Annotated in this window: 53 protein-coding genes and 1 other annotated feature (2 of these 54 running past the window's edge); of the genes, 8 read left to right on the top strand and 45 right to left on the bottom strand. The window is 36.5% G+C overall.

The window, feature by feature from the left end; translation table 11 throughout:
- The 8 genes from MKX96_RS09400 to MKX96_RS09365 form a co-directional block, all read right to left on the bottom strand.
- A protein-coding gene (locus MKX96_RS09400; RefSeq protein WP_340883320.1) for an ABC1 kinase family protein crosses the window boundary here: on the bottom strand, positions 1-1,440 show its 5' portion. 558 nt of this gene lie to the left of the window's left edge; only the first 1,440 of its 1,998 coding nucleotides appear in the window; the start codon lies at positions 1,438-1,440; its stop codon lies beyond the left edge, outside the window.
- A gap of 816 nt (positions 1,441-2,256) precedes the next feature.
- On the bottom strand, positions 2,257-2,844 hold the full coding sequence (locus tag MKX96_RS09395; protein ID WP_340883319.1) for a protein kinase: 588 nt from the start codon (positions 2,842-2,844) through the stop codon (positions 2,257-2,259).
- Complete coding sequence (locus MKX96_RS09390) at positions 2,834-3,637, bottom strand: aminoglycoside adenylyltransferase domain-containing protein (protein ID WP_340883318.1); 804 nt, start codon at positions 3,635-3,637, stop codon at positions 2,834-2,836. Before MKX96_RS09390 ends, MKX96_RS09395 begins: the two co-directional genes overlap by 11 nt.
- Positions 3,634-3,885: a hypothetical protein gene (locus MKX96_RS09385; protein WP_340883317.1), complete on the bottom strand. Its 252-nt coding sequence runs from the start codon at positions 3,883-3,885 to the stop codon at positions 3,634-3,636. The genes MKX96_RS09390 and MKX96_RS09385 overlap by 4 nt, the downstream gene beginning before the upstream one ends.
- A 143-nt stretch (positions 3,886-4,028) precedes the next feature.
- Positions 4,029-4,916, bottom strand: a complete 888-nt coding sequence (locus MKX96_RS09380; RefSeq protein ID WP_340883316.1) for an IS3 family transposase — start codon at positions 4,914-4,916, stop codon at positions 4,029-4,031.
- Positions 4,913-5,200, bottom strand: coding sequence for a transposase (locus MKX96_RS09375; RefSeq protein ID WP_340883315.1), 288 nt, complete (start codon positions 5,198-5,200; stop codon positions 4,913-4,915). Before MKX96_RS09375 ends, MKX96_RS09380 begins: the two co-directional genes overlap by 4 nt.
- Positions 5,201-5,310: 110 nt before the next feature.
- Positions 5,311-6,507, bottom strand: a complete 1,197-nt coding sequence (locus tag MKX96_RS09370; protein WP_340883314.1) for an MFS transporter — start codon at positions 6,505-6,507, stop codon at positions 5,311-5,313.
- Entirely contained in the window at positions 6,507-6,920 is a 414-nt protein-coding gene (locus tag MKX96_RS09365) for a MarR family winged helix-turn-helix transcriptional regulator (RefSeq protein WP_340883313.1), read from the bottom strand. The genes MKX96_RS09370 and MKX96_RS09365 overlap by 1 nt, the downstream gene beginning before the upstream one ends.
- 126 nt (positions 6,921-7,046) lie before the next feature.
- On the opposite strand from MKX96_RS09365, the gene MKX96_RS09360 reads away from it, so the two are divergent.
- Positions 7,047-7,541, top strand: a complete 495-nt coding sequence (locus tag MKX96_RS09360; protein ID WP_340883312.1) for a GNAT family N-acetyltransferase — start codon at positions 7,047-7,049, stop codon at positions 7,539-7,541.
- Here MKX96_RS09360 and MKX96_RS09355 read toward each other — a convergent pair.
- Positions 7,538-8,317, bottom strand: coding sequence for a class I SAM-dependent methyltransferase (locus tag MKX96_RS09355; protein WP_340883311.1), 780 nt, complete (start codon positions 8,315-8,317; stop codon positions 7,538-7,540). The genes MKX96_RS09360 and MKX96_RS09355 overlap by 4 nt on opposite strands.
- Before the next feature lie 135 nt (positions 8,318-8,452).
- Entirely contained in the window at positions 8,453-9,688 is a 1,236-nt protein-coding gene (locus MKX96_RS09350) for a HAMP domain-containing sensor histidine kinase (RefSeq protein WP_340883310.1), read from the bottom strand.
- Between the two features lie 191 nt (positions 9,689-9,879).
- Here MKX96_RS09350 and MKX96_RS09345 point away from each other — a divergent pair, with 191 nt between their 5' ends.
- The gene (locus tag MKX96_RS09345; protein ID WP_340883309.1) at positions 9,880-10,164 is read left to right on the top strand and encodes a hypothetical protein; all 285 of its coding nucleotides are present in this window, start codon (positions 9,880-9,882) and stop codon (positions 10,162-10,164) included.
- Positions 10,165-10,210: 46 nt separating this feature from the next.
- Here MKX96_RS09345 and MKX96_RS09340 read toward each other — a convergent pair whose 3' ends face one another.
- Entirely contained in the window at positions 10,211-10,711 is a 501-nt protein-coding gene (locus MKX96_RS09340) for an NUDIX domain-containing protein (protein ID WP_340883308.1), read from the bottom strand.
- A gap of 33 nt (positions 10,712-10,744) precedes the next feature.
- Entirely contained in the window at positions 10,745-11,575 is an 831-nt protein-coding gene (locus MKX96_RS09335) for a DUF2785 domain-containing protein (RefSeq protein WP_340883307.1), read from the bottom strand.
- 362 nt (positions 11,576-11,937) lie between these two features.
- Between MKX96_RS09335 and MKX96_RS09330 the strand changes: the two genes are divergently transcribed.
- Both MKX96_RS09330 and MKX96_RS09325 read left to right on the top strand, forming a co-directional pair.
- Positions 11,938-12,654, top strand: coding sequence for a hypothetical protein (locus MKX96_RS09330; protein WP_340883306.1), 717 nt, complete (start codon positions 11,938-11,940; stop codon positions 12,652-12,654).
- Positions 12,655-12,722: 68 nt separating this feature from the next.
- Entirely contained in the window at positions 12,723-13,931 is a 1,209-nt protein-coding gene (locus tag MKX96_RS09325) for a hypothetical protein (RefSeq protein ID WP_340883305.1), read from the top strand.
- A gap of 249 nt (positions 13,932-14,180) precedes the next feature.
- Here the strand turns inward: MKX96_RS09325 and MKX96_RS09320 are convergent, their stop codons facing one another.
- The 10 genes from MKX96_RS09320 to MKX96_RS09275 all read right to left on the bottom strand — a co-directional run bounded on the left by MKX96_RS09320 (position 14,181) and on the right by MKX96_RS09275 (position 28,377).
- A complete protein-coding gene (locus MKX96_RS09320) occupies positions 14,181-15,647 on the bottom strand; it encodes an amidase family protein (protein WP_340883304.1) in 1,467 nt (488 codons plus the stop codon).
- 266 nt (positions 15,648-15,913) lie between these two features.
- Positions 15,914-16,387, bottom strand: a complete 474-nt coding sequence (locus tag MKX96_RS09315) for a DinB family protein (RefSeq protein WP_340883303.1) — start codon at positions 16,385-16,387, stop codon at positions 15,914-15,916.
- A 146-nt stretch (positions 16,388-16,533) separates the two neighbouring features.
- Entirely contained in the window at positions 16,534-17,007 is a 474-nt protein-coding gene (locus MKX96_RS09310; RefSeq protein WP_340883302.1) for a hypothetical protein, read from the bottom strand.
- Between the two features lie 111 nt (positions 17,008-17,118).
- Entirely contained in the window at positions 17,119-18,795 is a 1,677-nt protein-coding gene (metG, locus tag MKX96_RS09305; protein ID WP_340883301.1) for a methionine--tRNA ligase, read from the bottom strand.
- Positions 18,796-18,849: 54 nt separating this feature from the next.
- Positions 18,850-19,106 (bottom strand) — a binding site (T-box leader).
- 237 nt (positions 19,107-19,343) lie between these two features.
- Positions 19,344-21,938 carry a cation-translocating P-type ATPase gene (locus MKX96_RS09300; protein WP_340883300.1) on the bottom strand — a complete coding sequence of 865 codons (2,595 nt, stop codon included), beginning with the start codon at positions 21,936-21,938 and terminating at the stop codon, positions 19,344-19,346.
- A gap of 205 nt (positions 21,939-22,143) precedes the next feature.
- Positions 22,144-23,496, bottom strand: a complete 1,353-nt coding sequence (locus MKX96_RS09295) for an amidohydrolase family protein (RefSeq protein ID WP_340883299.1) — start codon at positions 23,494-23,496, stop codon at positions 22,144-22,146.
- Between the two features lie 431 nt (positions 23,497-23,927).
- The gene (locus tag MKX96_RS09290; RefSeq protein WP_340883298.1) at positions 23,928-24,797 is read right to left on the bottom strand and encodes a serine/threonine protein kinase; all 870 of its coding nucleotides are present in this window, start codon (positions 24,795-24,797) and stop codon (positions 23,928-23,930) included.
- 100 nt (positions 24,798-24,897) lie between these two features.
- Positions 24,898-25,836, bottom strand: a complete 939-nt coding sequence (locus tag MKX96_RS09285) for a DUF2268 domain-containing protein (protein ID WP_340883297.1) — start codon at positions 25,834-25,836, stop codon at positions 24,898-24,900.
- A 97-nt stretch (positions 25,837-25,933) separates the two neighbouring features.
- Entirely contained in the window at positions 25,934-26,680 is a 747-nt protein-coding gene (locus MKX96_RS09280) for an SDR family oxidoreductase (RefSeq protein WP_340883296.1), read from the bottom strand.
- Positions 26,681-27,306: 626 nt separating this feature from the next.
- Positions 27,307-28,377 carry a citrate/2-methylcitrate synthase gene (locus tag MKX96_RS09275; protein ID WP_340883295.1) on the bottom strand — a complete coding sequence of 357 codons (1,071 nt, stop codon included), beginning with the start codon at positions 28,375-28,377 and terminating at the stop codon, positions 27,307-27,309.
- Between the two features lie 103 nt (positions 28,378-28,480).
- Between MKX96_RS09275 and MKX96_RS09270 the strand changes: the two genes are divergently transcribed.
- Positions 28,481-29,362: a LysR family transcriptional regulator gene (locus tag MKX96_RS09270; protein WP_340883294.1), complete on the top strand. Its 882-nt coding sequence runs from the start codon at positions 28,481-28,483 to the stop codon at positions 29,360-29,362.
- A gap of 121 nt (positions 29,363-29,483) precedes the next feature.
- Here MKX96_RS09270 and MKX96_RS09265 read toward each other — a convergent pair whose 3' ends face one another.
- Entirely contained in the window at positions 29,484-29,855 is a 372-nt protein-coding gene (locus MKX96_RS09265) for a YolD-like family protein (RefSeq protein ID WP_340883293.1), read from the bottom strand.
- Positions 29,856-30,083: 228 nt separating this feature from the next.
- On the opposite strand from MKX96_RS09265, the gene MKX96_RS09260 reads away from it, so the two are divergent.
- The gene (locus MKX96_RS09260; protein WP_340883292.1) at positions 30,084-30,716 is read left to right on the top strand and encodes a CPBP family intramembrane glutamic endopeptidase; all 633 of its coding nucleotides are present in this window, start codon (positions 30,084-30,086) and stop codon (positions 30,714-30,716) included.
- Between the two features lie 83 nt (positions 30,717-30,799).
- Here the strand turns inward: MKX96_RS09260 and MKX96_RS09255 are convergent, their stop codons facing one another.
- The 7 genes from MKX96_RS09255 to MKX96_RS09225 all read right to left on the bottom strand — a co-directional run bounded on the left by MKX96_RS09255 (position 30,800) and on the right by MKX96_RS09225 (position 40,205).
- Positions 30,800-31,792, bottom strand: a complete 993-nt coding sequence (locus MKX96_RS09255; protein WP_340883291.1) for an LLM class flavin-dependent oxidoreductase — start codon at positions 31,790-31,792, stop codon at positions 30,800-30,802.
- 320 nt (positions 31,793-32,112) lie between these two features.
- Positions 32,113-33,429 (bottom strand): dihydrolipoamide acetyltransferase family protein, encoded by a 1,317-nt coding sequence (locus MKX96_RS09250; RefSeq protein ID WP_340883290.1) that lies wholly within the window; start codon positions 33,427-33,429, stop codon positions 32,113-32,115.
- 49 nt (positions 33,430-33,478) lie between these two features.
- Positions 33,479-34,462 carry an alpha-ketoacid dehydrogenase subunit beta gene (locus MKX96_RS09245; protein WP_340883289.1) on the bottom strand — a complete coding sequence of 328 codons (984 nt, stop codon included), beginning with the start codon at positions 34,460-34,462 and terminating at the stop codon, positions 33,479-33,481.
- The gene (locus MKX96_RS09240) at positions 34,462-35,472 is read right to left on the bottom strand and encodes a thiamine pyrophosphate-dependent dehydrogenase E1 component subunit alpha (RefSeq protein ID WP_340883288.1); all 1,011 of its coding nucleotides are present in this window, start codon (positions 35,470-35,472) and stop codon (positions 34,462-34,464) included. The genes MKX96_RS09245 and MKX96_RS09240 overlap by 1 nt, the downstream gene beginning before the upstream one ends.
- Before the next feature lie 19 nt (positions 35,473-35,491).
- Positions 35,492-36,922, bottom strand: coding sequence for a dihydrolipoyl dehydrogenase (gene lpdA / locus MKX96_RS09235; RefSeq protein ID WP_340883287.1), 1,431 nt, complete (start codon positions 36,920-36,922; stop codon positions 35,492-35,494).
- An 86-nt stretch (positions 36,923-37,008) separates the two neighbouring features.
- Positions 37,009-38,103: a branched-chain amino acid dehydrogenase gene (bcd, locus tag MKX96_RS09230; RefSeq protein WP_340883286.1), complete on the bottom strand. Its 1,095-nt coding sequence runs from the start codon at positions 38,101-38,103 to the stop codon at positions 37,009-37,011.
- Between the two features lie 83 nt (positions 38,104-38,186).
- Complete coding sequence (locus MKX96_RS09225) at positions 38,187-40,205, bottom strand: sigma 54-interacting transcriptional regulator (RefSeq protein WP_340883285.1); 2,019 nt, start codon at positions 40,203-40,205, stop codon at positions 38,187-38,189.
- A 129-nt stretch (positions 40,206-40,334) separates the two neighbouring features.
- On the opposite strand from MKX96_RS09225, the gene MKX96_RS09220 reads away from it, so the two are divergent.
- Positions 40,335-40,586: a DUF2627 domain-containing protein gene (locus tag MKX96_RS09220; protein WP_340883284.1), complete on the top strand. Its 252-nt coding sequence runs from the start codon at positions 40,335-40,337 to the stop codon at positions 40,584-40,586.
- A 364-nt stretch (positions 40,587-40,950) separates the two neighbouring features.
- Here MKX96_RS09220 and MKX96_RS09215 read toward each other — a convergent pair whose 3' ends face one another.
- On the bottom strand, positions 40,951-41,676 hold the full coding sequence (locus tag MKX96_RS09215) for a glycerophosphodiester phosphodiesterase (protein WP_340883283.1): 726 nt from the start codon (positions 41,674-41,676) through the stop codon (positions 40,951-40,953).
- Positions 41,669-43,156 carry a DUF342 domain-containing protein gene (locus tag MKX96_RS09210; protein WP_340883282.1) on the bottom strand — a complete coding sequence of 496 codons (1,488 nt, stop codon included), beginning with the start codon at positions 43,154-43,156 and terminating at the stop codon, positions 41,669-41,671. Before MKX96_RS09210 ends, MKX96_RS09215 begins: the two co-directional genes overlap by 8 nt.
- A gap of 679 nt (positions 43,157-43,835) precedes the next feature.
- On the opposite strand from MKX96_RS09210, the gene MKX96_RS09205 reads away from it, so the two are divergent.
- Positions 43,836-44,363 (top strand): hypothetical protein, encoded by a 528-nt coding sequence (locus tag MKX96_RS09205; protein WP_340883281.1) that lies wholly within the window; start codon positions 43,836-43,838, stop codon positions 44,361-44,363.
- Positions 44,364-44,722: 359 nt separating this feature from the next.
- Here the strand turns inward: MKX96_RS09205 and spo0A are convergent, their stop codons facing one another.
- The 13 genes from spo0A to accC form a co-directional block, all read right to left on the bottom strand.
- Complete coding sequence (spo0A, locus tag MKX96_RS09200) at positions 44,723-45,514, bottom strand: sporulation transcription factor Spo0A (protein ID WP_340883280.1); 792 nt, start codon at positions 45,512-45,514, stop codon at positions 44,723-44,725.
- Between the two features lie 610 nt (positions 45,515-46,124).
- Entirely contained in the window at positions 46,125-47,081 is a 957-nt protein-coding gene (locus MKX96_RS09195; RefSeq protein WP_340883279.1) for a SpoIVB peptidase S55 domain-containing protein, read from the bottom strand.
- 95 nt (positions 47,082-47,176) lie between these two features.
- Positions 47,177-48,880, bottom strand: coding sequence for a DNA repair protein RecN (gene recN / locus MKX96_RS09190; RefSeq protein ID WP_340883278.1), 1,704 nt, complete (start codon positions 48,878-48,880; stop codon positions 47,177-47,179).
- Between the two features lie 254 nt (positions 48,881-49,134).
- Positions 49,135-49,584 carry a transcriptional regulator AhrC/ArgR gene (gene ahrC / locus MKX96_RS09185; RefSeq protein ID WP_340883277.1) on the bottom strand — a complete coding sequence of 150 codons (450 nt, stop codon included), beginning with the start codon at positions 49,582-49,584 and terminating at the stop codon, positions 49,135-49,137.
- Between the two features lie 98 nt (positions 49,585-49,682).
- Positions 49,683-50,501 (bottom strand): TlyA family RNA methyltransferase, encoded by an 819-nt coding sequence (locus MKX96_RS09180; RefSeq protein ID WP_340883276.1) that lies wholly within the window; start codon positions 50,499-50,501, stop codon positions 49,683-49,685.
- Positions 50,498-52,393 carry a 1-deoxy-D-xylulose-5-phosphate synthase gene (gene dxs / locus MKX96_RS09175; RefSeq protein ID WP_340885955.1) on the bottom strand — a complete coding sequence of 632 codons (1,896 nt, stop codon included), beginning with the start codon at positions 52,391-52,393 and terminating at the stop codon, positions 50,498-50,500. Before dxs ends, MKX96_RS09180 begins: the two co-directional genes overlap by 4 nt.
- 89 nt (positions 52,394-52,482) lie before the next feature.
- Positions 52,483-53,367, bottom strand: coding sequence for a polyprenyl synthetase family protein (locus MKX96_RS09170; protein ID WP_340883275.1), 885 nt, complete (start codon positions 53,365-53,367; stop codon positions 52,483-52,485).
- Positions 53,357-53,578, bottom strand: coding sequence for an exodeoxyribonuclease VII small subunit (xseB, locus tag MKX96_RS09165; protein WP_169358139.1), 222 nt, complete (start codon positions 53,576-53,578; stop codon positions 53,357-53,359). Before xseB ends, MKX96_RS09170 begins: the two co-directional genes overlap by 11 nt.
- 1 nt (position 53,579) lies before the next feature.
- Positions 53,580-54,929 (bottom strand): exodeoxyribonuclease VII large subunit, encoded by a 1,350-nt coding sequence (gene xseA / locus MKX96_RS09160; protein WP_340883274.1) that lies wholly within the window; start codon positions 54,927-54,929, stop codon positions 53,580-53,582.
- A gap of 62 nt (positions 54,930-54,991) precedes the next feature.
- Entirely contained in the window at positions 54,992-55,846 is an 855-nt protein-coding gene (folD, locus tag MKX96_RS09155) for a bifunctional methylenetetrahydrofolate dehydrogenase/methenyltetrahydrofolate cyclohydrolase FolD (protein WP_340883273.1), read from the bottom strand.
- A 25-nt stretch (positions 55,847-55,871) separates the two neighbouring features.
- A complete protein-coding gene (gene nusB, locus MKX96_RS09150) occupies positions 55,872-56,249 on the bottom strand; it encodes a transcription antitermination factor NusB (protein WP_169358136.1) in 378 nt (125 codons plus the stop codon).
- 111 nt (positions 56,250-56,360) lie between these two features.
- On the bottom strand, positions 56,361-56,756 hold the full coding sequence (locus tag MKX96_RS09145) for an Asp23/Gls24 family envelope stress response protein (RefSeq protein ID WP_169358135.1): 396 nt from the start codon (positions 56,754-56,756) through the stop codon (positions 56,361-56,363).
- Positions 56,757-56,770: 14 nt separating this feature from the next.
- Positions 56,771-57,671 carry the 3' portion of an acetyl-CoA carboxylase biotin carboxylase subunit gene (gene accC / locus MKX96_RS09140; protein WP_340885953.1) on the bottom strand. It continues 452 nt past the right edge of the window, so 901 of the gene's 1,353 nt are visible here — the last part of the coding sequence; the start codon falls outside the window, past its right edge; the stop codon is at positions 56,771-56,773.

Genomic DNA, 57,671 nt, shown 5'->3' with positions numbered 1-57,671 from the left:
TAGTTCTTCCGTTGGTATTTGTTCCACATACGATATGCGAAGAAGGATTTGCGAAAGCGCCTGTTCCATTTTTACCCGATCTATATGCTCGTGATCTTCTACAAGTAAAGTAATCGCATCATAAAGCATGTCGGCATCATTATGTTGAATCCCCATTAAAAATATCTTCATACCTTCTTGTTGGGGCTCTGCCAATCTACCAACAGCACCAAAGTCTAGCAATATTGGCGTTCCATCTGCTTTATCGATGAATATGTTCCCAGGGTGAGGGTCGGCATGGAATATCCCTGAATTTAATATTTGATCAAAAAAGGAATATAAAACTGTGCGAGCAAATTGCTCACGATCGATATTCAGTGATTGAAACAAAGAATCCCCGTTCGCGACACTCTGACCGTATGCATGTTCAAAAACGATGATACAGTCATTACTAAGCTCAGCATAAACATGAGGAATCTTAACTTCGTATTTACTCTCCTCTAGCGCTTTTTTTATTTGTAAAACATTTCTTTTTTCGATTTCGAAATTTACTTCTTCCTTCAAATTTTGTGCAAATCCTAAGGCTAGCTCACAAAGGCCGAGTCGTGCAGCCCAAGATGATTTATCTGTTAGCCATCGAACAAACTCTAGCAATATATTTAAATCATCTCTTATCATACTTTTAACATCAGGTCGCAAAAGCTTAACAACAACCTGTTGGTTATTATCCTTTAAGATGGCTTTATGTACTTGACCAATTGATGCAGAAGCTACTGGAATCATGTCAAAATACGAGAACATATCCTCCATTTTATAGGGCAAAGACTTTTCAAGTATAGATTTTACTTCTGATTCCTTCAAAGGTTCTACGTTTTGCTGTAGCTTTTCTAACTCTTTGATAAATACTGGAGAAAATAGATCTCGACGAGTGGAAAGCACCTGACCAAATTTAATAAATATTCCACCAGCCTGCTCCAACGTATTCCGAAAAGCAATAGCCATTTCATGATCATTATTTCTGTACCTTGAGTATTTCATTGCTCTTGAAATACCATTTTTCACAGCAATTTGGATGACTTGTCGCATCCTTTTTTGCCCTCTCCATTGATTTCTTATCCTCAAAAGAAACGGCCTAGGTTTTATTCCACTTTCTTTTCGCTCTCCTGAATCCATTGGACTAAATAGCTCAAAGAACAAATATAACAGCATGGATATTAATAGCATGCTACCAATCCATATAATAGTGCTCACATCCATAAATGAATAAGCAAAGTTCTCCGAAAAAACATCAACGCTCTGTAAATATGAATACCAGTACACAAATAGCGTAAATACTAAGCTTATAAATACAGAAAGCACTCTTTTCATAAAGTTTATTTGAGAACCCATTAATTTGCCACTCACATAATAAATAAATAAAGAAATTAAGATTATTTGTCCAATTAATTTTACATATATCAAAAAAGTCCCCCCTATCTTTTCTTTCTATTTAGTTATACATTCCCCTTTTCTACTTATTATTAATCTTATTATTGATTAAATTTTTAATAGAGAATAATATTACAATTCAATTATTTATATGAATTCAATAAATGAAAGAGAAATCTCTTTTTCATTTTTCGAGTAAACCCTTAATTGTTTTTTAAAGATCTTAGGTGATATGCTATCATATTGCCTTAATTTTCCTCGTATCATGTTGGATATTTCTTTTAAAAGGCTATGTTGAAGGGTAGGATTGATTGATGATGCAAAGAAATCTTAGAACAGAGGGTAAAATTGATTTTTCGCACCAGCCGGCCGCTTTCCTCGGCGTGAGCGATAAGCCATCACCCATCGCTTACGCGCTGGTTGAGATGACTTATCTGTTTCACTCATCCCGTAGGAGTCGCCGTCTGGCGCTTCAATCAATAAATGGGAACAGCTTTAATGCATCGATAAGTGCTTATAAATTTACTCGCATAAACATAGCCGTAAAACTGTACCCAACCCCAATTTCATCATCTATTTATGTTCTTAATAGCCAATTGAAAGTTCCTTTGTTTATGTTTACAGTCACTATAAAAAAGAATGGTTAGTCAAAATCAACCAATAACTTTAACAAAGCTGTAAAAATTACCTCCCAAGCCAGTCTTAAGCCCAGCTCCTCCTTCCTTACACAATACATTACCAGCAGAAGACTTGAAATAATAATAAACGGACAATAAACAAACATGGTACATCCAAGCTTGTTTATTGTCCGTTTTTTTAAAGTTTTTAATAGAAGGTTTATATACTGAATTATTCTTTTCCACATTCAATACAGCGGTGGTCTGAGTCCCCATCGCCATACATTCGTAGCTCCTTTTTCAAGCCACAGATTACACATTGATTATAAAAGATTTGCGGTAATATACCTGATTCTGCTAAGGGCACCCATTCGTTCTCATACAGTTGTTTTGTCATCCCATAATCAATTAATATTAAATTGCCTTTATCATTTAATCCGTAATTTCTGCTATCCAAAAAGTCAAAACCATCTAACTTTGAGTCAATAAGATGAATTGCATGCTTCAGGTCATCTGTTAAACGACTATCATGGATAAGATCTAATTCATACGAACACCCATTTTCCAATGGTAAAGGTTTAAAATAAGGTTGTATTAGTATTTGTTCATCTAAATAAGTTACCTTTGCTACGTGCTCTGCTAAGCTCTCTTTCTCCAAGAAATCATACATATATTGCTCGTTTATCCCTTGTTTATATCCTATTGGATGTAAAAATCTTTTAATCACCATATCATTATATTTATATACTTTGCGAGTAGAACCAATACCGATAAAATTATCCTCTACACATAGCTCTATGTATATATCTTTAATTTTCATCTATTCTACCTGACCTTAAGGTTAGTAAAGCGTTTACTTCTTCTTTTATATACTCTTTAAATGCTACTAAAATTTCCGTCTTAAACTGTAAATCAGACCTCTTCCCTTTATAGATGTCTATGGCAAGATTCACTAGCTGGCTATGCTTTTCAGGTAAATATGTTACTCCCCACTTACCAGCCTCCATTTTCGAGAAAATAGTACCATCATTTAAATAACGGTATACCCTTAGCATATTTAATATGCAATAAACTGGTTTTTTCTCAATGTTACTCAAACAGTCTCTATAGTCTTCCAAAATTGAATCGATATAATCAGTCATAGGAATATTCGGGAATACATGCTCTATTGATTCACCTCTAAGACATATTCCTTTGTAGTTAATGATAGTGATGTGGGCAGCCAAATCAGCATCTCTATACTCATCTATAAGCCATTGCTTTTTGTTTTTTTCGTATCTTTCTCTCCAGTACTCACTATAATGATAATCATAGGCTGGTGGATACTCCCATTTTTCTAGCTGGTTTCTATTCATAAAACTAATTTCTATTGGGAAAGGTTTGTTAGACGACTTTAAAAAAAACTCGGTTAATGTTAATTTTTCGTGTAATGATAAGGCTTTTTCTGTCACTACCATTAAATCTATGTCACTACTTAACGGATTGAACCCTCCTAAGGCTAGAGATCCGTGTAAATAAAAACCGACACTATTTTCTTTTATCACCGTTTGAATTTCGTCTATTACTTGTATGGTAAATTCTTTGACTTGATTTGTAGCGTCATCCCACTTCATCGATTAGATACCTCTTTCAATGGCATAAATTCCTCTGGTTTCAATTCCTTTGCCTCTATCACTATGGCAGTTAATAAAGTATCTGTCATCGTTTCGTGTCCCTCTCCCTTTTCCCAGAAAACTGCATCTCCAGCTCTTACCTGTATCTTCGTTTGTTCATTACCAGTTACCCATCCCTCTCCATTAACAATTAATAATAGCTGGGGCATAACAGCCTTATGAAATCCGATAACACCATTCTCCTCCAAGTGCATACTGGTCTTCTGTAAAGAAAGTAGACAAATTAATTCACAACTTTTTTTCTTCCACTACCGCGCTGTCGCTTGCTGGGATGGTGAAAACAGGATAGGTCACAACCATACCTATCCTATTTCCACCATCTCTGATTTTCTCACCCTGCAGCCAAAAGACAACTTTTATTGAACGCTTGTTCAAAGTCTACAGGACTCACATAACCCAACGTGGAATGCCTTCTTCTCGTATTATAGAATTGGTCAATATAATGCCCAACCGCTTTGATTGCTTGCTCACGCGTCTCCCATTTATGGCGGTAGATCAACTCTTTCTTGATCGTCGCATGGAACGACTCGATACAGGCATTGTCATAAGGATCTCCCTTGCGACTCATGCTGCCCTTCATTTCTCTTTCGGTCAATAACCCGGTATAATCCTGCGAACAATATTGCGATCCACGGTCCGAGTGATGAATTAGTCCTTCCCCTGGGTCCCTTATCATAATTGCCTGTTGGAGGGCTTCGAAGGGTAATTCTTTTTTCATATTGTCTCTAATACTCCAGCCAATAATTTTTCGTGAAAAAAGGTCCATCACGCTCGCCAGATATAACCACCCCTGTATAGTCCAGATATACGTTATATCTGTTACCCATACGGTATTAGGTGCTTCCGCCAAGAATTTGCGTTCAAGCAGATTTGGATAGATAGGATGTTGGTGATTGGAATCCGTCGTCACCACGTAAGGGGTCGCTGATGTCGCACGGAGTCCCATCTCGTTCATTCGTTTCCCTATTGTCCGCTCACACACGTGAACACCTTGCGCCTCCAAATCTTTTGCGATTCGCGGGCTGCCATAAGTTCCATGACTTTCAATGAAGCTGGTTCGGATGAGTTGGTTGATTTCTTCTTTTTCCTCTTGAATTCTGTTCCGTTTCTCTTTTTCTCTCAACCATTTGTAATAACCACTAGTTGAAACCTTTAAAACTTCAGACATCTTCACCACGCGAAACTCATTTTGATGTTCCTCTATGAACGTAAATATCACGTGTGGCCTTTGGCGAAGACATGCATGGCCTTTTTTAAGATTTCATTTTCCTCCTTCAGTTCTTTTTCGTTCTTCTCTAGCTCTGCTATGCGTCTTTTCAGTTCTGTAGAAGAGATGAGATGTTCATTATTTGAAAGCTCCTGCTTCTTGTTGTAGGCCCTTACCCAGGCACGAATTCTTTGCGGCTTGATCCCATGTTCATATCCTAATTCGGTTGCCTTTCTTCCATCTTCGATTACCAATTTCACCAGATAATCACGCATTTCTCTACTTGTCCTTATCATAATAAACACGCTCCCTTTATTTTCTATAAGTATGAAGGTCGTGTTTTAACATGTCTACTTTTTATACTATCTCTAACTGTTTTACAAAAAAGATTATGAAGTTAATTCATTCAGGATATTTTTAAAAGTTCTTTATCTCTTCTACCATGCAGTAAGTAATAAATAGGAATACAAATTAGTATCAAAAAGACCATGGAAAGAAAAATAGGACGATAACCGCTATACGGTACTACGAAGCCTAATAGGAATGGACCTACTCCTAATCCAATATCATATAAAATAAAATAAGTGGATGTTGCAAGACCAAATCGATGTGGTGGAGTTACCTTCACTGCTACACTTTGAGCGATTGAATTAAAGTTACCATAACCGACCCCAATGAGTGCTGCTGCAAGTAAAAGCATCCACCCAGCAGTTGCCTGGCTGAATAAAAACATACCGATAGCAAACAAAACTAAACAAGGATACGTTACAATATTAGCTCCTCTAGTATCCATCAGCTTTCCTGTAAAAGGACGAGAAAAAATAACGACTATAGCATAAATTAAAAAGAAATAACTTGCTGCAGTTACTAGATTTATCTCTTCAGCATAGAAGGATAAAAAGGACATGACACCAGAATAGCTAAATCCGATTAATAATGCCACAAAAGAGATAGGTATAGCTCTAGGCTCTATAAATTTCGATATAAATGAGCTTTTTTCCATATCTTGATTTGGAAATTTAGGTAATGGCACATCTATCTTTACAATCGCGTAGATGATTAAGCACACAACCGAAAGCACTACATTCATAGCAAAAATCCATTGGAATCCACCTTCCATTTTCAATAATAGAATGCCTAGAAATGGACCTATTGCTGTTGCTAATATGGCACTTAAACTGTAGTAGCCTATGCCTTCTCCCTTACGAGTATTCGGTAAGATTTGAGCAACAATCGTGCCGGTAGCTGTTCCTGCAATACCAACAGCAATCCCTTGAAGTAGTCTATTAACAATAAGAAGTCCAATATTAAAAGTCGCAAAATATAAGGCAGATGTAATCGTAAAAAATAATAATCCTATCCACAATGTTTTTTGAGTCCCTATATTCCCTATTGCTCTACCTGCCCCTAATCTGCCTATTAGAGACCCTATTATGAAAATACTTGATACTAGACCTGCTGTGCTAGTAGTTGCTCCATATTCTGACTGAGCATAAGAAGCAATCGTAACGATTAATAAGTAAAACATTAAAGTAATTATAAAATTGATCAAGGAAATGAAAAGAAATTCCTTTGTCCATAATTTTTCTTTTATCACTGCCATCATCTTCCCTTTAAATTAACAAGTAGCTTTTCTAATACTCGTTCTGTAATTTTTCTTTCCTCTTCCGTGATACCTTTTAATAGGTCCATTTGAAAGGCTTCTACTATTAATTTTGCTTCCTTATATTTCAAAACACCTAGACTTGTTAAATGCATCACTTTTTGTCGCTTATCCTGGCCTGTCCCTATGTAGATTAGGTCTTGATCTACTAGCTTTTGAGCAATCGGAGTTACGGACGGCTTTTCTACTCTCCAATAAGCTGCTACATCCGTAAAGGTTGAAGGCCCCTCTTCTTGCAAAATACGTATCAGTCCCCACTGTATTTCTGTTAAGCCTAGTGGCATCAATAAATCATGCATTTTGCCACTATATGGTCGAGAAATCAATTTTAGAGTAGTAAAAAATGGTTGCATTTCAATTCCCCCTAAATTAGTTAGTTAGGCTAACTAATTTTAAACGTTTAAATTATATTTGTAAAGAAAACATTTCTTGCCATTTACAATTCAAATACTTATATTTTTTATAAGGGGGGAGTATCTATGGAAATGAGGCTAGCAAATGAAAAAGATTGGGAGCAAATCAAGTATATTTATGAAGCAGGTATCTCTACTGGTAACGCAACCTTTGAGACGAGTGCCCCATCTTCATATGAACAATGGATTTCAAAAGCGGACAAGATATGTACTTTCGTCATGCTACATAATGAAGCGGTAAAAGGCTGGTGCAGACTTAGCCCTGTCTCATACAGGGCTGTTTACGCAGGAGTTGGGGAAGTAGGTATATACGTTCATCCAAAAGCAATCGGTTTAGGTATTGGAAATAAGTTACTTGGAAAGTTAATCGCTAGTTCAGAAGAACAAGGCTATTGGATGCTACAGGCAAGTATATTTCCAGAAAACAAAGCTAGTATAGAACTTCACAAGAAAAACGGTTTTAGAGTGGTGGGATATCGAGAGCGAATTGGAAAGCATAATGGAGAATGGAGAGATAACTTACTTTTAGAAAGAAGAAGCAAGTTCATTGGTAACGATTAAACTGTTGCCCGAACAATATAGTAAGAGTTCGTTATAGGTAAGCCATTCATCTCATGGAGACCAAAAATCTCCGTTATCTCGTTTAGGTTTTCATTTTTAATTTTCTCTGTCACGAATGGATGCTGTCCAAAACATCTTTTATTTATGATGTCCATAGGGCTGTGTAGTATTTCTATATTGCTCACCGTTTCGATTTCCCATTTATCAAAGTTCGCTGTCTTTAATCTTTTTTGTATAGCCTTTAATGTTGAATCTCTTGGTAACTTGGCTTGAAAGAGATTTGGAAATAAAATAGGAAGTTCCTTGTCCATATCATCACCAGGATGCAATCCGAGTACAGCTCCACCTTTTTTTACAGTTTGCGTCAAAGCAAGATATCCTGATGTGGGCCCTTTCCGAATATATGCACAGTCAAATTCATCTTCTGAAAAGGACAACTCTTCTTTCGTGCTACCTTGCACGAAAGAGACGTTATCAGGCTTCTTTCTTTTTCCCTGTTCAATAAAGAGGTTAGTTACATCAAATCCTACTATTTCTTTTGCAATAGGGCTACATTCGATAGCGAATTCTCCATGACCACATCCAACATCTAATACTTTTTTAGACGCAATCATTTTTTTAACCTCCTCATCGAAAAGAATTTCTCCATTAGGTTTTAAAATAGTAGAATTCCATGAATAAGCATATTCTCCTTGTTGTTTCCCAAGCTGGTTGTACCATTCGAATGAATGAGGTTCGATCCATTCTGCAAACAGAGTTGGATTTAATAATGCCATAAAATACCCTCCCTATATTGTTCATTGTACATATCTAAAACTCCAGGCTGCTTATAGTGATACTAAAAGTTGAGCTTACCTAAATGGAAGTGACTCTATACTAAAAAAAGAAGCACTAATATTTAGCACTTCCTTTTAAACTGGTAAAGTCAGAGTGAATGTCGTTCCTTTACCCTTCTTACTTTTTACTTCTACATTTCCTTTTAGCTTGGAGATTGTCCCATAAACCATCAGCATACCAAGACCAGTTCCTTCTTTTTTATTCGAGTAATAAGGCTTCCCTAACTGACTTATTTCTTCTGAAGACATCCCAATACCTTGATCTTTAATGGTAATAACAAGGTGTTTTCCTAGTTGTACAGCTTGGACAAAAAGAATCCCCCCCTTGCCCTTCATCGCTTCAACACCATTCTTTATTAAGTTAATAATGCATTGTTTCATTTGATTTGAGTCAAATTTAATCTTCGCTGTGTTCTGAAACTCAAGAATGATTTCCACTTCGTTAAATTTAGCAAATGGCATCATAATATTTTTTACATATACGAGCTCCTCTTCCATAGTAGAGTGAACCATATGGACGGATTGTGGCTTAGCAAATGCTAAATAATCATTTAAAATACTTTCTGCTCTATTCAACTCTTTTAGAGAATATTCTATATAAACTTTGTCGTTTGGTGTAATATCCTTTGAAACGCTTAACAATTGTAAAAATCCATTTGTCACTGTAAGCGGATTTCTAATTTCATGAGAGACACATGCTGATAGCTCGCTCATCACATGCAATCGCTCAGAACGAAGAAAGTTATCTCGCTGTTTAATATTGGACAGAATCTTTTCAATCATAATCATATTAAATAGCATAATGACTGCATAAGTAATAATAACGTAACCAACAACGTTCCAATATTCGGATGTCAACGTTTCAAAATAGGTGGATAACGAAATTAAGTAAGTCAACCCGTTAACTAATACTATTATTATGCCTGTAATTATTCTATTTTTAGGGGATAGGCTAATAAATTTTTTATGCACCAGTGGAATAATAATAAAAGTCAATGTTGAAAAAATAAACGACTGAAACATTCCCTCTCCACCAACAAAGAAACGTACAATATTTAACGTAATGTATAAAGGTAATAGTGTCTTGTGGCCGCCATATAAAGCCAAAGTAATAAACGGAATATATCTTAAATCTACTGTAAAACCTAATTCTAATCTTATTGGATAAATCATACACAAAAACATAGAAACAATTGAAGAAAATATATAATAAAATAAATTTTTTTTACCCTTATAGTTATCTATAAAGATAACAAATAGCAGAACAGGTAAAGTTATAAATAATATATTGATCAAAAATGTTTGCAGCAATGATGGTCCTCCTCGGAGCTTCTTCCATATACACAAATATAAATTATAGCATATATATTACCAAGTCTTTCATATTAAAATTTTGCTATTTTCAAATTGATTCAAGAATAAAGTTTAAAGTTAAAAATATGAGGTAGACATAAAGTAGGCCTAGAAAAAACTTTACTAACTATGAATGGAGGAATTTTAAAATGAAGAAAAGAATATTTGCTTTACCAATAGTTTTAAGTTCAGCATTACTATTAGGAGCATGTGGTGATGGAGACGATGATATCAATGATATCGAAGTAGAGGACCCGACTTTTGAAGATGATGGACAAAATGATACAGGAATTGATTCTGAAAATGAAGGCGAAGTAGATACTCAAGATGATCAAGACAGTACTACAGGAACTGATGGTACTGATGACACTACCTCTACCGAAACTGAAGGTACTGAGACAGAAGGTACAGATAGTGGTACAGAAGCTAAATAATAACCAAAAACCTCGAAGCATAAATGCTTTGAGGTTTTTTTTGAACTTAGCTTATATACTTGATCATTTTTGCTTCGTCGATGATAGAAAGGATTATATCATGATCATCAATGATATAAGGAACTTCTTCTGGTTCAACCCAAATACGCGTCGTTGTTTCGTGCTTCCGCTGAAAGGGCTCGCATTCTTCTATATCCAACCGATAAAATAATTGATAACCAATCATAGGATACTTACCATTTGGTTCAAAGTAAGGATTTTCTTCATGATTTACCTCAATAGCCCCAATATAAGTAGCTTTTCCCTTTACATACCCTTCTTCGAAGACCTCTCGGTGTAATGCTTCTTCTGGAGTTTCATTTCCTTCTATATGCCCTCCAGGTAGATTAAATCCCCTCTTTTTCACTTTAACTAATAACATTTTTCCTAGGTGAAAGCAGCATCCGTGTACACTTGTTACTGTGTCTTTGTTTCCTATTAACTTTGAACGCTGCCACTTTAACCTTACTGGATGTTGCCCCCATACCACTGTTATTTGATCAGTCATCTATTTTCTCCTTTTTCCGTACTGAACCTGTGATTACTCTCTCTTGTACATAGCTTCATGTAAATTTTTCAATGTTTTTTTGATTTGATGCTGCGTATGTATATTTTGATCGAGATATGTTAATCGAAAATAAAGAGATTTTAAGAAGTTCATTACATTAGATCGATATTTGTAAAAGACTATGCGATTCTGTTCTTTTAAGCTTGTCCCCAATAAACTCTCAAAGTTATGTACCCATTCTACAAGCATTTCCTCCAGTAAACCTTGTTCTATCAGTGCTTCCACTGCAAAGATTAATCGTTCATCCTCATCATCTTGGAGAACAGTATCCTTCCAAATGCAAGCTTTTATAACGTTTAGGCATTCTTCAGCGTGTAATAGATCGTACGAAGGATGACTAATAATAGATTCAAAGAGATCTGCGCCGTGAGCAATACTATGCGCCCACCCCTTCCCATCTACATAACCTCTCACATCCTTTTCTGTCAGTAAATATGTAATCGTTTTTTTATAGACTTCTTCTAATTGCTGTTTTTCCAAAAACTCTTTTGTTTTATCCTTTTCTACAATCAAAGCAATGACTAAAGATGAGAATGATCTAGTAAACACTGTATCGGTGTCTTGTTCACCTATGCCTTTAAATAAATATTCTTCTGTTAAACAGATGTCTAGTATTTTTAACATGAGATCGTTTGACAATTTATCGTTCTTTATGAGCCCGTAAAAAGTTGAGTAAATTAAACTATCTCTTAGCTCGGCATCCACTGAGCCTATATGAATAAGCATTTCTTTTATGACTTCCTCAAAATTTTCCAGCTCTCCTTTTTCATTTTGCCATTCTCTTAATATTGTTTTTAGTTCCATTTTATTCCTCCTTAATAAACATTCTCTTATTATTTCTAGAGAAAGGAACTCATTTCCTTCTTTACTGCTATTTATTTTCCCAAATTCAATTATTTGTATTAAAAATTTACCAACTAAAATAGTAGATATTTTAATTTATATTCTCAATGACATCAGGCTACAATCGTCACTAATTGCTCCCCATACAGAAACATACTTAATATGAGTCTAAATTTCACGTAGAGAATATTAAGATTTTTTATTTATAAAATTCAATTAATTTAATTACCGCGGTATATTTTGTGATTTTTTTCCCAATTGTAAATTTGTACTAAATGATTAAAATTAAAGATGTAGTAAAAATATGAAAAAGGAGTTGTATTATGAAAAAACCATTCGCTGCTCTATCTGTAACAGCTATGCTACTCTTCTCGACTTCCTTTGCCTCTGCCAACAGCTATTCTTATCTTGATGAAATCTTGTCCCTACAACCAGATGTATCTTCTGAAGAAATGATGTCCAGTGTTCGTGAAATCGCAAAAAACACCGGAGAAACGGAAGAACAGATTTTAGAACAAATCTATAAAGAGTTAAAAAACGATCAAGCTCAAGGATTGGCTGAAGCAAAGTCCAATCAAACTCAAGGCGCAAGTGGTGGAACAGTTAGTGTAGGTAACAGTACTAAAGGTAACTTCTACTACACACCTTCTCAAACAGCCTATCTTGATCATGGTCATGTCGGACTTTATTATACTTCTACTACAATAGTAGAATCCGTTCCTTCTTCTGGTGTTCGCACAATCTCTACAACTGCTAGAAAGGTAGATAGTTCGGGTGCTCTAGTTAAATCAGTTAGCACAACTTCAACAAATAGAAATAATGCTGCTAATTGGGCCTATTCACAAGTAGGTCAGAGTTATTCATATAATTTTGCAACTAACAGATCTACTGGACATAACGGAGCCAAAAACTGTTCGAAGTTAATTTGGTCTGCCTATAAATTAAACGGTAACTTAGATTTAGATGACGATGGTGGACTTGGAGTATATCCTAGAGATGTGCGGGATGCACCAGGTACAACTCTAGTAAGAAACATTTAACATTAGAATGACAATAGGACAGTGGAAATGCTGCCTATTGTCATTTTACCTTTAGGAGGGTTTTTTATATGAAAAAAAATATAGTTTCTGTAATCGGAATCATGGGCCTAGGGGTTATTGTTTACTTCGCCTACACGCTTTTTTTCACACCTACACAAGCAAATAGCAGTTTACTTCTATCTAAAGCGGATATCGAGGAGGAAAATTTTCTACATAACAAAAAGGCTATTCTGTATCTGTCTACTACAGCTGATCAGGACATAGACGGGGAAGGATTTAGTTATGCTGTTTTTATTGAAAAATCAGGTAAAGCCCAAGCATTAAAAATGGAGGGATTGGAGTTAGGAAGCACAGTAGTTTATGAAAATAAAGTTTTTTTAGAGGAAAAAGATATGGTACGCCTAGTGGGTGAGGAATATAAGGAATTTCCAATGAAAACTGACCAGTACACAGGTGAACGTACAGGTTATATTCAAGACGAGGAAATATTCTTCAGCATTTATAACAGTGGATTTGCTCAGGACGGAAACGGATATCGTTCAGATGTTCGGTTTGGAAACGAGAAAAATTTTCAAACAGATAAAATCCCCTTTTATATCGCAGCCTCTGGTGTTGAAAGTGACAAGGTAAATATTCTTACCCAGGATGTAGATAAAAATGAATTCAATTTAAAGGAAGTAACATTTGATACATCCTTAGAGGTTGATCATTTATCGAAAGTAGACACACCAAAAGATGAGTTTTTTAACGCATTAGCCCCTGTATTATCAGATCAATCATATTACTATTTAATCTTGTCATCAGCGATAGATGATTTCAACGAAAAGACCAGTCTTTATCGAATCAATAAGGAAACTCTTCAGCAGGAAACGTATGATTTCATAGAATATAAGGATATGAAGGATCTTGTGGCGACTATTCCATATAATTTTAAGAATTCTGCTTATATATATAATGACATGTTGTACTTTATCAATGGCTTAGGGGAAGTTTACACCTTTGATACAAACACGGAAGAAATCCAGCTAAAATTCTCTTTAGAAGATGCTAGTGAATCTAAAATAAGAAATAATGAAGAAACTTATTTTAAGGATGGTTCCCTTTTTGTCCTAAGATATAGTGAAGATAAGAAAGAAAAATACTATTTAGAGGAATATGATTTAAACAATGGCAATCGAGTAAGTAGCCTTGATATAACTGGCTTATCCGAACTATTATCAAGCGTTCAAAGAAAAAGTATTTACTCTTATGATTTAAAGGTATTCGATTCACAATAAATTATAGAGCTGGGACAAAACGCATCTTAGAAGTTCAAAAGCCCTGAAAATTTTACAAACAGTAAAATTTTCAGGGTTTTTTTGCTACTTCATCATCGTTGTTCTACGCTTCAACGAATGCTTTCCGTGGGGTGATGTTTTATTTGTCTCCACGTTCATACCTACGTCGCCGCCTGCCGCTACAATCCATATAAAGAAATTTTTCGTGTTTGAATGGTAAATTGCTATTTATGAACTTGACTCATCCATTTAAATTTTAGGGCTAATTCTATGTTTAGTAGCTTGCTCGTAAACATAAGCAAGTTTAATTAATATTCCTTCACTAAAAGCTGTTCCTGCAAAGGTAATCCCAAAGGGTTTACCGCTGTTCATATAGCCTGCTGGAACTGCGATGGAAGGATATCCAGCCTTGGCACTAATCGTTGAGCCGATGTAGGAAGGAAAAACAATTGCATCTAGATTATACTTTTGTAAAGTATAATCTATACCCTTCTCTTGGGAAAAGTATAAATCTTCACTTCTTGCTTTTAAATACTCTGGAGCTGTTAATGTATTTGATAGATTTTCTCTCAGTTCCAACATGTTTTGTCCATACTTTAAGTTTTTTTCTTGATTTTTTTTATTGAACTCAATTAATTCAGAAAGTGAATGGACTGGTAAATTAGTTGGTAATTTGGAAAGATAATTATCTACACTATGCTTGAACTCATGTAGTAACACTTCTCTGCTCCATTTTCTATGAAAGGAAGGTATTTCGATATCCTCTATAACCTCTGCCCCTTCCTCTTTTAAATGAAAAACTGCTTGCTTAAATAATTTATCATCATATTCCTCGGAATTGTAGAAACGCTCATCTGCATTATGCAATATACCAATTCTTGCTCCCATTAAACCATTAGAATCCAAGTAAGGAGTATAATCTCTGCAAGAGATTCCTTCACTTTTGAAGGTTGCAACATCATTAAGGTCTACCCCTGTTAAAGCACCTAACAAAATAGCTGCATCTGCAACCGTTCTTGCAATTGGTCCAGGAGTATCTTGAGAATATGTAAACGGAATGATACCTTCTCTACTGATTAATCCAACTGTAGGCTTTATACCAACTACTGAATTTTGTATTGCAGGACTTAGAATAGACGCATCTGTCTCCGTTCCAACTGCTAAGACTGCAAAATTTGCCGCAACAGCAACAGCAGACCCTGAACTAGATCCACCTACGAATAGCTTCTCATCCCCATATGGATTTAATGTTTGCCCGCCACGCGAGCTATATCCTGCCCACATTGTCGATGACATCCCATTCGCCCATTCTGTCATATTTGTTTTACCTAGGATGATTGCGCCTGATTGACGAAGCTTTTCGACTAAGAAAGCATCTTGATTACTAATATAGCTTTCTAGCGCAAGCGACCCAGCGCTTGTATGCATAGAATCATTTGTTTCAATATTATCTTTAAGCAGAACAGGTATCCCATGTAATAACCCTCTCATGCCTTGTTTCTTTCTTTCATAGTCCAAAGCCTCTGCTATAAATAAAGCATGAGGATTTATCTCGATAATTGCATTAAGATTAGGACCATCCTTATCAAACTTTGCAATTCTATTCATGTAAAACATAACTAATTCTTTTGAAGTTATTTCTTCTTTGAGTAAAGCAAAGTGTAGGTCTTTGACTGTTAACTCTTCTTTTAAAAAGGGGTTGAACTTTATATTCAATTTAAAAGCTCCCTTGGAAAGTAATTTTTGTGTAAACACTGTAATTACGACATCATTTAGACTTCATAATTTACTCTAACTTTAACACTTATCTATCAAATTAATAGTATATTAAAAATTTTTGATATATAAAATATATTCCCCAAGAAGATTTTGCAGTTTCCTATAACACATTTTTAAAACCAGCCTTAAGCTGGCTGGTTTCTGTTCTCTCTCTATATATTCTCTCAAAAAACACCTTCATTTATAAAATGAAGGTGGCTTCTTTACATCTGTTGTTCTTTTGTAGGTCCCATAACTCCGGGTACCTCTAATCCTGCTTGGCGAAGTAAAACGGTCATTTGACCTCGATGATGTGTTTGATGGTCTATAATTTTTCGTAATATTAGACCACGTGGAATAGAAGTGCCAAACGCCGGTACTTGCTCTACCAAATCTGCATCCGTTAGAGATGCTGCGGCCTCTCTAAAAGCGCCTGCCATTGTTTCATAAGCAGAGACAATTGTTTCAACTGATCCAGGTACTTCCTTAGGGTTCCCAACAGATGGTAGGTCAATTTTTGCTAGCTTAGCTAGAAAAATGGGTGTTGTCGTTAAATGCCAAGCTAACCATCCTAGTGTATTATGGTTTTCTGCAATTGCTTGGTTCAGCCTATCATCTGTCATTGCTTTAAAAACGTTAACTGTACCATCAGCTGACATCGTCCATTCTTGTAATAAATCTTCTGTTTTACGATACATATGAATACCTCCTAGTTATATCTATTTTCATTTTAATTTAAAAGTCGCCTTATTCAAGTAAAAGGACTTACTAAATATGAATTCAGATCCAGGATAAAAATAAAGTATCATCATTTAACTTAGCTGGAATATATAATTCCAACTGGTTATTTCTCTTCTTCAAAAAACATCTTCCCATCTCGATACTTTGCATATGGGTCATCTTTTTCACCAATCAATAACTTTCCTTTAACAATGTAAGCAACTTCATTCCATTCACTTTTTTCTCCATCCTGCTCTACTTCAAGCTTGATATGGTGCCAGAATGAGTGCCCGTCTTCGTACTCGATCTCTACAATTGCAAAGTCTTTCAGTTTATACTTTTGTTCTTCCAAGAGATTGATTTTTTCTAAATATATAGCTTTTGCTTCCTGTTCGGATAAGCCAGTTTTACCAGCTAACTTACTCTCTTCTGTATCATATAAATGTAATTGTTTAAATGCTTTCTCATAATCCTCATCTATTATTGCTTGATAATAATTTTGAATAATATTTTCAGCTTTCTTTTCTTCTACGTAATTACACCCTGTTAACATCAGTATAAATAATAATAACAACAGAATTGATCCTGGTTTCTTCATATTAACCTCCCAACATTAAGGAAATTGAAACAACTACTACAAATTAATTAATTCATTTTTTAAATTTTAACATAAATATCCATATAAAAAAATGGGTTCTTCTAGTGCAACTCAACTCTTCAACTGTTTTTCCAGATAATCAATTTCCTCTTGAATTGTACTAGGATCTATTCTTGCAAATAGTGGTTGTATATTGCTTATGTTATCTACTTTCACTTTTATTGGATTCCAATAGAATTCTTCTAATTTTAATATGTTTCGTACTTCCTCACTTGAGAAAGGAAGGAACGGTGATAATATTTGAGCAACATTTCCAATGATATATACGCAACTTGCCAGAGTATCCAAACAGCTATCCCTATCTTCCTTTACTTGTATCCACGGTTTCTGAACGTCAAAGAATCTATTCGCTTCACGAATATATGAAAAGATAGAATCTATTGCTAATTTGAACTGACCTGCCTCGACCAATTGCCCAACCGTTGTATATAAGTTTATAGTGGTTTCTTCTATTTTTTTATGAATTGCTCGATCAGGAATTGTTCCTTCAAAGGACTTTTCAATGAATTTTAATGTGCGATTGATAAAGTTTCCATATGCTCCAAGCAGCTCCCCATTATGACTATGAATAAATTCTCTCCACGAAAAATCCGAGTCTCTATTTTCGGGGGCATTGCTTGTTAAAAAGTATCTTAAGGAGTCCGGATGATATTTCTCTACAAAATAAGGAGCCCATACCGCCCAGTTTTGGCTAGTCGAAAATTTTCTCTTTTCCAACGTTAAATACTCGTTGGAAATGATATGAGTTGGAAGTGTTTCTTGACGAATACCTTTAAGTATCGCTGGCCATATAACGGTATGGAAAGGGATATTATCTTTACCATGAACATAATAGGAAATGGTTTGTTCATTCCAAAATTCTTTTTCATCCGTTTGATTAAGAGTGGCCCATTCCTTACTCGCTGAGTAATAACCGGAAACAGCCTCTATCCATACATACACTTTCTTTTCCTCGTATCCTTCTATGGGTATACTTACCCCATTTGGCAGATCCCTTGAAGCCGCTCGATCTCGAAGCCCTTCATTTAAATATCGCTCGGTCAGGTGAACTGCATTTTTTCGCCACGCATGATTTGCTTTTGCTGACGTAAGATAATTCTCTAGCTGCTCCTGAAAGCTGCTTAGTTGAAAATATAAATGCTTTGTAGCTTTAACAGTCGGCTCATTTCCACATAGCTTGCAACTTCTATTTGTTAAGTCCATAGGGTCTATAATCAAAGAGCAGGCATCACACTGGTCCCCTCTTGCGCGGCTTCCGCAATTTGGGCAATTCCCCTCCACATACCTGTCAGGTAAAAATTGATTATCAGTGGCACAATAGATTTGCTCTATTTCATTTTCGTATATATAACCATTCTTCCACAGTTCTAAAAAGATTTGCCTAACCACTTTATGATGATGATCACTATCAGTTCGAGTATACATATCATAAGTAAAGCCCAGACGCTTAAAGGTTTCTTTAAACTCGTTATGGTATCTATCCGCTATTTCTTTAGTTGTGACGCCTTCAGAATTAGCACGTATGGATATGGGAGTACCGTTACAATCGCTCCCAGAGACATACAATACCTCCTCTCCCTTTTGTCTATAATATCTCGCCAAAATGTCGCCTGGTAATAAGGCAGCAATGTGTCCCAAATGTAGGGACCCATTAGCATATGGCCATGCCCCTCCGATAAAAATGTTCATTTTGATTCTCCCCTTTTCTTCATTAAGTTTTTTAGCCAAGTTAGTTTTAAATATCTTCAGCCAAAATAAAAAACCTCAGCCTTATCGAATTTCGATAAGGACGAGGTTTTCTCGTGGTACCACCTTAATACTCAAATGGTTCGCACCATTTGACTCCATAAGTACATAGCAAAAAGCCTTTATACTTTGACATGGGTAACAAGTGCCAACTCTTGTCGTATCCTACTAGTTGTGAAACGTTCAGTACGAAGCTCCGAGATCATGTTCGAATGACTAGCTTGCCTCATTTCCACCATCAGAAGCTCTCTATATAACATCATCACTCTACTTTTCCTCTTCAACGCCTTTTTATATTAGGTTATATTAAAGTTATTGATGATTTTACTAAACATTTCTTTTTTTTACCGAGTGTACAAATTAAATGAAGCGATGGGTGATGGCTTATCGCTCACCCCGCGGAAAGCGTCCGGTTGGTGCGGAAATCAATTCTACTTTCTGATTTAAAGAGTATTATAATTCAACCCTAGCCTATAACATAGCATTATATTATTAGAATTATACAAAATGTTCCACTCATAAATCAATATTTATTTTTTAGCAAGGAAAAATCTATCTATTTGAATAACTATGAATGGTACGAAAGCCAATCCATAAATCATCGCTAGTTGAGAGCGACTTATTGCTGCAACGTCAAATAGCTCGAATATCAAAACTAGGTTCAAAAGAATGACACCAATTAGAAAAGCTATCCAAACAGTTAGATTCGAAAACAATCCAATTTTAAATATGGACTCTTTTGATCGGCAATTAAAGCCATGAAATAATCGCGACAAGCATAAGGTTGCAAACGCCATAGTAGTCGCGACCATTGTATCCCCAGTCGCCAATCCTATTTGAAAGGCGATAATTGTTACTGCTGCGATGAGGAAGCCCTCTAATCCAACCTGTATAGCAAACTTCTTATTTAGAAGCGGTTCCTTAATGTCCCTTGGCTTTTCTTTCATTACTTTTTTATTGTGTGGCTCTAAACCAATTGCAATGGCAGGTAAACTATCCGTCAGCAAGTTTATAAATAATAGATGAACCGGTAAAAAGGGTGCAGGTAAAGCAAGAATGGTTGCATACAGTACAACTAGGATAGCCCCTGTGTTACCGGATAGCAAAAACATAATGGAATTGGTAATGTTAGTGTAAATACTTCGCCCATTGGAAACTGCTTTGACAATGGTTGAAAAATTATCATCAGTCAAGATCATAGCAGAGGCATCCTTTGCAACTTCAGTACCTGTAATGCCCATAGCAACCCCTATGTCCGCTTGCTTCAAGGCTGGTCCATCATTTACACCGTCACCTGTCATCGCTACAACGTGACCTTTTTCTTGCCAAGCTTCTACTATACGGATTTTATGTTCTGGGGATACCCGTGCATATACAGAGACATTCTCGACTACGTCTTGTAATTCTATATCTGATAATTTTTCAATTTCCTTCCCTTCCATTACTTCCTGAGGACCTTCTATTATCCCTATTTCTTTCGCTATAGCTGTAGCGGTAATTTTATGATCTCCAGTAATCATAACAGGCTTAATACCTGCCTCAATACAATCTTCTACCGCTTGTTTAGTTTCTGGTCTTAAGGGATCCATCATAGCGACTAATCCAATGAAAGTGAGATCCTGCTCCATTTCCATGTTTACTATCAGGGAATCTACTTCTTTATAAGCAAACGCAAGGATTCTTAGACCATGGCTTGAAAAATGGTGGTTTGCTTGTTTTATCCTTTCGATTTGCCCTATGTTAATAGGTGAAATGCCTGTAGATGTTTCCATTCTTACTATTCGAGATAATAGCTCATCAACTGCTCCTTTTGTAATCATCATATATCGATTATTTATTCGATGAATCGTACTCATTAGCTTGCGATTAGAATCGAATGGCATTTCTCCTACACGGAAATATTGTTGGCGTACGTTCCCTTCATCAAAATTATATAGTTTACTCCAATTTACAAGCGCAATTTCTGTTGGATCTCCAATTTCTTTTTCTTCTGTACTTATCGAATCATTACAAAGCAACGCCATGCTCATTAAATTTTTATGGAGTGCGTTGTTGATATTAGCTCTATCAGCTTCTATGGTTTGCTCATTTACGTAAATATGCTGGACTGTCATTTTATTTTGTGTAAGCGTTCCAGTTTTGTCTGTACAAATAACAGAGATACTCCCTAAACTTTCAGCTGCTCGTAATTTTCGAATGATTGCATTTTCTTTTGCCATCTTCTGTGTGCCAAATGCAAGTACTATGGTGACGATTGAACTTAATGCTTCCGGAATAGCAGCTACCGCTAAGGATACCGCAAACATGAAAGAATCTACTAGCTCTCGGCCTCTAAGAATGTCTAGTCCAAAAATGATTAGGCATATAATGATAATGCCAATAGCCAATCTCTTTCCAAAGTGATCCAGATTCATTTGTAAGGGGGTTTTCTTTTCTTTTGCATTTTGCAACAGATTAGCAATCTTGCCTATTTCAGTAGACATACCAATGGACGTTACAATAGCACGTCCTCTACCATTAGTAACAAAACTTCCTGAAAAGACCATATTACGCTTATCTCCAATTGCTAGCTCCTCTTTAGCAATTAATGCTTCAATTTTGTCTATTGCTTCGGATTCACCTGTCAATGAACTCTCATTTACTTGTAAGCTATAGCTTTCCATCATTCTTCCATCTGCACAAATATAATCTCCCACTTCTAAATAGAGAACGTCTCCCACCACTACCTCTCGGGATGGAATTTTTATAACTTCTCCATTCCTCAGAACCTTAGCTATAGGAGCGGCCATTTCTTTTAAGCTATCTAATGATTTTTCCGCTTTAATATGTTGTACCGTCCCTAAAACTGCATTTAATACAATTACTATTACAATAACTATTGAACTTTCTAATTCTCCTAAAAAAGCAGAAATTACAGCGGCAACTATTAAAATGATGACTAGAAAATCATTAAACTGCTCTAAAAATACTTGTATGGCATTTTTCCTTTTACCTTCCTTCAATTCATTGAAGCCATTCTCTTTATGTCTTTGTCGTACTTCATAATCTGATAATCCTTGTTGAGTAACATCAAACTCTTTCATCACTTCTTGAACTGATTTTTGGTAGTATGCTGTGATATTCATTAGATTCCTCCAAACTCAATAGTTAAAATAGTTACATACCAATCAATCACTTAGATATGAATATATGTGCGAATTTAAGAGATTAGTACACAAATAATGATAGATTTAAATTATGATGCGATTTTAAGAGATTTTAATGCATATAAAAACAGGAGAGGCTTTAGAAATTGCCGCTCCTGTCAAAGATTCTATCTTATTATTTTAATTAGCTTGATTTATAATTGGTATCTAGAAAACTATTCATAAATTCCTCAATAGATTTTTTAATATTCTCTTCCACAGGAACTTTTTCAAGTAATTCATCTTGCGTGTATAAAGTCCCTCCCTTAATAATACTATGAATTTCTTTTGTGCAACGTATGTCTTTTAAAGGGTTTTTTTCTAGTACTACCATATCCGCAATTGTTCCTTCTTGAATGACTCCTATATCTTGTCTATTAAGGGCATCTGCTGCATTTATTGTTGCTGTCCTTATCGCATCTATTTCCGATAAACCATTTTTTACGAATAGCTCTAGCTCTCTGTGAAGCGCCATACCAGGAAAGGTGAAAATGCCAGCAGGAGTATCAGTACCAGCTACCACCCGGCCCCCTAAGTCAAAATAAGCTTTTGTAATGGCCTTGTTAAAGGTATGTTGCATTCCTAATTTACTCAAAGAACTTGTATTTTCGATAAAGCGTCTCCAATGCTGCATTAACACGGAGTTCTCTTTAATTTTGTCCATTATCTTTTCTTCCGAATACCAGTAATTCCGCATTAAATTGGCTTGGTCATACAAAACCATTGTCGGACAAAGTACAACATTATTTTCCACCAATACTTTACAAACATCTCGGATCTTTTTCTCATCAGGATTTTCCCAATCAATTTCTTTCCAAACACCTTCATTTGCCTGCATGGTCCAATTGGGGAAAATATCTTTTATAATACCCGAAGCATGCTCATTCCATTTAATACCCATTTTAGCAGCGTCAGTTGCAGTTACTTCCAAGGAGTGTATTAAATCACAACTGACTTCTTTCTGCTGAAGTTTTGCCTCATCAACAACTACCTGCATAATCTCCTTGGATAACCAACCATACACCTTAATGAAATCAGCACCCGCTTCAACCTGCCTTCTAACTTCTGCTCTAGCACTCTGTTCATCATTTACATTTATGTTCCATGGACTATTTTCACCCCACAAGCCAGGCGGTCCATCGATAATTCTATCTGATGAAATAACTCTTGGCGTTGGTGCACCTTCATTCGCATGTATTAGTTTTTCTAATTCACCAACATTCCCGCCCGTATTACGAACGGTTGTAACGCCTGCTGCAGTAAAAATAGGAGCATAATCTTTTTTCATATGTACGTGCATATCAATCAAACCTGGTATTACATACTTTCTTTTCAAATCATAAATAACCGCTTTTTTATGAATATTACCAATCTGCTTGTGGGCAGAAAAAATTCTAGTAATATAGCCATTTTGGATAAGAAGATGTGAATAAGTAGTTTTCCCAGTAGTTACATCTATTACATTAACATTTTTTAATAATAATACCGCATTCTCCATGGCGCTCTGTCCTTTTCTCCCAAGGTATAGGTAAGATACAAACTAGTTGTGATAATCATCTCGCATTTTTTATAAGTTTCAAAAGGTCTCATCTTTCTATTTCCCCGATTTCTCCCTTTTTCAAACACGGTGTTGGCTTCAGTTCACAAAGACTATTTTTTGTTTATAAACTCATTAATTTCATTAAATAGTTTGCTAATCAAATATTGTTTTTCGTAAGTTATGGCATTAACTCACCTAGAAAGTTAATTGGATGAGCATAAGCTACTTTTATTATTCTATCCATCTAGTTATTTTTCCTTTTAAATACAAAAATATAATTTTATAGAAGCTGATTCATTTCTATCATACGGAAAAGTGTAAACAAAATGCCTCTTGCATAGTAACTGCAAGAGGCACACTATATACTTTTAAATTAAGGGTTACAGCTATTACACTTTTTCGGGAGTATAAGTACCATATTCCTTTACGTAAAACTTCCATTCGGTATAGAAATCTATAACTGAAGCATAACGATTGTTCCTATTCTTTTCCACTGCTTTCTTAGCTACCTGATATAATTCTCTCCCTGCTTCCCACGTATCAGAGGAACGGTCAAGAGTTCCACCAACTAAAGCGAATGCCATTGCTCCCATATTGAAAACATTGGATCGACCATCAATTTCGGATGCGAGGGTAAACTCTTCTGGTGACATAAACCTGGAAGAGCCCCAAAGCCTTCCTATTTGGTTATAAAACGGTTTTACTTGATACAAATCCACGTCACATATTTTAGTAATATTTTGTTTAAAATCATATAAGATGCTTCCATCGTAAAAGTCTATCGCTACATAATTATTTTTTTCTACATGAACGTGAAATTCAAAAATAGTTGAAAGAGATTGTAAGCGTAATTCAAGTGGAAGCTTCTTAAATCTATGACAAGCAGAGTTTAGTTCAACATTCTTTTGTATGTTTAATCCATCAAACCATTCGAACACTAGTACAAATCCTTCTCGGAGCTCCAAATGATCAATTAGTTTAACTAAGTAAGGATGTTCTAACTCTTTATACACTACCTTTGCATTTTTGAGTTTTTTTATAGCTTCTTTAGGATCTCCTGCATAGTTTATAGTTTGAGCACCAGCATATTTTATAAGACTTTTCACATTCCCCTTCTGTACACCAAATGAGATATTACCTGAATCTTGCTTATCAAAGACACAAAAAACCTCTCCAAAATCGTTCAGCCATTTAAAATCATGACGTTCTTTTAACTGAAAGGACACTCCGTCTAACACTAATGATTGTGCATATCTCACATTCGTTCTCCCTCCATAAGAAATTCAAATTCACGTTTTTAAAAAGTTCTCCGCTTTGTAAGATGAGAAAGTAAATTCATGGTAATATCCTATGCTCTCTTTAGTCCGCATATTGGCTCTTAGCTAGTATGTCTTGCGCTGACATCTTGGTCCATTCCTCTATTGAAACGTCTCGATTTTCTTCTAAAAAGCTTTGCATGATTTCATAACCAATTTTGTAATTAGTCCATTTAGCTATCCCTTTAAAATGATTACCATTGAAAAGGAAATGCCACATTTCTGATTCCTCGGAGTTCAAGTTTTCCATGAAAATTTCCCACCCATGCTCCTTATAATAACCGGAAAGGGGCTGTAGCCATGCTGGTTCCATTTCTGGATATATGGTTTTTGAAAAAGTATCTGCCTTTCCCTCCAACACACTTCGTTCCAGCAAGGTCGTTGAATATCCACTTTCCATCGCGACTGTATGATGATATTCATGTGCCACGGTATATTTTAGAGAGCGCTCTGTAAAAAGAGGATTTATCTCTAAAATGAAACCATCTTTATTTAAGACTAATCCACCTACATATTCTAAGTCTTTTAACGAAGCTTCCTCCTCCATAAAAGAAGGAAATATATAGACTTTCTTGTCTTCTCCTGGTAAATTGTCTACGGAATCCTTAAGAGCTTCCTTGATCCATTTATCTATATTATTTTCTTGCTTTTTCAATCGTGTTAAATATTCTCCTACTTTATCTATATCCTTGGGTGCTGATATTTCTTCATATAGAGAAACTGTATGATTTGTACTTTCTCCGAAGGCTTTCATTACTTCTTGCTGAAATAATACTTTTATATTATCTGGTTCCTTTTCCGCCTTCTCGATAAAGTTCTCGTATTCATCAAAGAACGTGTATATTTCAATCTGCTGACCGTTATGCTCAAAAATCACAGGATTTTCATCCAGCAAAATTTCTGGTTTTTCCACATCTTCGTTACATCCAAACAAAAGAAGAGAGATAACTACAAATATAAACATTCTCCAATAGTTAATCATGAATTTCCCCCTGTAAAGTTGATGAAATGGAATAGATCTTTAACACAATTTTATCGGGCCATCCATTAAATGCTATACATTGGATTCTTCATGACGACTAGCCACGTACAAATCCACCCTCCGAATGTATAACCTGACCAGTAATCCAAGCTGCTTCATCACTTGCCAGGAAGGCTACACTCTCTGCGACATCTTTTGGTTGACCGATTCGCCCCATTGGAAATTTCGGTAATAGATGTTCTCTTATTTCCTCCGTCATCCAGGTAGAATCAGTCGGTCCTGGATTAACAGCATTTACTGTTATTCCTAGTGGTGCAACTTCTGTCGATAATGATTTTGTAAAAGCTGTTATAGCAGCCTTGGTTGCTGCGTAGGCAAGCTCGCCGGGCATCGGGCCCAGCTCTTGACCTGATGTCATATTTATGATTCTTCCGCTTCTTAATTCACTGTTTTTAAAGCGCTTGGCAAATTCTGCACTTAATAGAAATACTGTTCTCATGTTAACTGCATAATGATCATCTATCGTCTTGCTGTCTAAATTCAAGTATCCATCGTTTGTGGAATGAGCCGCATTGTTAACTAGGATAGAAGGCTTTCCTAGTTGCTCCTCTACAGCATTAAGGACAAGTGCGTAAGCCTCGCTGGCAGATAAATCAATGTCCAAACCTACACAACGGACACCTAAGTTGTTTATTTCTTGTTGAAATTGTTGAATCCATTCACTTTCGGCTTTCCAATAGGTAAAGAATATATCTATTCCTTTGGTGGCTAATTTTCGACAGATAGCAGTCCCAATGTCTCTTTGATTACTTGCTCCTGTTACTATAGCTATTTTTTTATTCATCTGTTTTCCCCCTTGTGAATAGATAGAAATAAATAGTTACTTATAAATAAAAGGCTATGTTAAAGCGTAGGGTTGATTTATGATGCAAAGAAATCTTAGATCAGAGAGTAAAATTGATTTTTCGCCCCAGCCGGACGCTTTTTCGCGGGGTGAGCGATAAGCCATCACCCATCGCTATTGCGCGTGGTTGTGATGTCTTATCTGTCTCACTCATCCCGCTGGAGTCGCCGTCTGGCGCTCCAATCAATAAACGAGAACCGCTTTAGCAGCGATAAAGTGCTAATAAATTTACTCGCATAAACTAAGCCGAAAAACTGTCACGAACTCCAATTTCATAATTTATTTTTGATCTTAATAATCATTTGAATGTCACTTTTATAATGTTTACAGTCACTATAAAAAAGAATTGTTAGTCAAAATCAACCAATAACTTTAACAAAGCTAAATATAATAAGAGGTTCAAAAATTTATAACCTCCCTCTTATAAAATGTCTCCTACCATTTTATATCAGAATAACCAAAATTAACATGTATTTTATACACTTTACTGTAAGAACTTATTAATTTATTCTTATACAAAATAAAAAAGGTTCCTGACAGCTGTCAAGAACCTCCACGTTTCTTACTTATTTTAGTTCCCCTACATAAATGGATTGTGGGCGGAAAATAGTATTGTCTCTAATTTGCTCAATTGCGTGTGCTGTCCATCCAACCATTCTTGCTGCACTAAAAGTTGGTGTAAATAGTTCCGCTGGCATGTCAATTGAACGCATGATCGCTGCAGCATAATATTCTACATTTGTGTATAATTTGCGCCCCGGCTTATGTTCTGCCAGTAACTCAATAATCTCCTTTTCCGCTATAGTCGCTATGTCTAGCCAAGGATCTTTCCCTTGCAGATTTAGGCATTTATCTCTCAGTAAAATAGATCGAGGGTCTTCAGTTTTATAGATGCGGTGACCGAAGCCCATAATTTTTTCACCGCTCGTAATCTTGTCTCTTACAATATCTCTAATCATTGTAGGATTTTTAAACTCATTAAGTAGTGAAATTACTCCAGAAGGCGCACCTCCATGCAATGGTCCCTTCATTGTTCCTAATGCTGATGTTACTGCTGCAGTTAAGTCTGACTCGGTTGAAATAGTTACTCGAGCAGCAAATGTAGAAGCATTCAAACCATGCTCCATCGTCAGCTTTAAATAAGTTTCAAGTGCTTCAACTTGTACATCTGTTGGCACTTCCCCATTTAACATCCATAAATAGTTTGCTGTATGGTTAAGCTCCTGTTTAGGTTCAACTATCGGTAATCCTTTTTGATTCCGGTAATGCCTTGCAATAATAACTGGCAATGCAGCCGTTAAAATTACTGCCTGCTCCTCTAGCGTTTTTTCCCTAAATTCTGTATGTGCAAAGGCAGATATTGCTGTTCTCATGGCATCCATTAAAGAAAAATCGCTTGGAAGAGCATCAATAATGGCGATTACATGATTTGGTAACACTCTATATTCTTTTAATGATGCCAAGCTTGTATTTGCTCTTTCCCCTGACCATAAAAAGCTTGCGATATCTTCAAATGTCCCTTCATTTATAAGCTCATCTACCTTCACACCTCGGTATCTAAGCTCACCCTTTTCCCCGTCCACTGATGCAATTTTTGTATGAACGGCAACTACATCCTTTAGTCCCTTTTGAAACATACGAAACGCCTCCTTTTTCTTTATTATATTTCAAAACATTGATAATAAAAATTAAATATATATAATTATATTAATTAAAAAAATTAATTGAGTGGGTGTATATATGGAATACCATTGGTTAAAAACATTTTGTGTAGCAGCAGAAACCTTAAACTTTCGAAAAGCCTCTGAAAAATTAATGGTTTCTCAGCCTAGTGTAACTGTCCATATTAAATTACTTGAAGAATATTTAGGTACCCCTCTTTTCGATCGAGTAAACAATCGTGTTTCTCTTTCAGACGCTGGTAAATTTTTTCTCCCAGAAGCTATGCGGCTTGTCCAACAAACAGATCATAGCGTCAACAATGTACGTGCATTCGCACAAGGGTATCGAAGAAAATGGACTATTGCCATTTCTCCGCTTATGGCAGAGACAATCCTACCTTACTTTTTAAAGACTTTCTTAAAGCGTCATCCAGACTTAGAGATAAATATTCGGGTAGAGGAATCCAATCTAATTGAGGATTTAGTAGATACAGGTGAAGTAAATATAGGAATATCAGCAATTGATTCTCAGAAAAAAAATATAGAATCGATCTCGATATATGAGGATCCTATTCTGTTTTTAATGCCTTACGATGGCTTTGATGAAGAAAATGGACCCCCAATAGATATAAAAGATATTCTTCAAAAAAATTATCTTTTTACCCACCATCATCCTGTGTTTTGGGATGAACTGTTATTAAAGCTGAATAAGCATGTAGTCGGATTAAGAACGATGAAGGTTACGCAGGCACATATTACTAAACGCTTTATCCAAGAAGGACTCGGTATATCCTTTCTTCCTCACTCTATTGTGAGACGAGAATTAATCGAGGGAAAGATGATGCAACCACATTTTGATTTGTTTGAACTGCCTACAGTTTCTACATTTATAATTATTAAAAAGAAGGGCGTGCTCGAAGAAGAGTTTATATCCCAAATTTCCAAATATTATTTTGGGTAGGTTAAGCATAGTGTATCTGCCCTAACTTCCTTAATATGAGATAAAAACGTAAAATTAAATTGCTGATTTCACGTTGTTTAAATTTATTGATTCCCTACATACCAGCAGCTTTTAACTACGATTACTCTAGAATGGTTACATCGACTATTTCATCAATCTTTACTTCATAAAAACGATAGGGATCGTCTAACTCAAGAACACGCCTATTTAAATCAATCCATTGAATGGTCCCACGATGATATAAAAATTCTCCATCCCTCCAACGTTTAATTTCTATATCGACATTTCTTTTCATAGCAATTTCTATTTGTTCTTGAATTGCTTCGTAGTCGAATTCATTTAGATCTGGGCGTGGAACTTTTTTTATCTCCTCATGATAGTCTCTCAACATTGTTACATGCTCAGGCAACATCATAGCCACCCATTTTTTTGAGCCTCTATCACGTATTTTAGATAAATCAAACTCGTTCCATTCTTCCTCGAAATTAGTCATCTCCATCACCTTTCTTTTTTGACTATTATACAGAACACACGTTCCTTATACAACCACCAATTTATCCCTAGGCATGAACAGCCTTTACATAATAGTTATGCTTAAGAAAGTGATTATTTAATAAAAAGTCGCCATTATTACCAGTAAAATTCTAATTAATGTTGTTCTAAAATGGATATTTATGTTAAATTTGTGGTAGGTTCCGATATAACAGTGAGGGAGATCAAGATGCTTGTAGCTAACAGAAAAAATATTACATTAAATAATTTTGTGTATGCTGTTTTACTTATGCTAACAGGCTATGGAGTGAGTTATTTTAATAGCCATTTTTTTAACGGATATGGCACACTTATTTGGTTTACTATTTTCATTTTGTTATCCATAAGCTTTAGTCCAGTAAGAAATTTAATAGTCCCCTTACTAAATTTCAAGCCATTTAAAAGTTCTCGGACATATCTATATATGTTAGTGGGAATTATTATCCCCTACCTAATATTAAAGTTAAGCATTCGTTATGAAATTTTAATGGACCGAAGTCTTATCGTTTATTACAAAAATGGTTTACTTGAGGGTTTCAACCAACTTTCCTTAATAGATGCTGTCATCTTTGCTCCAATTTGGGAGGAGCTTCTTTTTAGAGGGGTACTATTATTTGCTCTATTAAAAGTAGTCAAGCCAGTATGGGCTGTGGTTCTAACTTCAATACTTTTTTCTCTTTTCCACCCGGCGTACCTATTCCTTTCACTTATTGCAGGGGTGGTATTAGCTTGTATTACTATAAAATCGAAATCCGTCATACCTTCCATGGTCACACATGCTATTTGGAATTTGTATATCGGAAAGCTATCTCTATTCTTTTAACCGATTGCAGCCGGCATTTTAACATAGCATCTCAAAAGAAAGTACATTAAAAAGGCCCTGCATATAGCAGAGCCTCGAATACACTACATTAATTCTTTTGCTAGCAATCGGTAAACGTCTAGTCGCTTTTGTTGAGAGTGTGGGATACTACAAATCATCACTTCGTCGAAGCCATAATGTGCCTGTTCCTCTTGAAGAGTATTAGCTACTTCCTTTGCAGATCCTACTAAGTGGATTTTGCGGTTTTCTTGAATCATCATCCGATCCATTTCTGTTAAAGGATAATTTTGTGCCTCTTCCGGTGTCATAAGCTGGCTAATCTGTCCTTTCATAAGTGAAAGTCTAGAAATATCTTGTGGTAGCGCCTCAAATTCCGCCTCTTCCTTAGTTTCTGCAACAGTTACTAAATAGGTTACATTGATTTCTGGCTTTTTCATAAATGCTGAAGGTTTAAAATTCGAACGATAAGCATCTAAAATTGTTGGAGTCATCCCACCCTGGAAGAACTGAGCAAATGAATAACCTAGTCCCATCTGTCCAGCCTTAATGGCACTGTTCCCAGTGGATCCAAGCAGCCATGCTTCAGGAAGTACGACGTTAGATGGTGATGCAATGGTTCTATTATACACACTGTCCTCAGGTACCTCATCATTTAAAAGCTCCAGTGCTGTCCCTAACTTTTCGTATAAATTATTCACCATAGGCGGACGTCCTTCTGAAAGAGCGTACATCGCATAGTTGTCCCCGCCCGGGGCACGTCCTACTCCAAAGTCAATTCTTCCTGGAGAAAAAGCACTTAACGTTTTAAATACCTCCGCCAGCTTAAGTGCTGAGTAATGCATCATCATTACTCCGCCCGTTCCAATTCGAAGGTTAGTCGTTTTCGCAGCAAGTTGAGCAGCAATAATTTCTGGAGCTGAGCTTGCAAAAGCACTTGTTCCGTGATGCTCCGCCATCCACATTCGGTGATAGCCGAGCTCATCAGCTAAAATTGCTAATTCTTCTGCTTTTTTCAATGCATCTATTGCATTATTTCCTTTAGTGATCGGTGCTTGATCTAACACACTTAATTTCATATATATATTCGCTCCTTCGTTTGCTATACATTCTCTAATTTCTATTTAAATGCTATAGAAATAGTAAGAAAAAGTAAACGAAAGGGTCTTGGAATTTGCTAAATAGATAATAAGGGGAGCCTCTTAAAAAGAGACTCCCCCTCACCTAAACAGATGAAAAAGCCCGCCTTGGCGGACTTTTTTATTGGAATCGGTCGGTTTTCTGAAATAATCGGTCGGTTCCGGTCGATAATCGGTCGGTCAATCCGAATAATCGGTCGGTCAACACGCACTCGAGACGATTCCTCGATTTATATCTAATATTTGGACGTAAGTATATTTTAGTATACTGAAGTATTTTCTTTCGAAATATTCTCTAAAATTTCTTTCACGCGAGCTAAGAAACGACCACATACAAGGCCATCTAATACACGATGATCGAGAGATAAACATAGATTCACCATATCTCTAGCAGCAATCATGCCGCCCTCCATAATTACTGGTCGTTTTACAATAGACTCTACCTGAAGAATTGCTGCTTGTGGATAGTTAATGATCCCCATCGATTGAACAGAGCCAAATGAACCTGTATTGTTTACAGTGAAGGTACCACCTTGCATCTCATCAGATTTAAGCTTACCAGATCGGACTTTTCCTGCTAGCTCCATTACTTCACGAGCAATGCCTTTAATCGTCTTTTCGTCTGCATGCTTAATTACTGGAACAAATAAGGCATCATCCGTTGCAACTGCAATTGAAATATTGATGTCTTTCTTTTGGATAATTTTGTCGCCAGCCCACATAGAATTCATCATTGGAAATTCTTTTAATGCTTGCGCTACTGCTTTCACAAAGAATGCAAAATAAGTAACATTAAAGCCTTCTTTTTGTTTAAATTCATTTTTAATCGAATCACGGTACTGTACTAGGTTCGTCACATCTACTTCAATCATTGTCCAAGCGTGAGGTGCCTCATGCTTACTACGAAGCATATTTGCAGCAATTGCTTTACGGACACCAGTTACTGGAATTTCGATGTCACCTGCTCCGACTGGGACATTAATAGAAGCTGGCTTTGTTTGAGTGTTAGTAGGAGCAGAAGCTATAGCCGCTTTTTCCTCAACCTTAGGCTCGCTAGCTGGTGTCGGCTGTGGAATTTCTCCACTTTCTATTATTTTCAGTAAATCCTTACGAGTAATTCTACCTTCATTACCAGTACCAGTGACTAATGAAAGATCAATATCATGCTCCTGAGAAAGTTTAAGAACTGCAGGTGAGTAACGAGCTTTTGCTCCTTTTGCACGGTCTGTTGGGGCTGACTGTGCATGCTTATTCACCTCAGCTGGTTTAACCGTTTCCGCAGTTGGTTCTTCAGGCGCCGCTTCCTTTACCTCTACGATTTCTTCAGAAGAGCCTCCTTCTGTTTCAATCGTACAAACGATTTCTCCTACTGCAAGTGTATCTCCTTCATTGGCAATAAGTTCTTTAATAACTCCCGTGAAGGAAGAAGGTACTTCTGCAGTTACTTTATCTGTGTTAACCTCTGCAAGTGCGTCATACTTATTAACATGATCGCCTGGTTTTACTAACCATTTTTCGATTGTTCCCTCGGTTACACTTTCCCCAAGCTGAGGCATTTTAATTTGTTCTAGTGCCATATGGGTTCCTCCTTTATAGATCAAATTTGCTTAGGCGTTTTTCTATAGCTTAATATTCCGCCAGCTCACGCATTGCTTTTTCGACTTTATCTGGATTAATCATAAAGAATTTTTCCATAGTAGGTGCATATGGCATAGCTGGAACATCAGGACCAGCAAGGCGCATAATCGGAGCATCTAAGTCAAACAAGCAGTTTTCGGCAATAATCGCTGCGACCTCACTGATTACACTACCTTCTTTGTTATCCTCCGTTACAAGTAATACTTTACCTGTTTTAGATGCTGCTTCTATAATTGAATCTTTGTCTAACGGGTAAATTGTACGTAAATCTAAAATATGAGCTGAAATACCATCTTTTTCTAAGCGTTCTGCAGCTTGAAGAGCGAAATGTACTGCTAAGCCATAAGTTATAACAGTAATATCTTCCCCTTCACGTTTTACGTCTGCCTTACCAATTTCAATCGTATAATCGCCGTCCGGTACTTCTCCTTTAATAAGGCGATAAGCACGCTTGTGTTCAAAAAACATAACCGGGTCCTCATCACGAATAGCTGCTTTTAACAATCCTTTCGCATCATACGGAGTAGAAGGAATAACTATTTTTAGTCCAGGCTGGTTAGCAAAGATAGCCTCTACTGATTGAGAGTGATAGAGAGCACCATGAATACCACCACCAAAAGGAGCTCGGAATACAATAGGACAAGTCCAGTCATTGTTAGAACGGTAGCGAATACGAGATGCCTCAGAGATAATTTGGTTGACTGCAGGCATGATAAAATCTGCAAATTGCATTTCTGCGATTGGACGAAGACCATACATTGCAGCTCCGATTCCTACACCTGCAATAGCAGATTCTGCAAGTGGTGTATCTAACACTCTATATTCACCGAATTCATCGTAAAGTCCGTTTGTTGCTTTGAACACGCCGCCCTTACGACCAACATCTTCCCCAAGAACGAAAACGCGCTCATCGCGGGTCATTTCTTCCTTCATTGCAAGTGTTATTGCATCTATATAAGACATGATTGCCATTATGCGTTCCCCCCGTCTTTTTCAGCATAAACATGTTTTAATGCATCTTCTGGAGCAGCATATGGTGCAGCCTCTGCATAATCAGTTGCCTCATTTACTTCCTTCATAATGCGGTCATTGATCTCTTTTTCTAAATCGGTAGAAAGAATATCTAAATCTCTTAAATATTGTGCAAAGGTAATAATAGGATCTAAAGCTTTACCTTCTGCAATGTCTTCTGCGGTACGGTATTGTCTATCATCGTCATCTGATGAATGGGCTGTCAAACGGTAAGTAACTGCTTCTATAAGACTCGGTCCTTCTCCGTTTCTTGCGCGGTCAGCAGCTTCTTTTACTACTCTGTATACCTCGATTGGATCTTTACCATCCACCGTTACGCCTGGCATTCCGTAGCTACTAGCACGGTCTGCTACATTCTTACTAGCAACCTGACGCTCAAAAGGAACTGATATTGCATATTTATTGTTTTCAACCATTGTTATACAAGGTAATTGATGTACTCCCGCAAAGTTCAATCCTTCATGGAAATCTCCTTGGTTAGATGAACCTTCTCCTAATGTAACAAAGGTAATGAAGTCTTTCTTTTCAATCTTGGCAGCTAAAGCAACACCCACTGCATGAGGAAGTTGAGTTGTAACTGGTGAGGAGCCTGTTAAAATACGATTTTTCTTCTGACCAAAATGTCCTGGCATTTGACGACCGCCTGAGTTTGGATCCTCGGCTTTAGCAAATGCTGATAGCATTAAATCTTTTGGAGTCATACCGAAATGTAATACTACCCCCATATCTCTATAGTAAGGAGCGATATAATCCTTTGTATTATCTAAAGCAAATGCGGCTCCTACCTGAGCTGCCTCTTGTCCCTGACAAGAGATAACGAATGGAATTTTACCTGCACGGTTTAACAGCCACATACGCTCATCAATACGTCGTGCCATTAACATCGTCTCGAACATCTTTAATACGTCTTCATTTGATAACCCTAATTCCTCATGACGATTGTTTGTCATATAGAGATCCCCCTTTTTTTTACATATGAATAGCTTTACCATCAACAGCTAACGCTGCTTCTCCCATTATTTCACTTAAGGTTGGATGTGGATGAATTGTTTGTGCAATTTCCCAAGGAGTAGCATCAAGAACCATTGCCAAGCCAGCCTCTGAAATCATATCTGTTACGTGTGGACCAATCATATGAACACCTAATATGTCATTGGTTTCTTTATCGGCCACAATTTTAACAAACCCATCTGATTCACCGTACACAAGAGCCTTACCAATTGCTTTAAAAGAGAACTTGCCTACCTTTACATCAAATCCCTTTTCTCTTGCCTGTTGCTCTGTAATTCCTACACTTGAGCTTTCAGGACTTGCATAAATACAGCGAGATACAAGATTGTAATCCATTGGGATTATTTCTTCGCCAGCAATATGCTCTATCGCTGTTATCCCCTCATGGCTTGCCACATGTGCCAATTGAAGTCCACCAATTACATCGCCAATGGCATATATATGAGATTCCTTTGTTTGAAATGTTTCAGAAACCTGAATAAATCCATTTTCAATCACGATATCTGTATTTTCTATACCAATACCTTCTGTATTTGCTTGTCTACCAACTGATACAAGCATTTTTTCAGCAGTAAACAATTGAGTTTCCCCGTTAACCTCAGCAGATATTTTAACAACATTATCATTTGTATTTAACGTATCTGGAAGTACTTTTGCATTAGTTGCAAAGGTGATTCCCTTTTTCCCTAAAAGTTTTTGCATTTCTTTAGAAATGTCTTTGTCTTCCGTAGGGATAATACGATCAGCGTATTCAATGACCGTTACTTCTACACCAAAATCATTTAGCATCGAAGCCCATTCAATACCAATTACTCCACCGCCGACAATTAGAATTGACTTAGGCAGCTCAGTCATCGCTAATGCCTCGTCTGAAGTCATCACTAGCGAACCATCTATCGACAGACCTGGCAAGGAGCGTGGACGCGAACCAGTAGCAATAACCACATTTTTAGGGATAAGCATTTCATTTTCTTCTCCATTATTCATCTCAACCGAGACGGTCCCCCCAGGAGACGGAGAGAAAATGGATGGCCCGAGCATTCTGCCTGTTCCTTCATACACATCAATCTTGCCTTTTTTCATCAACCCCTGAACTCCTTGAAATAATTGGTTCACAATGGATTCCTTACGGGCTTGCACTCTACTAAAATCTAATGTTACTTCACTTGTATTTACACCAAAGTCGGCTGCATGATTTTTAGTAGTAGAAAAAACCTCAGCACTTCGAAGTAATGCTTTACTTGGAATACAACCTTTATGTAAACATGTACCACCTAGTTTGCCTTTTTCAACAATTGCTGTTTTTAAACCTAATTGAGCTGAACGAATGGCAGCTACATACCCACCAGTTCCTCCACCAATAATTACTACGTCGTATTCTTTTGCCAAATGAATCGTCTCCTTCCAAATAAGAAGGCCGGCTTTACAAGGAATCTATAAAGTCGGCCAATTTGCTACTAGGATATAATTATTGATTAACGGCCATTTAAAATATGTTTTCCGTTTTGTAAAAATTGGCTACGAGATTTGCTTACACGCGCGATACGCTCTTCAGCTAAACGGTCCGCAGCTACATAAGTTGGAATTCCGTCGCGTTTTGAAATTTCAAAAATACGTTCAATTTTGTCATAAATACCTGCCACGCGTTTCATCGCACGGTCATGGTTGTAACCATATAATTCATCTGCTACATTGATCACTCCACCAGAGTTAATAACATAATCTGGTGCATACACGATACCCATTTCATGAATGATGTCGCCATGTGTTGTATCTTTCAATTGGTTATTGGCTGAACCAGCAATTACCTTAGCTTTTAATTGAGGAATCGTATTATCATTAATAATTGCCCCAAGCGCACAAGGAGCAAAGATATCTACGTCTTGTGAGTAGATTTCATCTGTTCCTACTTGTACAGCACCGAATGCTTCTACTGCACGATCCACAGATTTTTGGTTAATATCAGCAACAACTAATTTTGCTCCTTCTTCATGTAGGAATTCACATAGCGTATAAGCCACATTCCCTACGCCTTGTACTGCAATTGTTTTTCCTTTTAATGAATCAGAACCAAATGCTTCTTTAGCTGCAGCCTTCATCCCAACGTAAACACCATAAGCTGTTACTGGAGATGGGTTACCTGAAGAACCAAACGCCTCTGAAATACCAGTTACGTAATTAGTTTCTTCATGGATAAGGTCCATATCTGCAACCGTAGTACCTACGTCTTCAGCTGTAATATAACGACCATTTAACCCTTGGATGAAACGTCCAAATGCACGGAACATTTCTTCATTTTTATCTTTTAATGGATCCCCAATAATTACAGTTTTTCCTCCACCAAGATTAAGTCCTGCTGCTGCATTTTTATAAGTCATACCTTTAGCAAGACGAAGAGCATCCTCAATCGCTTCTTCTTCCGAAGCATAATTCCACATACGAGTACCACCAAGAGCCGGTCCTAATGTAGTGTCATGAATAGCAATAATAGCTTTAAGTCCTGAAGTTTTGTCTTGGCAAAATACTAATTGTTCATAATCATAAGTTTCCATATATTTAAAGATTTCCATTTGTAAGTTCCTCCTAGTAGTTAAATTGGTGCTTGTATAAATGATTTATAGTAAATACCCCTATTTACGTGAACACTTTCCTTTTACACCAGATTGTGTTTTTCTAACTTGTAATATAAAGAGCGTAGAGAAATACTTAATTTTTTAGCTGCTTTAGATTTATTGCCATCACAAACTTTAAGTGCTTGAGCAAGTACTCTTTTCTCCATTTCGTCCATTTGATCAGCAAGTGGAGCAATCGTATCCTCATCCTCCGCCTGTGATAACTGGAGAATCGATTTTGGTAAATGCTGTTCATCTACTAATCGTTCATTCGATTGAAGAAAAATCATTGAGCGGCTAATAATATTTTCTAACTCTCTGACATTACCTGGCCAATCGTAAAGACATAGCATCTCGAGAGCTTCCTCTGAGAATCCTTCAATGTTTCTCCCAAATTCTTGGTTAAGTTTAACCAGCAACCGTTCTGCAAGAAGCGGAATATCCTTTTTCCTTTGTCGTAAAGAAGGTATATAAATCGGCATTCTATTTAACTGAAAATAGAAATCCTCTCTAAATGTGCCGTCTCTCATTGCCTTTTCCAAGTTAAGACTACTCGCTGCAATGATCCGAACATCAACCTGCTTCGGGCTTGTCGCTCCGATAGGTATGATAATATTATCTCGTAATACCTGAAGGAGTTTTGCTTGAGTTTTCTTAGTTAACTCACCAACTTCATCTAAGAAAACCGTGCCCTTATATGCTTCTTCTAATTTACCAGGATATTTGATACCATCTTCCTCATATCCAAATAATTCACGTTCTAAAAGATGTTCCTCTAAAGAACTGCAATTAACTCGGATAAAAGGATAGCTTGAACGCCCACTTTCTCCATGAATGGCATGGGCAAACAAATCCTTTCCTGCGCCGACCTCTCCCCTTAAAAGGACGGTAATTGGAACATTAGCTGCTAGTTTAGCTTGTTCTATTGCTAAATTAATTTCATCTGAAGTCCCAACTATGTCTTCAAATGAATACGTTGATTCTAGTGTTCTGATAATAGTTCTTGCGCGATCTAATTCCTTCATTAAACCTCGCATTTCAGTCATATCGTGAATAACACCGACACTACCCTTTAACTGGTTATTCACAATAATCGGAGCTACATTAACAATAACGTCCTTTTCTTGTTTTCCAACTCGAAGATTTACACCTCTAATAGGTTTTTTAGATTGAAGGACCTTTAAATGTATACTTTCTCCCTCCGAAATGTCGGCGGTAGCCGGCTTTCCTATTACCTCTTCTTCACTAAATCCAGTGATACGAGTGTATGCGGGATTTATCAATATACCTTTTCCTTCTTCATCCACTACCGAAATTGCATCATCACTTGAATAAATGATAGCCTCGAGCATTTTTTGAATTTCAGTAAGGTTAGTAACTTCCTCTGCAAGACGAACGACCTCAGAGATATCCTTAAAAACCGCAAAAGCACCAATTCTTTTTCCTTCTTCGTTTACCATCGGGTATCTAGAAGTGACTATTTTGGTACCGCTTTCAAGAGTAAGTTCTTTGTGAAGCTCAATCTTGCCAGTTTCAAATATTCTCGGTAATTCACTTAAAGAGATCACATCTGCTACATGCTTACCTAGAGCTTCCTCAACAAGAATTGAGGTCATTCTTTCGGCACTCTTATTGAAAAAGTTAACAATGCCTTGGCTATTAATGCCAATCATTCCTTCTTCAATGGAATTAAAAATGAGTTCCTGTAATGCTTTTTTCTGATCAATAATTTGAATATATTTGTTTTTCTCTTCTATTAATGTAACGATTAAGTTGGCTATCTCGCCAGGTATCAGTACAGCTGTAGCAGGCCTATTTTGAAGTAATTCATAGAAAACTTCCTTTCGACCAGTCACATCAATAATGATTTGAATATCATTGCTTAACAAGCTTTTCCATTCCGAATAGGTTGGTATATTTTGTTGCTTAGCGTAGATCATTCCAGGAGCCTCATCATTAATATCAACAATAGCAGTAACCTGAAGGTAATCTGCCTGCTCTATTAACTTGAGAAGTGCATATCCACCGTTACCAGCACCTACAATGAGTATGTTTTGCAAAAATATGCACACCCCCACTTTTTTTCTGCAACTTATTGCATTTCCTCTATATCATACCGTAACTTTCTGACGTTGACAATCCTAAACTTGGATGTAAAATTAAAATAGTAGAGAACAGGAGTGAAAAAAGTGGCTCGTTTATTGGCTTTAATCGTATTATTAATACCTGGAATTTTAGCAGCATTTGGAATCAAACTGATGAGAGATACATTTTTTGGTCTACAAATACTTCCACTTGGTGGATTAGCAGTACAGTTTATTTGTGGTCTACTATTTACAGTTTTAGGTTTAGGATTTTTCGCTGGATTTCTACTCAATAGAGATAGAAAAAATGGAAAAGTTGCACCGCGATTTCAAAAGAAAAAAGACACTGACTTATAATTAACGCACCCAAATAGTCAGATCAGTGTCCACATTAAGTCTTTATCTATTGATGAAGTATCAAATAAAAAATAACAATAAAAAAGACACTTTCTGTCCAAAATGAACAGAGAGTGTCTTTTTTTACTAAAAGGGCTCATATTTTATTGATGCGCCTTTATTCGGCTTAGTATTACGAGCTTCCATACTAATTTTAGCTAAGAAATGAGGATGAACATCAACAAAAAGGTGCCAATAATTAACCCGCTATCTTATATGTTGTATCTCACTCGTTACAGTTTATAGGTTTATAATTTAGTAAAGGATTTATAAATTTACTCCAGTGAAAATGTGCATCGTATTTATCGCATTTTTGTAATGTTATTCATCTTTTTACGCGATTTTGCTGTTCTATTACTTTCCTTGGATAATCCGTGATCCAACCAATAACCGCCTCATGAGGACTTTTCAAATATTTCTCAGTACCCTTAATGTTATAAAAACGCATAGGAAATCCGGCATCCCATATCTTGTTCATCAAGTCAGACCCGTAGAATTTTTTGTTAAGATGTATTGCCTCATAGTTTTGATTGGACAATATTTGATCCCAACTAGAACTCTTTTTTCCAATAAATGCTGTTTTTGTTTTTATCGGCATCCTTTGAATAACTTCTAGAATGCTTTCTTCAAAGGAAGAATAATGCACATCCTTAATAGCCTCGGTCTTATAGACAACCTCTTCAATTTTTTCGGTTTTGCCAAGAAAGGATTCCTTAAACTCCACGTTAAGCTTCATATTTGTTTGCTTAAAAAAATCGAGAAAGTCATCTAAGCTCAACACCCTTGAATATAAAAATCTACGCACAACTGTTTTCCCGAGCTTTAGCTTAAGAATTTCCTCCGCTGCCATATCAGTGATTCTTTTATTGATACCAGCTAGTCTAAAAAAGTCTATATCATGGGTCACGAAAGCAATCCCATCTGCTGAAAGCTGTAGGTCCATTTCAACACCATCTACACCTATTTTACTTGCAGCTTCAAAAGACTTTAAAGAATTCTCTACATACTTTGTCGCTCCACCTCTATGAGCGTATACAGGTATATTAGACATTTAACTCCCCATTTTCTAACTTAAATTTTCCTTTTGTAGTACTTGCTACGAAGGTAGATTTATTACCTATTTGTATATAGGTACCCGGATTAGCTTCTTTTGTAACATCCACAAAGTATTCCGCTTTACTTCTTAGCATTTTTAAAATTCGTTGGATTTCCTTATCAGCTTCTTTCATTTCTTGCTGTACCAGATTATATTTTTGTTTAACCTGCTCATACATTCCATTTTGTTGCGTTGTCATTTTGCCTTTAAACTGACCTAGTTGACTGATTTGATAATTTAATTTAGTCGATTCTTCTTGATGCTGCACTATTTTTTCTGCTAGCATCTTTGCATTTTCGGTTAAAATTTTTCGATCGATCCCCTGTACAATTAACTCTGTCTTCCTTTCCATACTATTACTACTATATGCAGTAGTAATCGAATGAACTGCCACAGCTTTTCCCCCAATAATCTTCCCTTTACGTTCGTCCAATATAATTTCATTGGCAAACATAGAAACACCAAGGGCATAGAAACCGATATGTATATTTTCCTTTGCATCTAATGTACATTCATTCGCATGTTTAAGATATATATTATTATGAGCTTCCACCTTTGTTACTCCCCGTCCGAAAATACCTCCTTTTATAAAGACATCTCCTTCGGCAGACTTGATCAGTTCAGCTGAATTAACTCCATCTTTCCCTTCTATAGACACATCTCCGGAAGCAATTACTGAGTAGCCAGCCATTACAGTACCCTTCACTTGAATTGACCCATCGAATTTCAAATTTCCTGTTTCTATACCGACATCTCCGTCGACTACCAAATGTTTTAATACAGAGAGAACCCCATTTACTTCTCCAATTACACCTTTTGTTTTCGAGCGAAGGATAATTTTTCCTCCCTCTTCTATTTCGTAGGCTGTCTTGGGATCATATTTAAGGGGGATGTCGTCTCCAGGAGCAGCTTTAACAGTTTCCCCATATACATTCGTCCCATCCACCCCTTCTTTAGCAGGTATTTTCTCTCCTAACCATGAGCCCTCATGGATCTCTTTTAAAAAATTCATATCAAAATAATCTGCTTTACCATCCTCATTAATAACCGGTTTTTTTTCAGCCTGCGCTAAATAGCTTACTTGTGCATCTAAACCTTTCTGAGGTGGTGTACCTTGAGCAATAATGAATGGTTTTCCAGGTTTTAAAGACAATATATCTATGTTTTTTTTGCCATATGTAATATTATTGTTTTCTAATGCAATATGTATTTGAGATTGTACTTCTATTATATTTTCCTCAATGTAGCTTGTTGATTCATTAACGGTTATAAGTGCCTGCATATAGTCTAAACTAACATCTAACTCAACCAAATCAATCCAATTTCCAATCTCGATTGGTTCCGTAGACTTAGCCGTTAGGGCTTTTTTTAATGTCATAAAGCTTGTAATTTTAAACCGAGGATTTTTTCGAGGATATTCTTCAAATTTTTTCAAACTGTACCCTTCTCTTTTGGTAAAAAGAAAAACCTTACCATCCTTTACAGACAAGGTTATATGATCATTATCTTCTATTATCAAGTTTCTCACCCATTCCATATTATCTTAACTACTTACTTCATGTATTTTGAAATGACACATTTAAATTAGAGATCTAAATTCAGATGAAAGACACTTACTTTCAAAACCACCTGAGCCTTAATGACCATTCGAAGAACGAATCATTGTACTTATTTAATATATATGATTAAGTCGGATAATACCATGAATTTTCTGGAAATTAGTTAGTTAATCTCATTTTATCACAATAATTTTCATTCATGAATTATTTTCATTTTAGCCAAAAAAAGTATCTATTTCTACGGAAATATCCATAAAATAAATGCACTATTTACTAAATCAGTATCCGATATTAGATGATCTTAAAGTGCAGTTGTGTTTTTAAACTTTCCCTCTGCATATCTCATGTGATCAAAGCAATGTAAGTTATTAATTCGGGAGTAACTGAAGTTAAAGGAGATGACAATAAGTCGAGTAAAACTGCCTTCTCAACTATAGATGACAAAAAAATACAGGTTATATATAAGAAGTCAGTCCAATGGGGTGACACCAAGTATGATTATGTTATCATAAATTTTAATTAACCTAAATATTGAAGATGAGAGGAAGAATCCCAATGTCACTAACTCCAATTGAAAAAGCTAAAAAGGTATTACGAGGTATTGAAGAAGGCGACTTTTTATTTGATATGCACGCCCAATGGAGAGGCGATTATTATGACGAGTACTTTAAATATTTTAATCATCCTGATTCCGAATTACGTAAGTGTTCTCTTTTTATCTTTATGTCTGGTCTCGGAGAGACGTGGATGGGATCGGCCTCTGTTTTTTCACCACTTAAAGAAAGAGAAAAATATGAATATACTGATTGCTATAAAGTTTATCTTTTCGAGGATTACATTAAATCATTCTTAGAAAATGGAGAAAGTATTAAAAAGGATTATCCGTTACTATATGAGAACCTGATAAGGTATTTAATAAAGTTGGATATTAAAAAACGATTTGAGGATTCATTTGTTGAAGTTGATAAGGAACTTTTTGTGGAACTTAGAAAAGTCCTAGATGAATATGCTGATCTAGATGAATTTGGTGATTACAATGAAATATTAAAAGAGTGTGGATTTCCACCATTCTCTTTCAAATGATAGATTGACACTGCAAGGGATCTTACCTTTGTGGTGTTTTTATGAAATGGAAAGTATTATCAGAGGTATGATTCTAAACTTCACCTTTTCGGGATAATCAAATAAGAAGTTCATAAGATGAAAGTGTTTTTTTAGATAAGTTCTTAACTTGACAATACGTAAGAAAATCTTCCAAATAAAATTCTAATTCTGTGATCTTCATATTTTTCATCCTTTTTTTAAAACACAAAAAAACCAGCGAATCAAATAATTCGTTGGCTTTGTTGATATTAGTTTATAGGCTTTGAAGTAGAGATCAAGTTAAAATTTCAGAAGTTGGTTGGTTTGTACACCCCGTCAAACCGCGATTCCTAACCCTTTCAGCTAGCCATGTTCTCCATGCGAATTTTATCTGCAATCATCGCGATGAATTCACTATTAGTAGGTTTAGATTTTAAGTGATGGACGGTATATCCAAACATTTTAGAAATAGTTTCATAGTTCCCTCGGTTCCATGCTACTTCAATGGCATGACGAATAGCGCGTTCTACACGGGAAGGTGTTGTTTGGAATTTCTTTGCTATTTCAGGATATAAAACTTTTGTAATTGATCCAAGCAGCTCAATGTCTGAATACACCATTTGAATTGCTTCTCTAAGATAGGAATATCCTTTAATATGCGCGGGAACACCCATTTCTTTAATAACATTTGTAATGGTATTATCAATCATCCGCTTGTTTTGTAAAGCTTCTTTTTCTGGGTTTGACTTAACTGGTGCTTCCTGCATGGATCCCTGTCTTCCAGCGACCTGAATAATCTGTGTAACAAGACGGTCAAATTCAAAAGGCTTTAGCATAAAATAAGAGGCACCTAAATCCACTGCTTGTTTCATCACATCTTCCTGGCCAAAAGCAGTTAACATAATAACCTGTAATCCCTTTAGCTTGTCATTTTTTGGGAGTGAGTCTAATACAGCAATTCCATCAAGGTGTGGCATGATTATATCTAACAATAAAACGTCTGGTTTAATATTTTCTAACATTTCCAAACATAATTTCCCATTATACGCGGTACCAATAACCTCAATTTCAGGGTGTTGTTCAAAATATGAATCCATTGTCCGTATTAAATCTTTGTTATCATCGACTATTGCTACTTTTATTTTCTCCATTAAAATTCATCCACCTTTTGTAAGTTTTTACATAATTACTATTCGCTAATTTTTCCCTACTTCCTTTATTAATTTTCAAAATGATTCTTTCCTATTACGATTCCGAGGTATTATGACAAATTGTAAATCTTTTCTTCTCATTTGTCGAATTATAGTTATTTACATTTTAAGCTTTTATACAAGAAAAGCGCAAGCGCCTATGTCTGCCCCGACAGGCAAATGGGGAAATGCGAGGAGGCAGTTCCTCAGCCACCGCAAACGTTCTTGTTTGCGACGAGCTTGCGCAGGAGCAGCTTTTAAACATTTGACCCCGAGGGGCAAGGCGCTGGAGCTAGACAAAATAGAAAAGCGCAAGCGCCTATTCCTGCCCCGACAGGCTAATGGGGAAATGAGGAGGCAGTTCCTCTGCCACCGCAAACGTTCTTGTTTGCGACGAGCTTGTGCAGGAGCAGCTTTTAAACATTTGACCTCGAGGGGCAAGGCGCTGGAGCTAGACAAAATAGAAAAGCGCAAGCGCCTATGTCTTTTAAATCCACAGGTTCAGAATTTATTTTATAATTTCCTAAACAATTACAAAAGGCTACACCCAAATGGATGTAGCCTTCATAAATCATGGATTTTTCTTCATCATCTCTGTTATTGCTAAAGCAGCCCCGTTTTTTGGTTTATCCACGTACATATGAGTAACAACCCCAATTATTTTGTCAGCTTGAAGAATTGGACTTCCACTCATACCTTGAAGAATACCACCAGTCCTTTTAATGAGCTGGGAATCAGTTACCGTAAACTGAAATAGATGTCCTTCCACAGAGGAGATATTTATCGTAAAGTCCTGCACTTTCTCACCATCGATTGATGTTCGCATAATTGCTTTACCTGTCGTTATTTCTTCTTTTTCTGCAACTGACATTTGTTGCATCGGTATATTTGCTAATGCTTTGTTTTCTAACTTGCCAAAAACCCCATAAACATTATTTTCATTTACTCCTCCTATAGGTGGAGTATTGTTTTCATGCGAAGTAATCTTATATCCAGGTTTTCCTGGAATACTTTTTTTAATTTGTTGAATGGAAGACAAATAAATGGAGCCTTCTGAGAATTTTGGAGTAATTCCAGAAGAATGGTCTACTATTTGATGCCCAAGTGCACCAAATTCATTTGTTTCTGGGTCATAATAAGTGAGCGTTCCTATCCCTTCAGTTGCATCACGCAAGAAAGGGAATAATTTCATCATTTGATCTGGTGTGATATCTTTCGTATACATTTTTTTATCTCGCTCATACTGGATAATAATTTGTTTCTTATTTTTTAATTGTCTTTTTAAATCATCAATGTTAGATACCGTTTGGTCATTTATTTGATGAATTGCATCACCAGATTTTAGCCAATAGTCATCCTCTAATAACACATCGTGATTAAGAAACACAGATCCATACTGGAGGTCGATCTGAATAGATTGCCCAAGTGGAACAACTGTTATTTTTGAAGCGAATGCAGTGGTGCTTAGAAAGAACAAAGTAAAGAAAAGTATTGGCAAAAGCGACCAAATTCGATAGCTTTTTTTCATATTTCACCTCCCATACATCTTACTATGTCCTTTGCTGTGAACTCTATGTGAGGTAAATAATTGATAAAAAAAGAAGACCCAAAAGTTACAGGTCTTCACGAGTTTCTTAATATTTTTTTACGTTCATTTGCAATTTTTAATAATTCTTTGGAGTGTTTTAAAGTAGTCGTAGTTATTTCGGTACCTGACATCATTCGGCTCAATTCCTCAGCTCGTTTATTGTCTGTAATTTCCTCCAATAATGTATACGTTCTATTTCCAGTCACTTCTTTTCGGATTAACAAATGCTGATCTGCCATTGCTGCAACCTGAGAAAGATGAGAAATGCACAGAACCTGAGAATTCGTAGCAATGCCAGCTATTTTCTCCGCTATGGCCTGAGCAACACGTCCGCTAACTCCGGTGTCTACTTCATCGAAAATGATGGAAGTAATCCCTTGGTGTTTTGAAAAAATGCTTTTTAGGGCCAACATCATACGAGAAAGTTCTCCTCCGGACGCTATTTTCGTTAATGCTTTTAATGGCTCTCCCACATTTGTAGAAATGTAAAATGACAAGTCATCTAAGCCATCTTCATTATACGTTTGGTTAGACTGTTCATGAAACATAACCGAAAAAGTAGCTTTTTCCATATATAACTCTTTAAGCTGCTCCATAATTGCTTTACTTAACTTTTCAGCAGCAATTTTACGTTTTACGGTCAATTCATTTGCTTCCAACTGAAGATCAATTTCAATTTGCTTGATTTTTTCACCCATTTTTTGAATCTGTTCATCTCTATTGACTAATTGGCTTAGGCTATGCTGAATTTGATCTTTGTATTCTAAAATTTCTTCAATGGATGAGCCATATTTTCTTTTTAACGTTTGAATAGTTGCAAGTCTCTCTTCCACCTCAAGCAACTGATTGCTATCATATTCCATCTCGTCCAGCTCATTTTTAAGCTGGTGGGCGGCATCCTGTAATATATAAAAAGCAGAAGATACGCTTTCACTTAACTCCTTCATATTATCATCAACATCGGAAATATCCATTAAATCAGACATTGCAGTTCCTATATAATCTAATCCTTTAGATTCTCCTAAAATAGCTTCATAGGAATTACTCATCTTGTCGAACACCTTATGAAAATTTAATAATTTCTTTTTTTCATTTTGGAGTAATTCTTCTTCTCCACTTTTCAACTGTGCTTCCTCTATTTCCTCTACTTGAAAAGTGTACAAATCTATTTTATGCGCTATTTGTTGTTCGTTTTCCGTCAGTGTCGCAAGTTCTTTTTTCCATTTTTTATATGTATGGAACAATTCTTTATAATTTTCTTTTACTACCTTTAAGTCTTCTCCAGCAAATTGGTCTAGTAAATGAATATGTGCTTTGTCATCCATAAGTTCTTGGCTTTCATGTTGGCCATGAATATCTATTAAACTAGCACCAATCTCTCTTAAAATGCCTATAGTAACTAATTTTCCATTAACTCTACAGACACTTTTTCCAGAATCATTTAAATCTCTTCGGAGAATAATAGTTTCGTCGTCGACATCTATACCAACGTCAAACATTTTCTTAAAAACACTATGTTGTGGATCTGTTATGATGAATAATCCTTCCAGTTCAGCTTTTCGTGCTCCATGTCGAATAAATTCCTGTGAGCCTCTACCTCCACAGAGTAAATGAACTGCATCTATAATAATGGATTTACCAGCACCAGTTTCACCAGTTAATACAGTTAGTCCTTCGTCGAAACCAACTGATAGCTCGTCTATAATAGCAAAGTTTTTAATGGAAAGTTCTTTTAACAAAATATCACCTCTGTTTAGAAAATCTGTATCGTTGAAGGTAATTCACTTTATTTGTATACATATTTAGTTGAACACCCGTTAAGATGATAGCACGCAGACCGCAATCCATGACGAGGTAAGACATCACTCCTACTCCCTTAAGCCTTCTTACGCCACGGAAAGCGTCCATGCTGATCAATGATTATACTTTTGAGAGTTGTTCATTTTTGACAAAATAACCGAAATTACAGAATTACATATGAAGCCATTGGATATTACAGCATTTCCAGTAATCGACTTTTTAAAGTTTGACTATCATCTTCTGTTCTACAAATGATTAAGCATGTGTCGTCACCACAAATAGTCCCCAATATCTCTTCCCAGTCCAAATAATCGATCAGCGAGCCAATAGCATGAGCATTACCTGGTAAAGTTTTCATAACTAAAAAATGACTTGCTCCATCGATACTAACAAAGGCATCTGTTAATGCTCTATGCAGCTTTTGCATAGGATTAAATCGTTGGTCTGCAGGCAAACTGTACTTATAGTTGCCATTTGGTAAGGGCACCTTTACTAAATGTAGTTCCTTAATATCTCTGGATACCGTAGCCTGAGTAACGTTAACCCCAGCATTTTTTAAATGATCGACTAAATCATCCTGTGTTTCAATTTCAAAATTCGCTATTATATCCCTAATACGAATATGCCGTTGTCCTTTATTCATAATGAGCTCCTTGCTGTATAAATATACTGTTTTAATTATACCTTAGCATTACATTGCAAAAGTAACAAGAAAAAACGCGACTCTTGGGGAGTCGCGAATTATTTTAATAAATTATGTGCCTCATTGACAAGTTTTTCAAAGTCGAACGTATGAGGGAGAACTTCTTCAGGATTTACACTAACTAAATGGAATAGAAATTCTATATTACCTTCACCGCCAGTAATAGGTGAATAAGAAACATTTTTTAATTGGAAGCCTTGGCTTTCGGCAAAATTTGCTATATCGTTGAGCACATCTATATGCACTGCCTTATCTCTCACTACGCCCTTTTTACCAACTCGATCTTTTCCAGCTTCAAACTGAGGCTTAACTAAAGCAATCACATCTCCGTTTGGAACTATGATTGTCTTTAAAGTTGGGAAGATAAGCTTAAGGGATATAAAAGAAACATCGATAGATGCAAACGACGGTAAGCCTTCTTGGAAATCAGCAGGCGTAGAATAACGGAAATTTGTTTTTTCCATTACCGTTACACGTGGATCCTGCCTGATTTTCCAAGCCAATTGGTTACTACCGACATCTAATGCGTAAGCATGTGTCACTCCATTTTGAAGTCCACAGTCTGTGAATCCTCCAGTCGATGAACCAATGTCTAACATAATTTTATCCTTAATCACTAGATCAAACTGTTCTATTGCTTTTTCTAGCTTTAAACCACCACGGCTGACATATTTTAAAACCTGTCCCTTCACCGTTAATACAGAAGAGACCTCTATTTTTTCTCCCGGCTTATCTATTCTTTCTTCATTCTTGTAGATAAGCCCAGCCATAATAGCACGTTTAGCTTTTTCTCTCGTTTCAAACAACCCTTGTTCTACTAAGAGTATATCTACTCTCTCTTTTGGTATCTTACTCATGAGGAGATATACCTTGGGCTTTCTTTTAAAGTAGATTTTACTAAATCGACTATGCTATCGCTTGTAATATTAATTTCTTCGAGTAATTGATTAACATCTCCATGTTCAATAAACATATCAGGAATACCAATTCTTTTAACATTAGCTTGTAAATTTTGCTCGTTATAATATTCCAATACAGCACTTCCAAATCCACCTTGTAAGGCGCTTTCTTCAACTGTAATAATAGGCATATTACGAGAGTGAATATCTTTAAGCATTGCTTCATCAAGTGGTTTGATAAAACGAGCATTTACTACTTCTACAGAGATATTTAATTTACTTAGCTCGTCCGCTGCCTTTAATGCCATTGGAATAGTAGTTCCAAATGTTAGAATCACAGCTTGACTACCTTCTTTTAGTACTTCCCAAGACCCGATTGGAATAGGAGTTAGCTCTTCGTCCATTGGGACGCCAAGTCCGTTACCACGAGGGTAGCGAAGGGCAATTGGGCCATCAGAATAGTCAAAAGCAGTTTTTACCATATGTTGTCCTTCATTTTCATCCTTTGGCATCATGATCACCATATTAGGCATATGTCGAAGGAAGGAAATGTCAAATACTCCTTGATGTGTTTCTCCATCTGCACCTACGAGGCCAGAACGGTCAATACCAATTACTACATTTAACTTTTGACGGCAAATGTCGTGTAAAACTTGATCATATGCTCGTTGAAGGAATGTAGAATAGATGACTAATAACGGTTTCATCCCTTCAGCAGCCATTCCTGCTGCCATTGTAGTGGCGTGCTGCTCTGCTATCCCCACATCGAACATTCGATCCGGGAATTCTGATGCAAACCCTTCCAATTTAGAACCAACCGGCATAGCTGGAGTAATCGCGACAATACGACTATCTTCACGAGCTAATCTTCTTGCAGTTTCTGCTACTAGTGCACTCCAAGAAGGTGCTTTAGAAGCAGATTTCACAAAGTCACCTGTCTCCATTTTATAAGGACCTGTTCCATGCCAAGTACCTATTTTATCTTGTTCAGCCGGTTTAAAGCCTTTTCCTTTTTTCGTAATTACATGAATAAGGACTGGGCCCTTCATTTTTTTCGCGTTTTTCAAATTTTCTTCTAGGTCTTCAAAGCTATGTCCATCAATTGGTCCAAGGTACGTGAAGCCTAGTTCTTCAAAAAATGCTCCAGAAACTAGTAGATACTTTAACGAATCTTTTAAGCGTTCTGCAGTGCCTGCCAGTTTACCGCCAACTGCTGGAATTTTTTTCAGCAAGGATTCAATTTCATCCTTAGCCTTGTTATACGTTCCATGAGTACGTAATTTACCCAATACATTATGCAATGCTCCTACGTTTGGAGCAATCGACATCTCATTATCGTTTAGAATGACAATCATGTCTGTTTTTTCATGACCGATATGATTCAATGCTTCAAGAGCCATACCACCTGTGAGAGCCCCATCACCAATAATAGGAATCACAAAATTTTTCTTCTTTTGAATATCACGAGCTTTTGCCATTCCCATGGCGGCAGAAAGTGAAGTAGAGCTATGCCCTGCCTCCCATACATCGTGCTCGCTTTCGATCATTTTAGGAAATCCACATAGGCCTTTAAATTGGCGTAGCGTATCGAATTGATCTGCACGGCCAGTTAAGATTTTGTGAACGTATGCCTGGTGTCCAACATCCCAAAGAAATTTATCGTCTGGACTATTAAACGCTTTATGCAGTGCCACAGTTAATTCAACTACACCTAGGTTAGGTCCAATATGTCCACCTGTAACTGATAACTTTTCTATTAAAAACGATCGAATATCTTCACTTAAGTCCTTTAATTGTTCATTGTCTAAACGTTTTAAAAAGGATGGACTAGAAATTGAAGTTAAATCCATTGCCATCACTCACCTTCTTTTAGATTTCCTTTAATAAAGCTAGGTATAATCATATCAATATTTGCTTATAAAACAAAATTATACGCTATTTATTTTGATCTTTTTGTTATGTAGTCGGCTAATTCTACTAAAAGTCCCTTGTTTAGTGTTACAGGATGTAACGCCTCAATGGCCAAGTTATATTGCTTCTGTAATTGTTTCTTAGCACCAGCCAAAGTTAAAATAGACGGATACGTATTTTTTTCACTTAAAATATCTTTTCCAGCAGTTTTACCTAATTGCTCAGAAGTACCCTCAACGTCTAGAATATCATCTTGGATTTGAAAAGCTAGTCCAATATGGATGGAATATTGATGGAGTGCTTTCATAATATCTTCGTTTGCATTGGCAATTATTCCGCCCGCTAAAATACTATAAGATAATAATGCTCCAGTTTTGTTCAGATGTACCTCTTCCAACTCTTCTAAAGAAAGTATCTTACCTTCTCCAAGCATATCTAAAACTTGTCCGCCTACCATACCTTCCGCTCCTGATGCCATACTTAATTGATCAATCAAGCGAACTTTTTGGCTCGGCTCCAAGTCTTTGAGTCTAGCTATAATACCGAATGCTAGTGTTACTAAGGCATCCCCTGCAAGAATTGCTAAAGCTTCGCCAAAAACCTTATGGTTCGTAGGCTTACCTCTGCGTAAATCATCGTTGTCCATGCTAGGTAAGTCATCATGTATTAAAGAATAGGTATGAATCATTTCTATAGTACTGGCAACTTTTATAGCTTCTACATTTTCCACTCCAAGTTCTTGCAACACTGCAAGCGTGTATAACGGTCTAATTCTCTTACCGCCTGCTTTAAGAGAGTAAAGCATAGCTTCTTTTAATTCAGGTGGAGCTTTAATTTCATTTATAATTGACTCAAGCTGGAGTTCTATAGGTGGAAGGTTGGTTTCAATAAATGTTTGTAAGTTACTCATCATTTTGCCCTACCTCTTCTTTATTTTCCCCCATAAAGGAAACTAACTGTTTTTCAGCGCTTTGTAATTTATCACTGCAAAGTTTAGATAGCTCCATCCCTTTTTGGTAGAGCTCGATTGCATTTTCAAGCGGGACATCCCCTTGCTCTAGCTGACGAACAATTTGTTCTAATTGGAGCATTGCTTCATCAAATGGAATCTCTTTTTTTGCCATGCTATTTTACCCCCTCTTTACTCACTGCTTGTTGAACTATAGCATCTATTTGACCATCAGGTAATGTGACAGCAATTGTATCACCTTTTTGAACTTCATTTATCGACTTGATTAATTGGCCATCCTTATAAGTAATACTATAGCCACGGTCCATAATTTTTAGAGGATTTAGAGCCTCTAAGGTTCTTAATGACCCAGTAAATTGTTGACGATTTTTTTCGAAAACAGCAATCATCGCTTGGTTCAGTTGATTTGTACTTGTTTCCAATTGTTTAGATTGTAATGTGATCAACCTTTGTGGTGAAAGCTGTTTGAATCGATTATCTAACTGAGAAAAGTTGCGCACTTTGTCACCAAATAATCGATTAACCTCTCGATGCAGCTGCTGTTCCGTTCGAATATACCTCTCTATAAAGGGACGATATAATTTTTCAGGAGTTGCCATGACTGGTGAGGTGATTGCTCTTTGGTATCTGTTTTTTTCATCCGTCAGTCTTTTAGTAATAAAGTGAAGACTTGCAGACTGGTAAGATAGAATGTTCTTCATAAGATTTTCTTTGCTTGGGACAGCCATTTCTGCAGCTGCTGTCGGTGTTGGTGCCCTTAAATCAGATACAAAGTCAGCAATAGTTGTATCTGTTTCATGTCCCACTGCACTAATGATAGGAACACTGCTTTCTGCTATTGCCCGAGCAACAATTTCCTCGTTAAATGCCCATAAGTCCTCTATCGATCCTCCACCTCTACCAACGATTAATACATCAATACTTCCTAGGGTATTAGCTTGTTTAATGGATTTTACTATAGAAGGGGCTGCTTGAGGGCCTTGGACGATACTAGGGAAAACAATAACCTCACTAATTGGGTAACGTCTTTCGAGCGTAGTCAAAATATCTCGAATCGCTGCACCTGTCTTCGATGTGACTACTCCAATTTTTTTAGGAAATGCAGGCAGTTGTTTTTTCCTATTTGGATGAAAAAGTCCTTCTTGTTCTAGCTTCTTCTTTAGCTGTTCAAAGGCTAAAAAAAGCTCGCCAATACCATCTGGCTGTATAGAAGAGGCATATAACTGATATTGTCCTGCTGCCTCAAATACATTAATGTCCCCTCGAACTAGCACATTCATACCACTCTCAGGTCTAAATTTAATGCTACGAGCGTTCATAGCAAACATAACTGAGGTAAGACGAGCAGATTCGTCTTTTAAAGTGAAATAAATGTGACCACTAGAGTGAACCTTTACATTTGAAAGTTCTCCTTTTACGTAAACATCTCGCAAATGAGTATCCGCATCAAATTTTCTTTTTATGTATTTAGTTAAGGCTTTTACAGTTAAATATGTTTGAGACATCCGATCAACTCCCAAGACTGTTGACAAGGTAAAAGCTGTTCTCTTGTAGAACAGCTTTTACCTTATTTATCTAGTGTATTCTCTGCTGCAAGGCATGTATTTTCCATTAACATTGCAATAGTCATTGGACCTACACCACCAGGAACAGGGGTGATTTTAGAAGCAATTTCTTTAGCAGAAGCAAAATCTACGTCGCCACACAGTTTATTGTCTTCATCACGGTGAATCCCAACATCTATTACAACCGCACCTTCTTTTAAGTGACTAGCATTGATCATTTTCGGCTGACCAGTTGCTACTACTAAAATATCTGCTTGTTTTGTAAAGCTATGTAAGTCTTTTGTTTTCGAGTGGCAGTAGGTTACTGTAGCGTTCTTTTGTAAAAGGAGCTGACCCATTGGTTTTCCAACGATATTACTTCTCCCAATAACTACAGCGTGCTTCCCTTCTAATGCTATATCGCTATATTCTAAAAGTTTCATTACACCAAAGGGCGTACAGGATAAGAAAGTAGGCTGGCCAATGAGCATCTTACCAACATTTACTGGATGAAAACCATCTACATCTTTTAATGGAGATATAGCTGCAATTACTCTATCCTCATTTATTTGTTTTGGTAGTGGTAATTGAACTAGAATACCGTGTATCTTATCATCGTCGTTTAGCTTGTTAACGTGACTTAATAGTTCTTCTTCGGATATGTTTTCTTCTAGTTCTATCATAACAGAATACATACCGAGTCTTTCGCACGTTCGTGTTTTACTATTCACATAGGTTTGAGAAGCTGGATCACTCCCAACTAATACAACCGCTAATCCTGGTGTAATACCTTTTGATTTTAGATTTTCCACACGTTCTTTCACTTTTTCAGTTACTTTTCCAGCTATTTCTTTCCCATTAATAAGATTATCTGCCACTATAAACGCCCCTTAATGTCGAAATTTATTGATCTGTATATTTAGATAAAACTCCATTCACAAATCGGCTAGATTTTTCATCGCCATAAATTTTACATATTTCCAATGCTTCATTTATAACTACTTTTGCCGGTGCCTCGTTTGCATATAGTAGTTCATAAACTGCGATTCGAAGAACTGTTCTTTCTATTTTAGGTAATCTGGAAAGCGACCAGTTTTCTAGCTTGTCTGTTAAAGAGGTATCAATTTCATCTTTATGCTCAATTGTCCCTTTTACTAAATCAGTTAAAAAAGGGTCATTTTCTTCTGTAACATGCCCTATCGCTTCTTGTATTGTTATTTCATGATTGTCTAGCTGAAATAGTGCTTGTAATGCTAGCTCTCTTGCTTGTCTACGTTTCATTATTAGTTCTCCTTTAAATGTAGCTATCTTACCCATAATATCATATTTTTTTGCAGAGTGCTTATTAGAAAGTAGAAAATAAGAAAAAGAGCCCCAATTGGAGCTCTTTTCTCATGATTCAACCGTTTCAAATTGTACGCCTGTAATATGAACGTTTACTTCGGTTGGAACTAAGCTAGTCATATTTTCAATAGCCTGACGAATTTGAGACTGCACTTCTCTTGCTACATTAGGAACGGATATACCGTATTTCACAAGGCAATATACATCAATATACAGACCGTCATTTGTGATTTCAGTCTTAATGCCCTTACCATGCACTTTTTTTCCTAATCGCTCTACTACGCCTGCTGCAAAGTTACCGCGTGTACCTGCAATACCTTCTACTTCAGTTGTAGCAATTCCAGCAATTACCGTTATAACCTCTGGAGCAATTTCAATTGTCCCTAGGTTTTCTTTCCCATCAGGAGTCATTTGAACAAATTTTTGTTCGGTTGTTTCTGTCATATGGATCACTCCTTTTATGAATTCATCACATCGTATCTCTCTAAAAACTTAGTATCGAAATCTCCAGAGACAAATACCTCATGATTCATGAGCTTTTCATGGAAGCCAATAGTGGTATCGACACCTTCAATGGCGAATTCACTAAGCGCACGTTTCATCTTAGCAATCGCCTCTTCTCTTGTCTCACCAAAAGTAATAAGTTTAGCCACCATAGAATCATAAAATGGAGGAATTGTATAACCAGGATATACTGCTGAATCTACTCGAACTCCAAGTCCGCCTGGTGGTAAATAGAATTCAACAAGTCCCGGAGAAGGCATGAAGTTTTTATCTGGGTTTTCCGCATTAATACGACATTCTATTGCCCATCCATTAAGTTTAATATCTTTTTGCTCAAATGGCAATTTTTCTCCGGCTGCAACTTTCAACATTTGTTTAATTAAGTCAATACCAGTAATCATCTCTGTCACTGGATGCTCAACTTGAATACGAGTATTCATCTCCATAAAGTAGAACTTTTGGTTAATATGATCAAAAATAAACTCTACTGTTCCAGCACTTTCATAACCAACAGCTAATGCTGCCTTTACTGCCGCGTCGCCCATTTCGGCACGCATAGCTTCTGATAAAGCTGGTGATGGAGCTTCTTCCACTAGCTTTTGCATACGTCTTTGGATTGAGCAGTCTCTTTCACCCAAATGTACTGCATTACCATAAGAGTCAGCTAATACTTGAATTTCTACATGACGAAATACTTCAATATATTTTTCGAGATAAACGCCAGGATTACCAAATGCTGCAGCAGCTTCTTTTTGGGTAACTTTTATCCCTTTGATTAAATCAGCTTCGTCTTTTGCTACTCGGATACCTTTACCACCACCGCCAGCAGTTGCTTTAATGATAACCGGAAATCCA

The sequence above is a fragment of the Psychrobacillus sp. FSL W7-1493 genome, assembly GCF_038004905.1.
GTDB lineage: Bacteria > Bacillota > Bacilli > Bacillales_A > Planococcaceae > Psychrobacillus.
The sequence above is the reverse complement of the archived record's forward strand: the minus strand, read 5'-3'. Positions and strand labels throughout refer to the sequence as shown.

Excerpts from the sequence above, each read along its gene's own strand:
- MKX96_RS09395 (WP_340883319.1), bottom strand. The coding sequence starts at position 2,844 with ATGAAAATTAAAGATATATACATAGAGCTATGTGTAGAGGATAATTTT.
- MKX96_RS09390 (WP_340883318.1), bottom strand. The coding sequence starts at position 3,637 with ATGAAGTGGGATGACGCTACAAATCAAGTCAAAGAATTTACCATACAA.
- MKX96_RS09375 (WP_340883315.1), bottom strand. The coding sequence starts at position 5,200 with ATGATAAGGACAAGTAGAGAAATGCGTGATTATCTGGTGAAATTGGTA.
- MKX96_RS09370 (WP_340883314.1), bottom strand. The coding sequence starts at position 6,507 with ATGGCAGTGATAAAAGAAAAATTATGGACAAAGGAATTTCTTTTCATT.
- MKX96_RS09365 (WP_340883313.1), bottom strand. The coding sequence starts at position 6,920 with ATGCAACCATTTTTTACTACTCTAAAATTGATTTCTCGACCATATAGT.
- MKX96_RS09360 (WP_340883312.1), top strand. The coding sequence starts at position 7,047 with ATGGAAATGAGGCTAGCAAATGAAAAAGATTGGGAGCAAATCAAGTAT.
- MKX96_RS09355 (WP_340883311.1), bottom strand. The coding sequence starts at position 8,317 with ATGGCATTATTAAATCCAACTCTGTTTGCAGAATGGATCGAACCTCAT.
- MKX96_RS09345 (WP_340883309.1), top strand. The coding sequence starts at position 9,880 with ATGAAGAAAAGAATATTTGCTTTACCAATAGTTTTAAGTTCAGCATTA.
- MKX96_RS09340 (WP_340883308.1), bottom strand. The coding sequence starts at position 10,711 with ATGACTGATCAAATAACAGTGGTATGGGGGCAACATCCAGTAAGGTTA.
- MKX96_RS09335 (WP_340883307.1), bottom strand. The coding sequence starts at position 11,575 with ATGGAACTAAAAACAATATTAAGAGAATGGCAAAATGAAAAAGGAGAG.
- MKX96_RS09330 (WP_340883306.1), top strand. The coding sequence starts at position 11,938 with ATGAAAAAACCATTCGCTGCTCTATCTGTAACAGCTATGCTACTCTTC.
- MKX96_RS09325 (WP_340883305.1), top strand. The coding sequence starts at position 12,723 with ATGAAAAAAAATATAGTTTCTGTAATCGGAATCATGGGCCTAGGGGTT.
- MKX96_RS09315 (WP_340883303.1), bottom strand. The coding sequence starts at position 16,387 with ATGTATCGTAAAACAGAAGATTTATTACAAGAATGGACGATGTCAGCT.
- MKX96_RS09310 (WP_340883302.1), bottom strand. The coding sequence starts at position 17,007 with ATGAAGAAACCAGGATCAATTCTGTTGTTATTATTATTTATACTGATG.
- MKX96_RS09300 (WP_340883300.1), bottom strand. The coding sequence starts at position 21,938 with ATGAATATCACAGCATACTACCAAAAATCAGTTCAAGAAGTGATGAAA.
- MKX96_RS09295 (WP_340883299.1), bottom strand. The coding sequence starts at position 23,496 with ATGGAGAATGCGGTATTATTATTAAAAAATGTTAATGTAATAGATGTA.
- MKX96_RS09285 (WP_340883297.1), bottom strand. The coding sequence starts at position 25,836 with ATGATTAACTATTGGAGAATGTTTATATTTGTAGTTATCTCTCTTCTT.
- MKX96_RS09280 (WP_340883296.1), bottom strand. The coding sequence starts at position 26,680 with ATGAATAAAAAAATAGCTATAGTAACAGGAGCAAGTAATCAAAGAGAC.
- MKX96_RS09275 (WP_340883295.1), bottom strand. The coding sequence starts at position 28,377 with ATGTTTCAAAAGGGACTAAAGGATGTAGTTGCCGTTCATACAAAAATT.
- MKX96_RS09270 (WP_340883294.1), top strand. The coding sequence starts at position 28,481 with ATGGAATACCATTGGTTAAAAACATTTTGTGTAGCAGCAGAAACCTTA.
- MKX96_RS09265 (WP_340883293.1), bottom strand. The coding sequence starts at position 29,855 with ATGACTAATTTCGAGGAAGAATGGAACGAGTTTGATTTATCTAAAATA.
- MKX96_RS09260 (WP_340883292.1), top strand. The coding sequence starts at position 30,084 with ATGCTTGTAGCTAACAGAAAAAATATTACATTAAATAATTTTGTGTAT.
- MKX96_RS09255 (WP_340883291.1), bottom strand. The coding sequence starts at position 31,792 with ATGAAATTAAGTGTGTTAGATCAAGCACCGATCACTAAAGGAAATAAT.
- MKX96_RS09250 (WP_340883290.1), bottom strand. The coding sequence starts at position 33,429 with ATGGCACTAGAACAAATTAAAATGCCTCAGCTTGGGGAAAGTGTAACC.
- MKX96_RS09245 (WP_340883289.1), bottom strand. The coding sequence starts at position 34,462 with ATGGCAATCATGTCTTATATAGATGCAATAACACTTGCAATGAAGGAA.
- MKX96_RS09240 (WP_340883288.1), bottom strand. The coding sequence starts at position 35,472 with ATGACAAACAATCGTCATGAGGAATTAGGGTTATCAAATGAAGACGTA.
- bcd (WP_340883286.1), bottom strand. The coding sequence starts at position 38,103 with ATGGAAATCTTTAAATATATGGAAACTTATGATTATGAACAATTAGTA.
- MKX96_RS09215 (WP_340883283.1), bottom strand. The coding sequence starts at position 41,676 with ATGTCTAATATACCTGTATACGCTCATAGAGGTGGAGCGACAAAGTAT.
- MKX96_RS09205 (WP_340883281.1), top strand. The coding sequence starts at position 43,836 with ATGTCACTAACTCCAATTGAAAAAGCTAAAAAGGTATTACGAGGTATT.
- spo0A (WP_340883280.1), bottom strand. The coding sequence starts at position 45,514 with ATGGAGAAAATAAAAGTAGCAATAGTCGATGATAACAAAGATTTAATA.
- MKX96_RS09195 (WP_340883279.1), bottom strand. The coding sequence starts at position 47,081 with ATGAAAAAAAGCTATCGAATTTGGTCGCTTTTGCCAATACTTTTCTTT.
- ahrC (WP_340883277.1), bottom strand. The coding sequence starts at position 49,584 with ATGAATAAAGGACAACGGCATATTCGTATTAGGGATATAATAGCGAAT.
- MKX96_RS09180 (WP_340883276.1), bottom strand. The coding sequence starts at position 50,501 with ATGAGTAAGATACCAAAAGAGAGAGTAGATATACTCTTAGTAGAACAA.
- dxs (WP_340885955.1), bottom strand. The coding sequence starts at position 52,393 with ATGGATTTAACTTCAATTTCTAGTCCATCCTTTTTAAAACGTTTAGAC.
- MKX96_RS09170 (WP_340883275.1), bottom strand. The coding sequence starts at position 53,367 with ATGATGAGTAACTTACAAACATTTATTGAAACCAACCTTCCACCTATA.
- xseB (WP_169358139.1), bottom strand. The coding sequence starts at position 53,578 with ATGGCAAAAAAAGAGATTCCATTTGATGAAGCAATGCTCCAATTAGAA.
- xseA (WP_340883274.1), bottom strand. The coding sequence starts at position 54,929 with ATGTCTCAAACATATTTAACTGTAAAAGCCTTAACTAAATACATAAAA.
- nusB (WP_169358136.1), bottom strand. The coding sequence starts at position 56,249 with ATGAAACGTAGACAAGCAAGAGAGCTAGCATTACAAGCACTATTTCAG.
- MKX96_RS09145 (WP_169358135.1), bottom strand. The coding sequence starts at position 56,756 with ATGACAGAAACAACCGAACAAAAATTTGTTCAAATGACTCCTGATGGG.